The organism is Nocardioides sp. YJ-D4 (assembly GCF_054031495.1).
This window is the reverse complement of record NZ_CM132932.1, coordinates 2,262,276-2,316,978: the sequence shown is the minus strand read 5'-3', so window position 1 is coordinate 2,316,978 and position 54,703 is coordinate 2,262,276. Positions and strand designations below refer to the sequence as shown.

At 68.8% G+C, this 54,703-nt stretch carries 58 protein-coding genes (2 of these 58 only partly in view); 33 read left to right on the top strand and 25 right to left on the bottom strand.

What is annotated here, in order from left to right; genetic code table 11:
- Positions 1-421 carry the final stretch of a 16S rRNA (adenine(1518)-N(6)/adenine(1519)-N(6))-dimethyltransferase RsmA gene (rsmA, locus tag ACW14X_RS11000; RefSeq protein ID WP_457165619.1) on the top strand. Its footprint begins 449 nt before the window's first position, so the window shows 421 of its 870 coding nt (coding positions 450-870); its start codon lies off the left edge, out of view; its stop codon occupies positions 419-421.
- Positions 418-1,320 carry a 4-(cytidine 5'-diphospho)-2-C-methyl-D-erythritol kinase gene (locus tag ACW14X_RS10995; protein WP_350838578.1) on the top strand — a complete coding sequence of 301 codons (903 nt, stop codon included), beginning with the start codon at positions 418-420 and terminating at the stop codon, positions 1,318-1,320. The genes rsmA and ACW14X_RS10995 overlap by 4 nt, the downstream gene beginning before the upstream one ends.
- 162 nt (positions 1,321-1,482) lie before the next feature.
- Here ACW14X_RS10995 and ACW14X_RS10990 read toward each other — a convergent pair whose 3' ends face one another.
- Both ACW14X_RS10990 and ACW14X_RS10985 read right to left on the bottom strand, forming a co-directional pair.
- Positions 1,483-2,295 carry an IclR family transcriptional regulator gene (locus tag ACW14X_RS10990; RefSeq protein ID WP_160025447.1) on the bottom strand — a complete coding sequence of 271 codons (813 nt, stop codon included), beginning with the start codon at positions 2,293-2,295 and terminating at the stop codon, positions 1,483-1,485.
- Between the two features lie 219 nt (positions 2,296-2,514).
- Positions 2,515-3,780, bottom strand: coding sequence for a TetR/AcrR family transcriptional regulator (locus ACW14X_RS10985; RefSeq protein WP_457165618.1), 1,266 nt, complete (start codon positions 3,778-3,780; stop codon positions 2,515-2,517).
- 107 nt (positions 3,781-3,887) lie between these two features.
- On the opposite strand from ACW14X_RS10985, the gene ACW14X_RS10980 reads away from it, so the two are divergent.
- Positions 3,888-5,681, top strand: a complete 1,794-nt coding sequence (locus ACW14X_RS10980; protein ID WP_457165617.1) for an ATP-binding cassette domain-containing protein — start codon at positions 3,888-3,890, stop codon at positions 5,679-5,681.
- 126 nt (positions 5,682-5,807) lie between these two features.
- Here ACW14X_RS10980 and ACW14X_RS10975 read toward each other — a convergent pair whose 3' ends face one another.
- Entirely contained in the window at positions 5,808-6,296 is a 489-nt protein-coding gene (locus ACW14X_RS10975) for a MarR family winged helix-turn-helix transcriptional regulator (protein WP_045546820.1), read from the bottom strand.
- A 108-nt stretch (positions 6,297-6,404) separates the two neighbouring features.
- On the opposite strand from ACW14X_RS10975, the gene ACW14X_RS10970 reads away from it, so the two are divergent.
- The 4 genes from ACW14X_RS10970 to ACW14X_RS10955 all read left to right on the top strand — a co-directional run bounded on the left by ACW14X_RS10970 (position 6,405) and on the right by ACW14X_RS10955 (position 8,510).
- Positions 6,405-7,202: a methyltransferase domain-containing protein gene (locus ACW14X_RS10970; RefSeq protein ID WP_457165616.1), complete on the top strand. Its 798-nt coding sequence runs from the start codon at positions 6,405-6,407 to the stop codon at positions 7,200-7,202.
- Positions 7,199-7,579 (top strand): VOC family protein, encoded by a 381-nt coding sequence (locus ACW14X_RS10965; protein ID WP_160025443.1) that lies wholly within the window; start codon positions 7,199-7,201, stop codon positions 7,577-7,579. Before ACW14X_RS10970 ends, ACW14X_RS10965 begins: the two co-directional genes overlap by 4 nt.
- 150 nt (positions 7,580-7,729) lie before the next feature.
- Entirely contained in the window at positions 7,730-7,996 is a 267-nt protein-coding gene (locus tag ACW14X_RS10960; RefSeq protein ID WP_008362591.1) for a metal-sensitive transcriptional regulator, read from the top strand.
- Positions 7,997-8,045: 49 nt separating this feature from the next.
- The gene (locus tag ACW14X_RS10955) at positions 8,046-8,510 is read left to right on the top strand and encodes a hotdog fold domain-containing protein (protein WP_457165615.1); all 465 of its coding nucleotides are present in this window, start codon (positions 8,046-8,048) and stop codon (positions 8,508-8,510) included.
- A gap of 137 nt (positions 8,511-8,647) precedes the next feature.
- On the opposite strand, the gene ACW14X_RS10950 is transcribed toward ACW14X_RS10955, so the two are convergent.
- From ACW14X_RS10950 to ACW14X_RS10935, 4 genes are all read right to left on the bottom strand, one after another.
- Complete coding sequence (locus tag ACW14X_RS10950; RefSeq protein WP_457165614.1) at positions 8,648-9,562, bottom strand: amino acid ABC transporter permease; 915 nt, start codon at positions 9,560-9,562, stop codon at positions 8,648-8,650.
- Complete coding sequence (locus ACW14X_RS10945) at positions 9,562-10,251, bottom strand: amino acid ABC transporter permease (protein ID WP_457165613.1); 690 nt, start codon at positions 10,249-10,251, stop codon at positions 9,562-9,564. The genes ACW14X_RS10950 and ACW14X_RS10945 overlap by 1 nt, the downstream gene beginning before the upstream one ends.
- 116 nt (positions 10,252-10,367) lie before the next feature.
- Complete coding sequence (locus tag ACW14X_RS10940) at positions 10,368-11,186, bottom strand: glutamate ABC transporter substrate-binding protein (RefSeq protein WP_160025439.1); 819 nt, start codon at positions 11,184-11,186, stop codon at positions 10,368-10,370.
- 82 nt (positions 11,187-11,268) lie between these two features.
- Complete coding sequence (locus tag ACW14X_RS10935; protein WP_160025438.1) at positions 11,269-12,045, bottom strand: amino acid ABC transporter ATP-binding protein; 777 nt, start codon at positions 12,043-12,045, stop codon at positions 11,269-11,271.
- Between the two features lie 157 nt (positions 12,046-12,202).
- Between ACW14X_RS10935 and miaB the strand changes: the two genes are divergently transcribed.
- Both miaB and ACW14X_RS10925 read left to right on the top strand, forming a co-directional pair.
- Positions 12,203-13,708 carry a tRNA (N6-isopentenyl adenosine(37)-C2)-methylthiotransferase MiaB gene (gene miaB / locus ACW14X_RS10930; RefSeq protein ID WP_160025437.1) on the top strand — a complete coding sequence of 502 codons (1,506 nt, stop codon included), beginning with the start codon at positions 12,203-12,205 and terminating at the stop codon, positions 13,706-13,708.
- 107 nt (positions 13,709-13,815) lie between these two features.
- Positions 13,816-14,748: a zinc metalloprotease gene (locus tag ACW14X_RS10925; protein ID WP_160025436.1), complete on the top strand. Its 933-nt coding sequence runs from the start codon at positions 13,816-13,818 to the stop codon at positions 14,746-14,748.
- Between the two features lie 97 nt (positions 14,749-14,845).
- Here the strand turns inward: ACW14X_RS10925 and ACW14X_RS10920 are convergent, their stop codons facing one another.
- Both ACW14X_RS10920 and ACW14X_RS10915 read right to left on the bottom strand, forming a co-directional pair.
- Positions 14,846-15,340, bottom strand: a complete 495-nt coding sequence (locus tag ACW14X_RS10920; protein ID WP_457165612.1) for a hypothetical protein — start codon at positions 15,338-15,340, stop codon at positions 14,846-14,848.
- A gap of 257 nt (positions 15,341-15,597) precedes the next feature.
- Positions 15,598-15,792: an antitoxin gene (locus tag ACW14X_RS10915; RefSeq protein ID WP_160025434.1), complete on the bottom strand. Its 195-nt coding sequence runs from the start codon at positions 15,790-15,792 to the stop codon at positions 15,598-15,600.
- 152 nt (positions 15,793-15,944) lie between these two features.
- Here ACW14X_RS10915 and miaA point away from each other — a divergent pair, with 152 nt between their 5' ends.
- From miaA to ACW14X_RS10870, 9 genes are all read left to right on the top strand, one after another.
- A complete protein-coding gene (gene miaA, locus ACW14X_RS10910) occupies positions 15,945-16,844 on the top strand; it encodes a tRNA (adenosine(37)-N6)-dimethylallyltransferase MiaA (protein ID WP_457165611.1) in 900 nt (299 codons plus the stop codon).
- Complete coding sequence (locus ACW14X_RS10905; RefSeq protein ID WP_457165610.1) at positions 16,841-17,770, top strand: helix-turn-helix domain-containing protein; 930 nt, start codon at positions 16,841-16,843, stop codon at positions 17,768-17,770. The genes miaA and ACW14X_RS10905 overlap by 4 nt, the downstream gene beginning before the upstream one ends.
- A gap of 53 nt (positions 17,771-17,823) precedes the next feature.
- Complete coding sequence (locus tag ACW14X_RS10900; RefSeq protein ID WP_457165609.1) at positions 17,824-18,453, top strand: pyridoxamine 5'-phosphate oxidase family protein; 630 nt, start codon at positions 17,824-17,826, stop codon at positions 18,451-18,453.
- The gene (dapF, locus tag ACW14X_RS10895; RefSeq protein WP_457165608.1) at positions 18,453-19,304 is read left to right on the top strand and encodes a diaminopimelate epimerase; all 852 of its coding nucleotides are present in this window, start codon (positions 18,453-18,455) and stop codon (positions 19,302-19,304) included. Before ACW14X_RS10900 ends, dapF begins: the two co-directional genes overlap by 1 nt.
- Before the next feature lie 60 nt (positions 19,305-19,364).
- On the top strand, positions 19,365-20,141 hold the full coding sequence (locus tag ACW14X_RS10890) for an SDR family NAD(P)-dependent oxidoreductase (RefSeq protein ID WP_350838553.1): 777 nt from the start codon (positions 19,365-19,367) through the stop codon (positions 20,139-20,141).
- Positions 20,142-20,243: 102 nt separating this feature from the next.
- Positions 20,244-21,875 carry a VWA domain-containing protein gene (locus tag ACW14X_RS10885; RefSeq protein ID WP_457165607.1) on the top strand — a complete coding sequence of 544 codons (1,632 nt, stop codon included), beginning with the start codon at positions 20,244-20,246 and terminating at the stop codon, positions 21,873-21,875.
- Between the two features lie 60 nt (positions 21,876-21,935).
- Positions 21,936-23,420: a GTPase HflX gene (gene hflX, locus ACW14X_RS10880; RefSeq protein WP_160025429.1), complete on the top strand. Its 1,485-nt coding sequence runs from the start codon at positions 21,936-21,938 to the stop codon at positions 23,418-23,420.
- A 178-nt stretch (positions 23,421-23,598) separates the two neighbouring features.
- Positions 23,599-24,351 carry an SGNH/GDSL hydrolase family protein gene (locus tag ACW14X_RS10875; RefSeq protein WP_457165606.1) on the top strand — a complete coding sequence of 251 codons (753 nt, stop codon included), beginning with the start codon at positions 23,599-23,601 and terminating at the stop codon, positions 24,349-24,351.
- A 10-nt stretch (positions 24,352-24,361) separates the two neighbouring features.
- Positions 24,362-26,356, top strand: coding sequence for an ATP-dependent DNA helicase (locus ACW14X_RS10870; protein WP_457165605.1), 1,995 nt, complete (start codon positions 24,362-24,364; stop codon positions 26,354-26,356).
- Between the two features lie 57 nt (positions 26,357-26,413).
- Here ACW14X_RS10870 and ACW14X_RS10865 read toward each other — a convergent pair whose 3' ends face one another.
- The 3 genes from ACW14X_RS10865 to lexA form a co-directional block, all read right to left on the bottom strand.
- A complete protein-coding gene (locus ACW14X_RS10865) occupies positions 26,414-27,970 on the bottom strand; it encodes an MXAN_6640 family putative metalloprotease (RefSeq protein ID WP_457165604.1) in 1,557 nt (518 codons plus the stop codon).
- A gap of 74 nt (positions 27,971-28,044) precedes the next feature.
- Positions 28,045-29,715 (bottom strand): alkaline phosphatase D family protein, encoded by a 1,671-nt coding sequence (locus ACW14X_RS10860; RefSeq protein WP_457165603.1) that lies wholly within the window; start codon positions 29,713-29,715, stop codon positions 28,045-28,047.
- 86 nt (positions 29,716-29,801) lie between these two features.
- A complete protein-coding gene (lexA, locus tag ACW14X_RS10855; RefSeq protein ID WP_160025424.1) occupies positions 29,802-30,569 on the bottom strand; it encodes a transcriptional repressor LexA in 768 nt (255 codons plus the stop codon).
- A 182-nt stretch (positions 30,570-30,751) separates the two neighbouring features.
- Here lexA and ACW14X_RS10850 point away from each other — a divergent pair, with 182 nt between their 5' ends.
- Entirely contained in the window at positions 30,752-31,129 is a 378-nt protein-coding gene (locus ACW14X_RS10850) for a LysM peptidoglycan-binding domain-containing protein (protein ID WP_160025423.1), read from the top strand.
- 113 nt (positions 31,130-31,242) lie between these two features.
- Here ACW14X_RS10850 and ACW14X_RS10845 read toward each other — a convergent pair whose 3' ends face one another.
- Positions 31,243-32,139, bottom strand: coding sequence for a hypothetical protein (locus ACW14X_RS10845; RefSeq protein WP_457165602.1), 897 nt, complete (start codon positions 32,137-32,139; stop codon positions 31,243-31,245).
- A 398-nt stretch (positions 32,140-32,537) separates the two neighbouring features.
- Here ACW14X_RS10845 and nrdR point away from each other — a divergent pair, with 398 nt between their 5' ends.
- The 3 genes from nrdR (at position 32,538) to ACW14X_RS10830 (ending at position 36,618) form a co-directional block, all read left to right on the top strand.
- Positions 32,538-33,038, top strand: a complete 501-nt coding sequence (nrdR, locus tag ACW14X_RS10840) for a transcriptional regulator NrdR (protein ID WP_160025421.1) — start codon at positions 32,538-32,540, stop codon at positions 33,036-33,038.
- 164 nt (positions 33,039-33,202) lie between these two features.
- Positions 33,203-36,130, top strand: coding sequence for a vitamin B12-dependent ribonucleotide reductase (locus tag ACW14X_RS10835; RefSeq protein ID WP_457165601.1), 2,928 nt, complete (start codon positions 33,203-33,205; stop codon positions 36,128-36,130).
- A 137-nt stretch (positions 36,131-36,267) separates the two neighbouring features.
- Positions 36,268-36,618 (top strand): HIT domain-containing protein, encoded by a 351-nt coding sequence (locus ACW14X_RS10830; protein WP_457165600.1) that lies wholly within the window; start codon positions 36,268-36,270, stop codon positions 36,616-36,618.
- A 199-nt stretch (positions 36,619-36,817) separates the two neighbouring features.
- Here ACW14X_RS10830 and ACW14X_RS10825 read toward each other — a convergent pair whose 3' ends face one another.
- Both ACW14X_RS10825 and ACW14X_RS10820 read right to left on the bottom strand, forming a co-directional pair.
- Complete coding sequence (locus tag ACW14X_RS10825) at positions 36,818-36,988, bottom strand: hypothetical protein (protein ID WP_201451140.1); 171 nt, start codon at positions 36,986-36,988, stop codon at positions 36,818-36,820.
- Positions 36,989-37,023: 35 nt separating this feature from the next.
- Positions 37,024-37,413: a carboxymuconolactone decarboxylase family protein gene (locus tag ACW14X_RS10820; RefSeq protein WP_457165599.1), complete on the bottom strand. Its 390-nt coding sequence runs from the start codon at positions 37,411-37,413 to the stop codon at positions 37,024-37,026.
- Positions 37,414-37,542: 129 nt separating this feature from the next.
- Here ACW14X_RS10820 and ACW14X_RS10815 point away from each other — a divergent pair, with 129 nt between their 5' ends.
- The 9 genes from ACW14X_RS10815 (at position 37,543) to ACW14X_RS10775 (ending at position 44,351) form a co-directional block, all read left to right on the top strand.
- Positions 37,543-37,965 (top strand): DUF302 domain-containing protein, encoded by a 423-nt coding sequence (locus tag ACW14X_RS10815; RefSeq protein ID WP_457165598.1) that lies wholly within the window; start codon positions 37,543-37,545, stop codon positions 37,963-37,965.
- The gene (locus ACW14X_RS10810; protein ID WP_091051628.1) at positions 37,949-38,209 is read left to right on the top strand and encodes a metal-sensitive transcriptional regulator; all 261 of its coding nucleotides are present in this window, start codon (positions 37,949-37,951) and stop codon (positions 38,207-38,209) included. Before ACW14X_RS10815 ends, ACW14X_RS10810 begins: the two co-directional genes overlap by 17 nt.
- A 103-nt stretch (positions 38,210-38,312) precedes the next feature.
- Positions 38,313-39,473 carry a hypothetical protein gene (locus ACW14X_RS10805; RefSeq protein ID WP_457165597.1) on the top strand — a complete coding sequence of 387 codons (1,161 nt, stop codon included), beginning with the start codon at positions 38,313-38,315 and terminating at the stop codon, positions 39,471-39,473.
- A 72-nt stretch (positions 39,474-39,545) separates the two neighbouring features.
- Complete coding sequence (locus ACW14X_RS10800; protein ID WP_457165596.1) at positions 39,546-41,558, top strand: MDR family MFS transporter; 2,013 nt, start codon at positions 39,546-39,548, stop codon at positions 41,556-41,558.
- A gap of 53 nt (positions 41,559-41,611) precedes the next feature.
- Entirely contained in the window at positions 41,612-41,914 is a 303-nt protein-coding gene (locus ACW14X_RS10795) for a hypothetical protein (protein WP_160025414.1), read from the top strand.
- Complete coding sequence (locus tag ACW14X_RS10790; protein ID WP_457165595.1) at positions 41,914-43,116, top strand: WXG100 family type VII secretion target; 1,203 nt, start codon at positions 41,914-41,916, stop codon at positions 43,114-43,116. The genes ACW14X_RS10795 and ACW14X_RS10790 overlap by 1 nt, the downstream gene beginning before the upstream one ends.
- A gap of 7 nt (positions 43,117-43,123) precedes the next feature.
- On the top strand, positions 43,124-43,483 hold the full coding sequence (locus ACW14X_RS10785) for a hypothetical protein (protein WP_457165594.1): 360 nt from the start codon (positions 43,124-43,126) through the stop codon (positions 43,481-43,483).
- A gap of 2 nt (positions 43,484-43,485) precedes the next feature.
- The gene (locus ACW14X_RS10780) at positions 43,486-43,908 is read left to right on the top strand and encodes a hypothetical protein (protein WP_457165593.1); all 423 of its coding nucleotides are present in this window, start codon (positions 43,486-43,488) and stop codon (positions 43,906-43,908) included.
- Entirely contained in the window at positions 43,905-44,351 is a 447-nt protein-coding gene (locus tag ACW14X_RS10775) for a hypothetical protein (RefSeq protein ID WP_457165592.1), read from the top strand. Before ACW14X_RS10780 ends, ACW14X_RS10775 begins: the two co-directional genes overlap by 4 nt.
- Here ACW14X_RS10775 and ACW14X_RS10770 read toward each other — a convergent pair.
- The gene (locus ACW14X_RS10770) at positions 44,345-44,791 is read right to left on the bottom strand and encodes a TY-Chap domain-containing protein (protein WP_160025409.1); all 447 of its coding nucleotides are present in this window, start codon (positions 44,789-44,791) and stop codon (positions 44,345-44,347) included. The two genes, ACW14X_RS10775 and ACW14X_RS10770, sit on opposite strands and share 7 nt — an antisense overlap.
- Positions 44,792-44,915: 124 nt before the next feature.
- Between ACW14X_RS10770 and ACW14X_RS10765 the strand changes: the two genes are divergently transcribed.
- Positions 44,916-45,692 carry an NPP1 family protein gene (locus ACW14X_RS10765; protein ID WP_457165591.1) on the top strand — a complete coding sequence of 259 codons (777 nt, stop codon included), beginning with the start codon at positions 44,916-44,918 and terminating at the stop codon, positions 45,690-45,692.
- A 7-nt stretch (positions 45,693-45,699) separates the two neighbouring features.
- Here ACW14X_RS10765 and ACW14X_RS10760 read toward each other — a convergent pair whose 3' ends face one another.
- The 8 genes from ACW14X_RS10760 to ACW14X_RS10725 all read right to left on the bottom strand — a co-directional run bounded on the left by ACW14X_RS10760 (position 45,700) and on the right by ACW14X_RS10725 (position 53,300).
- A complete protein-coding gene (locus tag ACW14X_RS10760; RefSeq protein WP_457165590.1) occupies positions 45,700-46,839 on the bottom strand; it encodes a N(5)-(carboxyethyl)ornithine synthase in 1,140 nt (379 codons plus the stop codon).
- Positions 46,839-46,973 (bottom strand): hypothetical protein, encoded by a 135-nt coding sequence (locus ACW14X_RS10755; protein WP_256206805.1) that lies wholly within the window; start codon positions 46,971-46,973, stop codon positions 46,839-46,841. The genes ACW14X_RS10760 and ACW14X_RS10755 overlap by 1 nt, the downstream gene beginning before the upstream one ends.
- A gap of 126 nt (positions 46,974-47,099) precedes the next feature.
- Positions 47,100-47,855: an anti-sigma factor gene (locus ACW14X_RS10750; protein ID WP_160025406.1), complete on the bottom strand. Its 756-nt coding sequence runs from the start codon at positions 47,853-47,855 to the stop codon at positions 47,100-47,102.
- The gene (gene sigK / locus ACW14X_RS10745) at positions 47,852-48,451 is read right to left on the bottom strand and encodes an ECF RNA polymerase sigma factor SigK (RefSeq protein ID WP_160025405.1); all 600 of its coding nucleotides are present in this window, start codon (positions 48,449-48,451) and stop codon (positions 47,852-47,854) included. Before sigK ends, ACW14X_RS10750 begins: the two co-directional genes overlap by 4 nt.
- A 37-nt stretch (positions 48,452-48,488) precedes the next feature.
- Positions 48,489-49,127 carry a fasciclin domain-containing protein gene (locus ACW14X_RS10740; RefSeq protein WP_350716545.1) on the bottom strand — a complete coding sequence of 213 codons (639 nt, stop codon included), beginning with the start codon at positions 49,125-49,127 and terminating at the stop codon, positions 48,489-48,491.
- An 81-nt stretch (positions 49,128-49,208) separates the two neighbouring features.
- Complete coding sequence (locus tag ACW14X_RS10735) at positions 49,209-50,747, bottom strand: molybdopterin-dependent oxidoreductase (RefSeq protein WP_457165589.1); 1,539 nt, start codon at positions 50,745-50,747, stop codon at positions 49,209-49,211.
- 51 nt (positions 50,748-50,798) lie between these two features.
- Positions 50,799-52,556 (bottom strand): DUF429 domain-containing protein, encoded by a 1,758-nt coding sequence (locus tag ACW14X_RS10730; RefSeq protein ID WP_457165588.1) that lies wholly within the window; start codon positions 52,554-52,556, stop codon positions 50,799-50,801.
- A gap of 48 nt (positions 52,557-52,604) precedes the next feature.
- Positions 52,605-53,300, bottom strand: coding sequence for a class I SAM-dependent methyltransferase (locus ACW14X_RS10725; RefSeq protein WP_457165587.1), 696 nt, complete (start codon positions 53,298-53,300; stop codon positions 52,605-52,607).
- A 104-nt stretch (positions 53,301-53,404) separates the two neighbouring features.
- On the opposite strand from ACW14X_RS10725, the gene ACW14X_RS10720 reads away from it, so the two are divergent.
- Positions 53,405-54,274: an AraC family transcriptional regulator gene (locus ACW14X_RS10720; protein ID WP_457165586.1), complete on the top strand. Its 870-nt coding sequence runs from the start codon at positions 53,405-53,407 to the stop codon at positions 54,272-54,274.
- A 255-nt stretch (positions 54,275-54,529) separates the two neighbouring features.
- Here the strand turns inward: ACW14X_RS10720 and ACW14X_RS10715 are convergent, their stop codons facing one another.
- Positions 54,530-54,703: the end of an ATP-binding domain-containing protein gene (locus tag ACW14X_RS10715; RefSeq protein ID WP_457165585.1), read on the bottom strand. It continues 1,848 nt past the right edge of the window; 174 of the gene's 2,022 nt are visible here — the last part of the coding sequence; its start codon lies beyond the right edge, outside the window; it ends in the stop codon at positions 54,530-54,532.

Below are 54,703 nucleotides of genomic sequence, written 5' to 3'. Positions count from 1 at the left end.
CCACGGCCTGGTGATGGTGCAGGCCGAGGTCGCCGACCGGCTGGCGGCCAAGCCCGGCTCCAAGGTCTACGGCGTCCCCTCGGTCAAGGCCGCGTGGTACGCCGAGGTACGCCGCGCCGGCGCGATCGGTCGCAACGTCTTCTGGCCGGCGCCCAACGTCGACTCCGGCCTCGTCTACTGGCGTCACCGTGAGCCGCCGTCGACCGCCGTCTCGCGCGAAGAGGTCTTCGCGGTCATCGACGCCGCCTTCGCGCAGCGTCGCAAGGCGCTGCGCGGCGTACTCAAGCCTCTGGCCGGCTCTGCCGACGCCGCCGAGAAGGCACTCGTCGAGGCCGGGATCGACCCGCTGGCGCGTGGCGAGGCGCTGACCATCGCCGATTTCGTACGCATCACCGAATCGCTCCAAAGGGTTCCCTCATGACGATCACCGTCCGCGCCGCCGCGAAGTTCAACCTCCACCTCGGCGTCGGGCCGGTCCGTGCGGACGGGTTCCATCCGCTGGCGACCGTCTACCAGGCGATCGGGCTCTACGACGACGTCACCGTGAGCGAGGCCGCCGAGTGGCAGGTGACGCTCACCGCGGAGGACCACATCGCGCTGGGGGAGATCCCGACCGGCGATGACAACATCGTCGTGCGTGCCGGCAAGGCTCTCGCCGCCCACCACGGCATCGACAGGGCCGCGAACGTCGCGATCCACAAGGGCATCCCGGTCGCCGGCGGTCTCGCCGGCGGCTCGGCCGACGCCGCCGCGACGCTCGTCGCCCTCGACCGGCTGTGGTCGCTGGAGACCTCCGACGAGGATCTGCTGAGTCTGGCGGGGCAGCTGGGCTCCGACGTACCGTTCGCGCTCATCGGTGCCACCGCCATCGGCGGCGGCCGCGGCGAGATCGTGGAGCCGGTCACCGACAACGGTGCCTGGTGGTGGGTCGCGGTCGGCAACGAGCAGGGGCTCTCGACGCCGGCGGTCTACCGCGCCTTCGACGAGCATGCCGGGACCGGGGTCGGCGACCCCCAGGTCCCCGAGAGCCTGCTCATGGCGCTGGAGAAGGGCGACGCGGAGCTCCTCGCCGAGGCGCTCGCCAACGACCTGCAGGCCCCGGCGCTGGCGCTACGCCCCGACCTCGCCCAGACCTTCGCCGACGGCGCGGAGGCAGGTGCCCTGGCCGTACAGCTCTCCGGATCGGGCCCGACCGTCCTGATGCTCTGCCGCGACGCCGCCCACGCCCGCGAGGTCGCCGGAGCGATGCAGGCCAAGGCGTACGACCGCGTCTGGACCGCCCCGGGCCCCGTCGCCGGTGCCCACGTCGTCACCTACTGACAGCCGAGACGTCAGCTACGTCGGCCGAGATGGCAGCACCGTCGGCCGAGATGGCAGCACCGTCGGCCGAGATGGCAGCACCGTCGGCCGAGATGGCAGCACCGTCGGCCGAGATGGCAGCACCGTGCCCTCTCGGCCGACGTACGTGACGCCTCGGCGGGGTCAGGCGGCGCTGGAGACGACCTCGTCGGAGATCGCCGCGGCGGCGCGGCGCAGATGGCGGGTGATGCTGGCGGCGTTGAACCCGGCGGCGCTGCCGGAGACGGAGACGGCGGCGATCGCGCGGCCCTCGATCATGATCGGGACCGCGGCGCATACGATGCCGAGCTGGGCCTCCTCGCGGTCGAAGGCGATGCGCTCGCTGTTGGCGCGGCGGAGCTCTGCGAGGAACTTCGCCGGGTCGCCGTGCGAGTGGCGCGTGCGCCTCACCAGGCCCGACTCGAGCACGGGCGCGATGTGGTTGCGGTCGCTGAACGAGAGGATCGCCTTGCCGAGCGCGGAGCAGGCAGCGGGCGCTCGCCCGCCGACGTACGTGTCCGGCTGGATGCCACCACGACCGGTGATCTTCTCCAGGATGACGATGTCGGTGCCCTCGAGGATGGCGAGGTGCACGGTCTTGCCGGTCGCCACGTAGAGCTCGGCCAGGTGTGGCATCGCGGTCTCCCGGATGCCCTGCGGTCGGCAGATCTGCACCGCGTTGCCGAGCTCGAAGAGCCGCCGGCCGAGGACGTAGTGGCGGCCGGTGCGCTCGACGTACCCGCTCTGCTCGAGGTGGCGCAGAAGGCGGAAGGCGGTCGACTTGGGAAGGCCCGCGGTGCGAGCGATCTCGCTGACACCGAGCTTCGGGCCGGCTCCGAGAAATGCCTCCAGGATCTGGAGGGCCTTCGTCGCAGACGGGGTCGCCGAGGAGGTCGTCCTCGGGGCACCTTCATGGTCGTGCTGACTAGCCAGGGTGGGGATAGCAGTGACGCTCATGGGGGGATCTCCTTAACTGAGACGGAGGCACCACGAAGGGGGGATCTGGGGCCTCCAACTCTCTGTGACAGCAGTCACTGTAACGATCGTTCCGGAGGTTGTGGAGCAAATGTTGGATAAATCTCATTCCTGACCTGCGGAAATAGATGACACGGCATACAGTTCGATGCGTTTCCGCCCGTTAGCGCCGTAAACCCTCTGTGGACGTACGGTAGTAGGTCAGTGACTGATCTGTGTATGAAACGGCGTAGCCGTCACCAGTCGCGCCAGCAGGTCCGAGGTCGTGGCCGGTGGCATGTCGGCGCTGTCGAGCGCCTCGGCAAAGAGAAGTCCGTCTGCGATCACCAGCAGGAGCGCGGCCATCTCATCGGCGTGCACCGGCCCATCGTCACCGAGAGCCCCGCGGAACCAGCCGGCGAAGTCGTCGCGCGACTGGCGGCGTACGGCAAGGAACCGGTCGCGGCCGGGAAGTGGCTCAGCCCGCTTCGGCAGCACCAGCATCAGGCCGATCCGCAGGAACGGGGGCAGCCGGCGCAGGCTGGCCACCAGGGGCCTCAGCATCAGTGGGAGCTCGGCGGCGCAGTCGCAGTCAGCGCTGGGCGGCTGCCAGGAGGACTGGGTGCTGATCCAGGCGCGGTAGGAGTCGTCCACCGCTGCCGAGAACAGGTCGTCCTTGTTCGCGAAGTGCCAGTAGACCGATGAGGCCGGCAGCTCCGCCGCGGCGCAGATCCGGCTGATCGAGGCGCCCTCGTAGCCGCTCTCCGCGGCGACCTCGAGCGCTGCCGCGACGAGCTTCTCCCGGCTGCTGCTCCTGCCCTGGTACGTCACCGGCGGCAGCTCCACGGGCTCGGGGACGGCCGCGGGGTCCAGCTTCCGGAGGTGGTCCGCGACCTCGGCCAGCCCGTCGGCGAGCCGCTGCCGGAGCGGGTCGAGCTCGGCGTACTCGTCGGTCTGGGCGTGGATGAAGAGGCCGTCGTGGGCGGCGAGCGTGAGCCGGGCGAGGGTCTGGATGTGCGGGGCCGGAAGGTCGACCGCCTCGTCCCACCACCGCTCGAACTCGGCGAGCGTCTGGGTGCGGATCTGGAGGAAGCGCTCGCGCGGACCGTCGCCGACGGTCGGCCCGGACTCGAGTGCCAGCATCAGGCCCATCCGCCACCAGTCGGCCTTGGCGCCGTGGGTGTCCGACGTCGTACGCCGCAGGTTGGCCAGCAGCCCCTTGCGCAGGTCGTCGCCGGTCGGTGTCGGCTCCCACCGCGGGGCGATGTCGTTCCATCGGGTGTAGCCGTGCTCGAGCGCCTCGGCGAGGAGCTGGTCCTTGTTGGAGAAGTGCCAGTAGAGGGAGGACGGCGGGAGGCCGGTCGCGCGACGGACCAGCGCCATCGTCGTGCCGACATAGCCACGCTCGGCGGCCAGCCGGAGCGCTGCTTCGAGGATCATCTGACGCGAGCCGTGCGTGTGCTCGCGGAGCGTCGTCTTCTCGGCCATTGCACTGAGTCTAAGCAGGTCAGGGGCTCTTCGTCCGCCCGGTGTGCCGCTGGGTGGCCGCCGCGATGCTGGCTGCCTCACCGCCCTCGGGGAGAATGGGAGACGATATGGCGAACCTCCTCAACGTCGAGCACGTCTCCAAGGCGTACGGCATCCGGCCCCTCCTCGACGACGTCTCCCTCGGCATCAACGCCGGCGACCGGGTCGGCATCGTCGGCCGCAACGGCGACGGGAAGACGACGCTCCTGCAGGTGATGACCGGCCTGGAGGAGCCGGACTCCGGTCGCGTCTCGCGCCAGCGTGGCCTGCTGGTCGGGTTCCTGCACCAAGGTGACCAGCTCATCGACACCCACACCGTGCGCGAGGCGGTGCTCGGCGGGCGGTCCGACCACGAGTGGGCCGGTGTCCCCGTGCTCCGTGAGATCGTCGAGCAGCTCCTGGCCGGGATCGACCTGGACCGTTCCGTCATGGGCCTGTCCGGTGGCGAGCGCCGCCGCTGTGCCTTGGCCGAGCTGCTCCTGGGCGACCACGACCTGATCGTGCTCGACGAGCCCACCAACCATCTCGACGTCGAGGCCGTGGCCTGGCTCGCTTCGCACCTGGCGGCGCGCTCGTCCGCGCTCGTCGTGGTCACCCACGACCGCTGGTTCCTCGACGCGGTGTGCCAGTTCACCTGGGAGGTCCACGACGGCCAGGTCGACGCCTATGAAGGTGGCTACGCCGCCTTCGTCCTCGCCAAGGCCGAAAGGTCCCGTCAGGCCGCCGCCACCGAAGTACGCCGCCAGAACCTGGTCCGCAAGGAGCTGGCCTGGCTGCGTCGCGGCGCCCCGGCGCGTACGTCGAAGCCGAAGTTCCGCATCGACGCCGCCAACCAGCTCATCGAGGACGTACCCCCGCCGCGCGACCGCTTCGAGCTGCAGAAGTTCGCCACCCAGCGGCTCGGCAAGGACGTCATCGATGTCGAGGACGTCGACCTCTTCCGCGGCGAGCGGCAGCTGCTGTCGCACGCCACCTGGCGCATCGGCCCGGGAGACCGGATCGGCATCGTCGGCGTCAACGGCGCCGGCAAGACCTCGGTGCTGTCGCTGCTGGACGGCGCCCTCCCGCCTGCGGTGGGGAAGGTACGCCACGGCCGCACCATCGCTCTCCAGCATCTGACCCAGCAGCTCGACGACCTCGACCCGGAGGCGCGAGTCCTCCCGACCGTCGAGTCGATCAAGCGTGTCACCAAGACGACCGACGGCCAGGAGCTCTCGGCGACCTCGATGCTCGAGCGCTTCGGCTTCACGGGCGACAAGCTGGTCACCCGTATCGGCGACCTCTCCGGCGGCGAGCGCCGCCGCTTCCAGCTGCTGCGCCTGCTGCTCACCGAGCCCAACGTGCTGCTGCTCGACGAGCCGACCAACGACCTCGACATCGAGACGCTCAACGTCCTCGAGGACTTCCTCGACGCCTGGCCCGGCACCCTGATCGTCGTCTCCCATGACCGCTACTTCCTCGAGCGCGTCACCGACTCCATCTGGGCCCTCCTCGGCGACGGCCAGATCTCCATGCTCCCGCGTGGGGTCGACGAGTATCTCGAGCGCCGCCTCCCCATCCCTGCCGGGGCGTCAGCCCCGCCGGCCGAGGCGTCACGCGCGTCGGCCGAGACGGCAGCGGCTGGCCCGTCGAAGGCCAAGCCCGGCTCCGCCGACGAACGAGCGGCGAAGAAGGTCATCGCCAGGATCGACAAGCAGCTCGAGCGGATCGGTGAGCAGCAGCAGAAGCTCGAGCTCGCGATGGCCGAGTCGGTCAACGACTACACCCGGCTCGCCGAGCTCAGCGCCGAGCTCGATCAGCTCGCCGCGGAGAAGGACGAGCTCGAGCTGGAGTGGCTAGAAGCCGCCGAGATCCTGGAGTAGCCCCTTCGGGAACAAGCAAGCCGAGTCGGCGCAAACTGACGAGGTCGAGCGCCGAGTCGGCGCGTCATGACGAGCCGACTCGGCGGAGATTTCGGTCAGGATGAGCCGACTCGGCGGGGCTCTTGGTCAGGACGAGAAGGGGACCAGCAGCCGGCGCAGCAGATCGGTGAGCTGGCTCTGCTGGTCGCCGGAGAGGCCGTCGAGGAACTCCCGCTCGGCTGCGAGGAGCGCCTCGAAGGCGCTGTCGACGGTCGCCTTGCCGTCGGGGGTGAGCCGGACGAGGACACCCCGCCGGTCGGCCGGATCGGGCAGCCGTTCGACCAGGCCGCGCGAGGCGAGCCGGTCGACGCGGTTGGTCATGGTCCCGCTGGTCACCAGCGTCTCGCGCAGCAGGCGGCCGGGGGAGAGCTCGTAGGGGTCGCCCGCTCGGCGCAGCGCGGCGAGTACGTCGAACTCCCATGACTCGATTCCCGAACCCGAGAACGCGTCGCGCCGAGCGAGGTCGAGGTGACGCGAGAGGCGGGAGAGACGCGAGAAGATCTCGACGGGACCCAGGTCCAGGTCTGGCCGCTCGTGTGCCCAGGCCTCGCTCAGGTCGTCGACTTCGTCGCGCATGGCGAGAGCGTAGCCCAAGTTCGCCTCATCGAGAATCTTGACATCGAGACAAGTCGGCGAGACGATCTGAATATCTTGACGTCAAGAGAAATCGAGAGGACGTACGCCATGACCGCATGGGATCCCGAGCGCTACCTGACCTACTCCGACGAGCGAGGTCGGCCGTTCGTCGATCTCCTTCGCCGGGTCGACGCGGATCGCCCGAAGACCGTGGTCGACCTCGGCTGCGGCCCCGGCAACCTGACCGCCTTGGCGGCGGGCCGCTGGCTGGAGGCGAGGGTCGTCGGCCTCGACTCCAGTGCGCCGATGATCGACAAGGCGCGCGCGACCATCGACGGCGTCGACTTCGCGGTGGCGGATCTCCGCGACTGGGCCGAGTCGGTGGTGCCGGGCTCCGTCGACGTACTCCTCTCCAACGCCACCCTCCAGTGGGTGCCGGGTCATCTGGACCTGCTCCCCGCGCTCGCTGGTGCGGTCAATGAGGGTGGCTGGTTCGCCTTCCAGGTCCCGGGCAACTTCGACGAGCCCAGCCATCGGCTGCGCGAGGAGCTCGCCGCCGAGATGCCGTACGCGGAACACACTCGTCACCTCGAGGCGCCCGGGTCGCACGACCCGGCCGACTACTTCGACGTGCTGGTGGGACAGGGCTTCGAGGTCGATGCCTGGGAGACGACGTACCTCCACGTGCTGACCGGGGAGGACCCGGTCTTCACGTGGATCGCCGGCACGAGCCTCCGGCCTACGGCTGCGGCGCTGGAGAAGGCCGGTCTCTTCGGGCCGTTCGCCGAGGAGCTCAAGAGTCGTCTGGCACAGGCCTATCCCGTACGAAACGATTCGGTAGGAAACAGTTTCGTCCTGCTTCCGTTCCGCCGCGTCTTCGTGGTCGCCCGGAAACTGGGGGCATGATGCGCATCCATCACGTGCAGGTCGGCATGCCCGCCGGCGGCGAGGACGAGGCCCGGAGCTTCTATGCCGACGGCCTCGGGCTGACCGAGGTGCCGAAGCCGGCCGAGCTGGCCAAGCGCGGCGGCGTCTGGTTCCGCTCTCCTGGCGGCGCGGAGATCCACCTCGGTGTCGAGGATCCGCACCGACCGCAGGCCAAGGCTCATCCCGCGCTGGCGGTCGAGACCGAGGCGGACCTGGAGGCGATGGGGGCGAGATTGGTGAGCCTGGGCTTCGATGTCGACTGGAGCCAGCGCCACAACGCCGAGGGCTTCCAGCGCTTCCATGTCCGCGATCCGTTCGGCAACCGCGTCGAGATCGTGTGGCAGACGGGCATCTAGCACGAACTTCTGTCCCGTGTAGGCGAAAACCGGAATCATCCAAAAAAGAACCGTAACGCCCACTGGTCTGGACCGTTGTCCCCCGGGGGATACAACAACGAGCCAGGAATGATGCCAGAAACGATGGAAGGCAAGACTTTGACTGACGACGTGACCGTCCCCCAGCCTCGGGACGCGGAGACGACGAGCGTGGTCAATCGAGTCCGCCGGGCTCAGGGCCAGCTCGGTGGCGTGCTCCGCATGATCGAAGACGGCCGCGAGCTCGCCGATGTGGTCGGCCAGCTCAAGGCAGTGACCCGCGCCCTCGACAAGGCGGCCTTCGCGCTGCTCTCCAACGAGCTGCGCCGCGCGCACGCCGACGGAGATCGCCCGGAGCAGATCGAGGAGCTCGAGAAGGTCTTCCTCTCCCTCTCCTGATCTCGGGCCAGGAGAGGGGAGGAGGTTACCCTCGGGTAACCTGGCTGCCATGAGCCAGCTCTACGACCTCTGGAAGTCCTTCAACCGTGTCCCGGTTGTCGGCAAGCGAGCATTCTCGGTCGCGTTCGCGAAGAAGGCGCCCTACTTCGGGTCCATCCACCCGCTGGTCAACCAGCTGCGACCCAACTACGCCGAGGTCATCGTCCCCAACCGCAGGGGCAACCACAACCACATCGGCACCGTTCACGCCATCGCGCTGTGCAACGGTCTCGAGATGGCCATGGGTGCCCTTGCGGAGGTCACCATCCCGCGCGACAAGCGCTGGATCCCCAAGGGGATGACCGTCTCCTACACCGCCAAGGCCTCCACCGACATCACCTGCATCGCGGAGACCGACCAGGAGCAGTGGGACACCGCCGACGGTGACCTCGCGGTGCGCGTCAAGGGCATCCGTGAGGACGGCACCGTCGCCATCGAGGGCACGATCAACCTCTGGGTGACCCCGAAGAAGTAAGAGCAGGTAGACGACTGAGCGAGGTCGAGCGGCGAGCTTGCTCGTCCGCTCGGGCCGAGCGAGGGAGTCAGCTCGCGAAGCGAGCACGCAACGGCCCGCTGCCCCGAGGGGCAGCGGGCCGTTGTCTGTCCGGAGTCTCAGGCGCCCGGCCCGGCGCCACCGACGTTGGCAGCGTTCGCCTTCTGAACGAGCTCGGCCTCGGCGGCGACTGGGTCGACCGCGCCGGCGTGACCGACGGGAGCGGCAGTGCGTCCCACTCGCCGGGTCCGCGCTTCGGCATAGTTGGCGATCAGTCCGAGGATCGTGTTCAGGATGATGTAGATCGCTGCGACCACGATCGCTGCCGGGATCAGGTTCTTGAAGTTGCCGTCCAGCTTGACGATCTGATTGAGCAGCTCGCTGTAGGCGAGGATGTAACCGAGCGCGGTGTCCTTGAGGAGCACCACGAGCTGGGCGATGATCGCCGGAAGCATCGAGCGCACCGCCTGCGGCAGCAGGATCGCACGCATCACCTGCCCGTCCGAGAGCCCGACCGCGACACCGGCCTCCGTCTGCCCCTTGGGCAGCGCGCCGACGCCGGCCCGGATGATCTCGGCGAGGACCGAGCCGTTGTAGAGCATCAGGCCGAGGACGACCGCCCAGAAGACGTCAGTGTCGAATCCGAGCGGCGCCTGCATGAAGTAGATGAACATCATCAGCAGGAGCATCGGAATGGAGCGGAAGAACTCGATGACCACCGCCGAGGGGAAGCTGACGAGCTTGCTCTGGGAGAGCCGGCCGACGGCGAACACGAATCCGAAGACGAGTGCCAGGACCGAGCCGACCGCGAAGGCGCTCAGCGTGCCGATGATGCCGGGGATGAGGAAGTTCTCCCACGCGGGTGACTCGAGGAACGGTGTCCACTTCTCGGCCTCCCACTGGCCGGTCTCGTCGAACTTCGACCAGACGAACCAGGCGATGGCCAGGAGCACCACCACCGTGAGACCCGAGTAGACCCGGTTGAGCGCCTTGGCGCGCGGGCCGGGGGCGTCGTAGAGAACGGAGGCGGCCATTATCGGATCACCGCGAATCGCTTGGAGGCCCAGTTGGCGACGAAGCCGATGGGCAGGGTCAGGATCATGAAGCCGATCGCGAAAATGATGAAGATCAGCAGGATCTGGTCGGACTCGTTCTCCATCATGGTCTTCATCTGGCCCGATGCCTCGTTGACGCCGGTCGCGGTGACGACACCGATGGTGACGGCGACAGTGGTGTTCTTGGTCATCGCGATCAGCACGCTGGCCAGCGGGTTGATCACCGAACGCAGGGCCTGCGGCAGAACGACGTGAGCGAGGTTCTGGGTGAAGGTGAGTCCGATCGCGCGAGCCGCCTCGGCCTGTCCGAGCGGCACCGTGTTGATGCCGGCTCGGAGCACCTCGCACACGAACGTCGAGGTGTAGATCCCCAGGGCCAGGACCGCGAGACGGAAGTTGTTCTCGTAGAGGTCGTCAGGCGAGGGGTTGAACCCCAGCTGATAAGCAAGCCCGAAGAGGGCGAAGAACATCACCAGCGTCAGCGGCGTGTTGCGGAACGTATAGACGACGGCCGCACCGACAAACCGCAGCACCGGCACCGGGGACACCCGGAACACGGCGAGCACGGTGCCGAGGATGAGCGCGAAGATGCCGCTGTAGACGGCAAGCCTCAGAGTCAGCCCGAACGAGGTCAGGATGGCTGACCCGTACTCGGAGAAGAGATCCATGGGTCCTTCCAGGATTGTTCAGAAAGCGTCTGCTTCGGTCATGCCGAGCCGGCGCAATACGGTCCTGCGCTAAGCAGCGGACCGAATGCGCCGACTCGGCATGACGTCAAGCTCGCTCAGTAGCGGTCGACGGCCGGCGGCTCCGGCAGCTCGTAGCCGGACTCACCGAGGTTGTCGTTGAACGCCTCTTCCCAAGCGCCGTCCTCGAAGGACTTCTCGATCAGGTCGTTGATCTTGTCGCGGTCCTTGCTGCCCTTGGGCAGACCCACGCCGTAGTTCTCCTCGGAGAACGGCGCACCGACGATCTTGAACTTGCCCGGGTCCTGCTGGGCGTAGCCCGCCAGGATGATGTCGTCGGTGGTCATCGCGTCGAGCTGGCCGCCCTCGATCGCGGTGACGCACTTGCTGTAGGTGTCGAACTCCTGCAGCTGAACGCCCTTGGCGTACTCGTCCTTGACCTTCTGGGCCGAGGTCGAGCCGGTCACCGAGCAGAGCTTCTTGCCGTCGAGCGTGTCGGGGCCGGTGATGTCGGTGTTGTCGGCGGCGACCAGGAGGTCCTGGCCGGCGATGTAGTACGGGCCGGCGAAGTCGACCTCGGCCTTGCGCTCGTCGGTGATCGAGTACGTCGCCAGGATCATGTCGACGGTGCCGTCCTTGAGGAACGTCTCGCGGTTGGCGGAGACGGCCTCGACCCACTCGATCTGGTCGTCGTCGTAACCGAGACCCTCGGCGATGTACTCGGCCATGTCGACGTCGAAGCCGGAGTAGTCACCGTCGGCCTCCTTGAAGCCGAGGCCCGGCTGGTCGAACTTGATGCCGATCTTGATCTTGTCGCCGCCGGCGTCGGAGCCGGTGTCGTCGCTACCACCACAGGCAGCGAGCGAGCCCGTGAGCGCGAGAGCGCCCAGGGTCGCGGCGATCTTCGTGAACTTCATCGTTTCCACCTTCTGGAATTCTGGAATTGAGGGTTGGTGCGGTGCGGGGTTCGCGAGCTCGGGGCTCACCCGAGACGTACGTTCAGTGCTTGAGGATCTTGCCGAGGAAGTCCTTGGCGCGCTCGGACTGCGGGTTGTCGAAGAACTCGGCCGGGGTGTTGGACTCGACGATCTGGCCGTCGGCCATGAAGACGACCCGGTCGGCGGCGACGCGGGCGAAGCCCATCTCGTGGGTGACCACGATCATCGTCATGCCCTCCTTGGCGAGGCTGACCATGACGTCGAGCACCTCCTTGACCATCTCCGGGTCGAGCGCGGAGGTGGGCTCGTCGAAGAGCATCACCTGCGGCTTCATCGCCAGCGCCCGGGCGATGGCGACGCGCTGCTGCTGGCCACCGGAGAGCTGCGCAGGGTACTTGCTCGCCTGGACGCCCACGCCGACGCGGTCGAGCAGCTTCTTGGCCTCGGCCTCAGCCTCCGCCTTCTTCAGCTTGCGCACCTTCATCGGGCCCAGCGTGACGTTCTGCAGGATCGTCTTGTGCGCGAAGAGGTTGAAGCTCTGGAAGACCATCCCGACCTCGGCGCGCAGCTTGGCCAGGCCCTTGCCCTCCGCGGGCAGCTCCTTGCCGTCGAGCTTGATCGTGCCCGAGTCGATCGTCTCCAGGCGGTTGATCGCGCGGCAGAGAGTCGACTTCCCCGAGCCCGACGGCCCGATCACCACGACGACCTCGCCACGCTTGATCTCCAGGTTGATGTCCTGGAGAACGTGAAGGTCGCCGTAGTGCTTGTCGACATGGTCAAGAACCACCAAAGCGTCTCCCGAAGGTGCGCCGGCGGGTTCGGTGTCAAGCACGGTCATGCCGCAGACCTAACCACATCCTGCATTGCACATCTATGACTTGGCCCCCGGGATCGGTTACAACCAGATAACCAACGAGACTGGGTACGCCCGTCGGGTCGTCCATCCGCGCTGGATTCCTCGACGCGGCCCCTGCGGTCGTACGCTTGAAGGCGCTATGACTACGTCGATCGCCTCTGGCTCCGCTTCGGCGGTGCGCACCTACGAAGTCCGCACCTATGGGTGCCAGATGAACGTCCACGACTCCGAGCGCCTCTCCGGGCTGCTGGAGGATGCCGGCTATCTGAAGGCGACCGAGGGTACGCAGGCCGACGTGGTCGTCTTCAACACCTGCGCAGTGCGGGAGAACGCCGACAACAAGCTCTACGGCAACCTCTCCCACCTGGCCCCGATCAAGCAGGCCAACCCCGACCTCCAGATCGCCGTCGGCGGGTGCCTCGCGCAGAAGGACCGCGCGACGATCACCGAGAAGGCGCCGTACGTCGACGTGGTGTTCGGGACGCACAACATCGGCTCGCTCCCGGTGCTGCTCGAGCGGGCCCGGGTGCAGGAGGAGGCCCAGGTCGAGATCCTGGAGTCCCTCGAGGTCTTCCCGTCCACGCTGCCGACGAAGCGCGAGTCGGCCTATGCCGCCTGGGTGTCGGTGAGCGTTGGCTGCAACAACACCTGCACGTTCTGCATCGTCCCGAGCCTGCGCGGCAAGGAGAAGGACCGGCGACCGGGCGAGATCCTCGCCGAGATCGAGGCGCTGGTCGCCGAGGGTGTCACCGAGGTGACCCTGCTGGGCCAGAACGTCAACGCCTACGGCGTCGAGTTCGGCGACCGGCAGGCCTTCTCGAAGCTGCTGCGCGCCTGCGGCGAGATCGAGGGGCTGGAGCGGGTCCGTTTCACCAGCCCGCACCCGGCCGAGTTCACCGACGACGTCATCGAGGCGATGGCCGAGACGCCCAACGTGATGCCGTCGCTGCACATGCCGCTGCAGTCGGGCTCCGACCGCGTGCTCAAGGCGATGCGCCGCTCCTACCGATCGACCAAGTTCCTCGGCATCATCGAGCGCGTCCGGGCGGCGATCCCGCACGCGGCGATCACCACCGACATCATCGTCGGCTTCCCGGGGGAGACCGAGGAGGACTTCCAGGCCACCCTCGACGTGGTCCGTGAGTCGCGCTTCGCCTCCGCCTTCACGTTCCAGTACTCCAAGCGTCCCGGCACCCCCGCCGCGGATCTCCCCGACCAGATCTCGCCGGAGGTCGTGAAGGACCGCTACGGCCGGCTCGTCGACCTCGTCAACGAGATCGCCTACGAGGAGAACAAGAAGAACGTCGGACGTACGCTCGAGCTGATGGTCGCCGAGGGCGAGGGTCGCAAGGACGCCGAGACCCACCGGCTCTCCGGCCGGGCTCCCGACAACCGGCTCGTCCACTTCAACGCCGCCGGGGCCGAGGGCGTACGTCCTGGCGACATGGTGAAGGTCGAGATCACCTACGCGGCTCCGCACCACCTCGTCGCCGACAACCCCGTGCTCGAGGTACGCCGCACCCGTTCCGGCGACGCCTGGGAGGCGCGTCAGGGCCGCCCCGAGCCCGAGGCCGCTTCGGTCGGGCTGGGGATGCCGTCGGTCGGCGTACCCGCTCCGCTGCCGGCTGCACCGGCGTGCGGCTGATCGTTCGGCACCTGGTTACTCGAACAGCAAATTCTCCGTAACTTCGTTCCCCCTGAGGGTATTCCTGTCCTAGTCTGAGGCAACTTGTCTCAGGAAGGGATACCCCCATGTCGATTCCCAAGCTGGTCAACAGAGCAGCGGCGATGGGTGCACTCGGTGTTCTCGTGGCCTCGGGCCTGGCAGCCGCGGCCCCCGCGGGCGCCATGCAGGCGTCCGCAGGAGGAGATGCCTGCTTCGACCCGCACGAGGTCGGCGCCGCCCGCGTCGCTGAAGGGGCCAAGCAGGTCCGCGACACGAACCATCTGACCGCGAAGCAGGCCGAGGCCAAGGAGAAGGCGCTCTCCAGCGCCCTGGCCGCGCAGGGGAAGAAGGGCGGCACCGCCAACCTCGCCGCGACGACCATCCCGACCTACATCCACGTCATCCAGGAGGACGCCACCACCGGCGTCGTCCCGCAGGCGAACATCGACGCCCAGATCGACGTGCTCAACGCGGCGTACGCCGGCACGCCGTTCTCCTTCGACGTGGTCGGCCAGGAGACCACGATCAACCCGGCCTGGTACCCGATCATCTCCGGCTCGGCCGGCGAGCGGGACATGAAGGCGGCCCTGCGCCAGGGCGGCGACAACGCGCTCAACGTCTACATCGGCGAGATCGACGACGGCCTGCTCGGCTGGGCGACCTTCCCGACCAAGAACATCGGGTCGCAGGATGGTGTGGTCATCCTCGGCGAGTCGCTGCCGGGCGGCTCGGCGGCGCCGTACGACGAGGGCGACACGGCCACGCACGAGGTCGGCCACTGGCTGCACCTCTACCACACCTTCCAGGGTGGCTGCCGCGGCAAGGGTGACCAGGTCGCCGACACCCCGGCCGAGGCCGCGCCGGCCTTCGGCTGCCCGGAGGGCTCCGACACCTGCACCGCTCCGGGCCTCGACCCGATCCACAACTTCATGGACTACACCGAGGACGCGTGCATGGACGAGTTCACGCCGGGTCAGGTGCAGCGCATGATCGACGGATGGGTGGCGTACCGCGCCTGATCGTCGATCTCTGGGTGAGATCTCTGTGTGAAACGCGTCGAGCGCCGGGTCCCTTGCGGGCCCGGCGCTCGATCCGTGTGTGATCAGCAGAGCTGGATCAGTACTGCGACTGGCTCTGCTCGCCGCCGAAGCCGCCCTCGCTCGAGCCCTCGTCGGAGCCGTAGGAGGAGCTCTCGGACTGCTCCTGACCGCCGCCGAAGCCGCCCTCGTTGGACTGCTCGCCGCCGAAGCCACCCTCGGAGCCGTAGGACGAGCCCTCGTTGGACTCCTGGCCGCCGAAGCCACCCTCGGACTGCTCGCCGCCACCGTAGGAGCTGCCCTCGTCGGACTGCTCACCGTAGGAGGAACCGCCCTCGCTCGAGCCGTAGGAGGAGCCCTCGGACTGCTCCTGGCCGCCGCCGAAGCCGCCCTCGCTGGACTGCTCGCCGCCGAAGCCGCCCTCGCTCTGGCCGCCCTCCTGGCCGCCGAAGCCACCCTCACTCTGGCCACCCTCGGAGCCGTAGGAGGAGCCCTCGTTGGACTCCTGGCCGCCGAAGCCGCCCTCCTGGCCGTAGTTCTGCTGCTCGTCGCTGTTGCCGTAGTTCTCAGACATATTGGTCCACACTTCCGAGTAGTTGTGATTGGACCGGAATCGAACGTGCATCGCACGCTCGCCCCCCGGCTGCCTCATTCGTCAGACGAGAATGAGACGGTCTCGACCGTTCCATGTGACGGCACAAGTCGCAACAGGTTCGTAACAGTGTTTCGAAAATAGACACGTAAAAAGTCAGCTGGGTGTACAGGAACGGAAACGCGAAGCGGGGAGCAACCCGGTCTGGGTCGCTCCCCGCTTCGAGGCCTGTGAATGGCTCAGTTGCCGCCGTCCAGCTTCTCTGCTTCGTTCTTCGCAGTCTCGACGCCCTGGTCGATCTGGTCGCTGAACTTGCCACCGGTCTTCTCGTCGGCGAACTCGCCGGCCTTGTCCAAGCCCTCACCGACCTTGTCTGCGCCGATCTTGTCGATGCCCTGCTGGGCGAGGTCCTTTGCCTTGTCCAAGAAGCTCATGCTTCCCCCTCTTGATCGGTGGCTCCCCGTATGAGCCAACTAGCGGCCAGACTAACCACATGGAGTACGACAGCAACAGGGGGACACGCGACCCGAATAGTTCATCTGGGCTACGTGGGTCGGGATCTTTTTCCCTGTCCGACACCCCGATCGTGGCCGTCGTCGGAGCCACCGCGGCAGGGAAGACGTCGCTCTCGCTCGACCTCGCCGAGACCCTCGGCGGCGAGATCATCAACACCGACGCGATGCAGGTCTACCGCGGCATGGACATCGGGACGGCGAAGCTGCCGGTCGCGGAGCGGCGCGGGATCCCGCATCATCTGCTCGACCTCCTCGACATCGCCGAACCGGCCTCCGTCGCCGACTTCCAGGCGCTGGCGCGCGAGGAGATCGCGACGCTTCGCAAGGCGGGGAAGACACCCGTGCTGGTCGGCGGCAGTGCTCTCTACACGCGAGCGATCCTGGACCGGTTCGAGTTCCCAGGGACCTCGAACGAGGTGCGTGAGCGTCTGGAGAAGGAGCTCGAAACCGCAGGTGAGAAGGCACTTCACGACCGCCTGCGAGCCCTGGACCCGGTCGCGGCCGAACGGATCGAGATCGACAACGGTCGTCGCGTCGTACGCGCTCTGGAGGTCATCGAGCTGACCGGCGAGCCCTTCAGCGCACGACTGCCCGAGCAGGTCTACCACGACCCGGCCTCCATCCAGATCGGCGTCGACATCTCCCGGGAAGCCCTGGACGTACGCATCCGGCAGCGGGTCTCGGAGATGTTCGAGTCGGGCTTCGTCGATGAGGTCGCGCGGATCCTGGAGGCGGGTCTGGGGCGGTCGAGGACCGCGTCGAAGGCGATCGGCTACAAGGAGGTCGCCGCCTATCTCGCGGGGGAGACGACGCTGGAGGAGGCCATGGAGAGAACGGCCATCAAGACCAGGCAGTTCGCACGCCGGCAGGACGCCTGGTTCCGCAAGGATCCGCGGGTCGTGTGGGTCGCGTACGACGATCCGTCCCGTCTTGAGAAGGCCGTCGCGGCGGTGCGGAGGGTGGGGCTGTGAGCGAGAACGTGCGTGACAGGCTGAGGGAGCTGCTGGACGCGGTGCTCGACGGGGCCGACGCCGGAGAGCCGCGCACGCTGGCGCAGATGGCCGGCGACGCGTACACCTCGCCCTACCATTTCAACCGGCTGCTCTCCCGGGGTGCGGGCGAGCCGCCGGTGGCGATGCGGCGGCGGGTGATGTTGGAGCGCGCCGCGTGGCAGCTGCAGCACGGTGGCACGGTGACCGATGCCGCCTGGGCCGCCGGCTACGAGTCGGTGGAGGGCTTCTCGAGGGCCTATGCGAAGGCCTTCGGGCATCCGCCGAGCACCGCCGCGGTCAGCCATTGGCTACCGGCGCCGAACGGGATCCACTTCCATCCGCCGGAGTCGTTGTGGGTCGATTCCCAGGAGCGGGTGCTCTCTCCGCTCACCGAGCAGCTCGTCATGCACGACCTCGACGACACCAGAGCACTGCTCGACCTCGCCAAGGGCCTGCCCACGGACGTCCTCACACAGGTGCGGCTGGCCGGCCACGAGGTGCTGGAGTGGGACGGCCCGGAGGAGTCGCTCGCGCAGGTCCTGGAGGCGACGGTGTGGGCCAAGGAGTGCTGGGTGGCCTCGATCGAGGGCCTCGCGATGCCGGTCCGGAGCCGCACCGACTCGGTCGTCGCTCTGGTCGAGCGGCACGAGGCCGTGGCGGCGCGGTGGTTGGCGGTCGTACGCGACATCGAGCGGCGCGGGGCCTGGGAGGACCGGCTCATCGACGCCCTGTGCGAGCCGCCGGAGAGCTTCCAGATCGGGTCGGTGGTTGCCCACGTCCTGACGTACGCAGCCCATCGCCGTCTGCTGGTCCGGATGATGCTCCGGATGGCCGGTGTCGAGGTCGACCGGGGCGACCCGATCGAGTGGCTGCGGGCTCGCCGGGGCGAGGTGCCGACGGTCTGAGCGGCGGGCGAAATGATTCGGCTGCCCGCGCGCCCGCCTCGTACCCTGAGGCCGTGACCCCTACCTGGACTGAGATCAGCACGCTCGAGGAGCTCGTCGACCTGGTCGGCGTGCCGAACGAGCGGGCGGTGACCAAGGGGCGCCCGGCGCTCCTCGACATCGACAGGCAGTGGCTCGCCGCGACGCCGTTCTGCGTGCTCGCGACCTCGGACGCCGCCGGCAACTGCGACGCCTCGCCGAAGGGGGACCCGGCCGGGTCGCTGGTGCACGTCATCGACGACAAGACGATCGCGATCGCGGAGCGTCCGGGCAACAAGCGGGTCGACGACTACCGCAACGTGCTCGCCAACCCGCACGTCGGGCTCAACTTCCTGATCCCGGGCCGCGGCGACACGCTGCGGATCAACGGTCGCGCCCGGCTGGTCTCGGACGCACCGTTCTTCGACGAGATGGTCGTGAAGGGCAAGCGGCCGATCCTCGCCCTGGTCGTCGACATCGACGACATCTTCTTCCACTGCGCGAAGGCGTTCCTGCGCTCGGGCCTGTGGGACCCGGAGACGTGGGACCCCGACCACCTCCCCAAGCGTGCGGTCATCGCCAAGCAGGTCGAGAACGACCCGCGTACGCTTGCGGAGATGGAGGACTACTACCGCACCGACACTTACTCGAAGTTCCTGTACTGATGTCCTACGCGTTCTTGAAGGGGCACGGTACGGAGAACGACTTCGTGCTGCTGCCGGACGTCGACGGGTCGGTGCACGGCGCCCTCTCGGAAGAGGAGATGGCCGACCGGGTCCGGGCGCTGTGCGACCGCCGGGCCGGCATCGGCGGCGACGGGATCCTGCGGGTGATCCGGACGGCCGCCTACACCGGTGAGGACCGTCCGGTCAGCGACGCCGAGTGGTTCATGGACTACCGCAACGCCGACGGCACCCGAGCCGAGATGTGCGGCAACGGCACCCGGGTCTTCGCGGAGTATCTGCGCTCCGTCGGGCTCGCCGGCGACGAGGTCACCTTCGCGACCCGCGCCGGCGACAAAATCCTCCGGGCGTCCGGAGACGTCTGGACCGCGGACCTGGGCTCGCCGAAGCTGCTCGGGTCGACCCAGGTCACCGTCGCCCACCACTTCTGGTCGGCATGCAACGTCGACATGGGCAACCCGCACGCCGCCGCCGAGGTCGAGTCGATCGACCCCCACGGCCCCGTCGGTGACCTCTACGACTCCCCGATATTCGACGAGGCGGTCTACCCGCACGGGGTGAACGTGGAGTTCTTCGAACGCGTCGCCGAGCGTCACGTCGCCATGCGGGTCTTCGAGCGCGGCGCGGGCGAGACTCGCTCGTGTGGCACCGGAGCCTGCGCGGTGATGGTCGCGGCCGCCGAGGCCGACGGTCTCGCGATCGCGCGCGATGCCGATGTGACGTACCGGGTCGATGTCCCAGGCGGCACGCTCCACGTCACCTGGACGACCGACGACCGGGTGCTGCTCACCGGGCCGGCGGTCCTGATCGCCGAGGGCACCACCGCGCTCTGACTGCGAGACGGTTAACGGGTATTCACCATCGTGAGGGTGGTCACGTCTATGGTGCTGCCCATGGAGTTGACTGATAGCACAGCGATCGTGACCGGTGCGGCCAGTGGGATCGGGGCGGCGACCGCCCGGGCGCTGGCGGCCAAGGGTGCGACGGTGATCGTCGCGGACATGCAGAAGGACAAGGGCGAGGCCCTCGCGGAGGAGATCAAGGGCCTGTTCGTGCCCGTCGATGTCACCGACACCGACCAGATCACCAACGCCGTGGAGCGGGCCGTGGAGATCGCGCCGCTGAAGGCGGTGGTCAACTCGGCCGGGATCGGGTGGGCGCAGCGCACCATCGGCCGCGACGCCCAGATCGGCTCGGCGCACGACCTGGACGCGTACAAGAAGGTCATCGCGATCAACCTGATCGGCACCTTCGACATGTGCCGCCAGGCCGCGACCTACATCAGCCGCAACGAGCCCGACGCCAACGGGCAGCGTGGCGCGATCGTCAACCTGGCCAGCGTGGCGGCCTTCGACGGCCAGATCGGGCAGGTGTCCTACTCCTCGTCCAAGGGCGGCGTCGTCGGCCTCACCCTCCCGCTCGCGCGCGACCTCGCCGCCGTCGGCATCCGCGTCAACACCGTCGCCCCGGGGCTGATCGACACCCCGATCTACGGCGAGGGCCCGGAGTCGGAGGCGTTCAAGGCCAAGCTCGGCGAGAGCGTGCTGTTCCCGCACCGGCTCGGTGAGCCGGCGGAGCTGGCCAGCATGGTCGTGGAGTGTCTGACCAACGACTACATGAACGGCGAGACGATCCGCGTCGACGGTGGCATCCGGATGCCACCGAAGTAACTGAAGGCAAGAAGTACCCCGACGGCTGGCGCACCGCTAATGTGTGCGCCAGCCGCGGACCGTTTCATGACCGCTCCGCGGATGTCGGAGCAAGGAGTTCGCATGTCCGATAAGGCGGACACCAGTACGTCGAAGGCGCTCGCGATCATCGAGCCCGACGACCCCACGGGGTCGGCGGGACCGGGCGAGCCCTCGCGCGAGCCACGCCTGACGCGGGAGACGATCGGCGTGATCGCCGGTGCGGCCGGCGTACTGGCCCTGTGCCTGCTCGCGACCGCGCTGGTCGCCAACGGCAACGCGGACTCGACCGACGACCGGAGCTGTCTCGGCCCGGACATGACGGTCGCGGTGGCTCCCGAGGCGGCGACCGTCGTGGGCAACATCCTCGAGGACGCCGGCTGCGGCCAGATCGAGGTGGAGGCGACCAAGGCCGACCGGGTCCTCCAGCCGCTGGCGCTCGACGGCGATCTCCCCGATGTGTGGATCCCTGACTCCTCGGTCTGGATGGACCGGATCGACCCGGCCGTCGAGCCGGTGACGCTGCGGGCCTCGATGGCCTCCTCGCCGGTCGTGCTCGTCTCCGGCGACGGGCTCACCCGCACCTCCTACGCCGAGGCCTTCGCCGAGGACGACCTGCTGATGGGCGACCCCCAGCGGATGATGAGCGCGCTCGGCACGGCCGTCGCGAGCCGGGGCAAGCCCCAGAGCGAGGCCAAGCTGGAGCCGTACGCAGAGCGGCTCGCCTCCGGCGTGGAGGGCGCTGGGCCGACCGACTCGGCACGCCTGGCCGAGCTGCAGACGGTCATGAGCGGAGTGACCGCAACCAGCGAACAGCAGTGGTCGACGTACGCGCCGTCGCTGAAGGCCAGTGCCCCGAAGGAGGGCACGGTGGTCCTCGACTACCCGGTCCTGATCACCGCCGACGCCTCGCGCCGCAACTCGATCGCCGCCTCGATCACCAGCTTCGCCAGGGTGCTCGACAGCGGCGCCGCCGACACCGCGCTGACCCAGGCCGGGTTCCGCACCACCGGAGCCGGCAAGCCGGCGCCCAACGTGGGCGCGTACACCCGCGTCGACACGGCCGCGCTGGCGGAGACGGCCGCGGAGTGGAACGCGAGGCTTCGGCCGACCCGGGCGATCGCGGTCATGGACGTCTCCGGCTCGATGGCCTGGCCGGCCGCTCCCGACGGTGCCACCACCCGCCTCCAGCTCACCCAGAAGGCGGCCTCGGAGGCCGTCGGTCTCCTTCCCGGCAGCGCCGCGCTCGGGCTCTGGGCCTTCTCCGAGAAGACCGAGGGCACGCTGGGTGCGGACCACAAGGTGCTCGTCCCCACCCGTCAGCTGGCCTCGAAGGACCAGCGCGCGCAGCTGACCGAGGAGATCGCCGGTCTCACCGAGCGCACCGGTGGCGGCACCTCCCTGCACGACACCGCCCTGGCGGCCTACCAGGCCGCGGTCGCCTCCTACGACCCGCTGGCCTCCAACGACGTGCTCCTGTTCACCGACGGCACCAACGACGACCCCGAATCGATGGACGTGGCGGAGCTCGTACGCCAGCTCGAGGCTGCCTCCGACCCACGGCGGCCGGTCCGCATCCTGGGAATCGGTATCACCGCCGACGCCGACCTCGGCACGCTGCAGGCGATCGCCGATGCGACCGGCGGGGCGGCGTACGTCGCCGAGCGGCCGGAGGACGTCGGAACCGTTCTGCGAGAGGCCCTGGAGCAGCGCTGAGGCGCGCTCTCGGATAAGCATTGTCCCCCGGGTGGTGCGGCGCCGTACCCTTGTTGGTATATGACGAACAACGCACACGATTTTTCACTCGCTGACGAGCTCGAGGCCACCGAGGACTGGGACGCGCTCGAGGACGGGTTCGAGTCCGGCTACGCCGACGAGGATCCCGAGGACATCGACCCCACCGTCGGTGCGATGGAGCTCGCCGAGCGGCACGCGCTCAAGCGCGTCGCCAGCCTGCGCACCGAGCTCGAGGACATCACCGAGGTCGAATACCGCCAGCTTCGCCTGGAGCGAGTGGTGCTCGTGGGCGTGTGGGCCGGCGGCACCCAGACCGATGCCGAGAACTCCCTGGCCGAGCTCGCGCTCCTCGCCGAGACGGCCGGCTCGGAGGTGCTCGAGGCTATCTACCAGCGCCGCCAGGCGCCGGACCCCGCGACGTACATCGGACGCGGCAAGGTCGAGGCGCTCAAGGAGATCGTCGCCGCGACCGGCGCCGACACCGTGATCGCCGACGGCGAGCTGGCCCCGAGCCAGCTCAGGAACCTCGAGGACCGCACCGGGGTCAAGGTCGTCGACCGGACCGCGTTGATCCTCGACATCTTCGCCCAGCACGCCAAGTCGCGCGAGGGCCAGGCACAGGTGGAGCTCGCCCAGCTCAACTACATGAAGCAGCGGCTTCGTGGTTGGGGTGGCAACCTGTCCCGCCAGGCCGGTGGCCGTGTCGCCGGTGGTGCCGGTATCGGTGGCCGTGGTCCTGGTGAGACCAAGATCGAGACCGACCGCCGCCGGATCAACACCAAGATCGCCAAGCTCAACCGTGAGCTGAAGGCGATGAAGGGCACCCGCGACACCAAGCGTGCCGACCGCAAGCGCCACCACATCCCGGCGGTCGCGATCGCCGGCTACACCAACGCCGGCAAGTCGTCGCTGCTCAACCGGCTCACCGGTGCCGGGGTGCTCGTCGAGGACGCGCTCTTCGCGACCCTGGACCCGACCACCCGCCGCACCACCACCGAGGACGGCCGGGTCTACACGATGTCCGACACCGTCGGGTTCGTGCGCCACCTGCCCCACCAGCTCGTCGAGGCCTTCCGCTCGACGCTGGAGGAGGTCGCCGACGCCGATCTGGTCGTGCACGTCGTCGACGGTTCTCACCCTGATCCCGAGGGTCAGCTGGCCGCGGTGCGCGAGGTCTTCGCCGAGATCGGTGCCAGCGAGGTGCCGGAGCTGGTCGTGATCAACAAGGCCGACATCTCCGACCCGCTGGTGATCGCCAGGCTGCTGCGCGCCGAGCCCCACTCGGTCGCGGTCTCGGCCAAGACCGGCGAGGGCATCGACGCGGCCATCAAGGCCGTCGAGACCGACTTGCCGCGACCGGGTGTCGAGTTCTCCGCGCTGGTTCCCTACGAGCGGGGCGACCTGGTCAACCGGATCCACCAGCACGGCGAGATCGACCACCTCGAGCACACTGCCGAAGGCACCATTGTCAAGGGCCGTGCCAACGCGGACCTGGCCGGGGAGCTGGCTGCGTACACGAACTGAGCGAGGCCGAGCGGCGAGCTTGCTCGTCCGTTCGCGCCGAGCGAGGGAGTAAGCGCGCGCAGCGCGCACTCTGCGTGATCTCGGGCGCTGATCTTCGACGCTGATCCGGCGTTGCGACATTGGCGATGACAGGCTGGTCCCTCACACTTGGGACGATCAGTCGTCGGAGAGGTCAGGGATGCGGACAGAGGTACGCCACGCGGCGCGCGCCACGATCGTGAGCGCGCTGGCTGGTGCTGTCATGGTGGCCACGCTGGCGGGCTGCGGCAGTCAGGACGAGGGCGCGCTCCCAGGGCAGAAGGCGAGCCACGAGTCCGAGGTGACCCAGGACCTGTGCACGCGGCTGGCCGCCGAGTCGGTGACCCGCGCCTCTGTGGTGACCGGAGCCGGCGAGAAGGTCGTCGTGATCGGTGACTCCTGGGCCTCTGGCTTCGGGCTGGACGACCCCGGCCTGTCCTGGCCGCGCTATCTCGACGGCGAGGTGCGGGTGTCCGGCTTCGGCGGCACCGGCTACTCGCACGAGCTGATGGAGCGGTGCGGCCCGATCTCGTTCCCCGAGCGGGTTCCCGACGCGGTGGCGCAGGGGGCTGACCTGGTCGTGCTCGAGGGCGGCATCAATGACTCCAAGAGCGATCTCGACGACGTCGAGAAGGGCTTCCGGGCCACCCTGGACGAGCTGAAGGGCCACGAGGTGATCGTGCTCAGCGCGCCCAAGGTGAACTCCCGCGCCAAGGCCATCCGGGGCGTCAACAAGATGATGCGGCGGGTCTCGGCGGAGTACGGGGTGACGTACATCAACGTCTTCGACCTCGAGCTGCCGATGCTCGAGGACAACACCCACCTGACCGTGGCGGGCCACATGCAGTTCGGGGAGATCGTCGCCCGCCGGATCGCGGAGAGCCGATCGGAGACTGTCCCCGCCCACGGCTAAGGTTGCCCAAGTGACCGTCACCGAAACCGCATCCCCGACGCCCGTACGTGAAGCACTGGCGGATGCGGTCGCGACCCTCGGCGGGGCCACCCGTGAGGGTCAGGTGCTGATGGCCGACGCGGTCGCGCAGGCACTGGCCGACGAGGAGCACCTGCTGGTCGAGGCCGGCACCGGCACCGGGAAGTCGCTGGCCTACCTGGTCCCGTCGCTGCTCCACGACAGCCGGGTCGTGATCGCCACCGCGACCCTGGCGCTGCAGCACCAGCTCGTCGAGCGTGACCTGCCGCGCCTGGTCAAGGCGATCGGCTCGCGCCCCGGCGTCGACGCGTCCTACGCCGTCCTCAAGGGCCGCTCCAACTACGCCTGCCTCCACCGGGTGCGCGAGGGCGCCCCCGACGACCAGGGCACCCTGGTCGACGTCCCGCTGGGCCCGATGGCCGAGAAGGTCCTCGAGCTGCGCAGCTGGGCCGAGAAGGAGGCGGAGAAGGGCGGCAGCGGCGAGCGCGACTCCGCGCCCCGCCACACCGACCGCGAGTGGCGCCAGGTCTCCGTCAACCACCGCGACTGCCTCGGCGCCGCCAAGTGTCCCTTCGGTGAGGAGTGCTTCGCCGAGGTCGCCCGCGACAAGGCCCAGAAGAGCCACCTGATCGTCACCAACCACTCCCTGCTCGCGATCGACGCGATCGAGGGCGTGCCGATGATCCCGGAGTACGACGCCGTGGTGATCGACGAGGCCCACGAGCTCGTCGCCCGGGTGACCCAGGCGGCGACCGACGAGCTGACCGCGGCCGAGGTGGAGCGGGCCGCCCGACGGGCCCAGAAGCACATCGAGGGCTCCGAGGCCGATGACCTCGCCGACGCCTCCGACGCGTTGCGGGCGGCGATCAACGAGACCTCGCCCGGGCGGCTGATCACGCTGCCGGAGGTCGTCTCGGACGCGCTCGTGCTGGTGCGCGACGCCGCTCGGTCCGCGCTCTCCGCGCTTCCGAAGCCGAAGGACTCCGAGGGCGCCGACCCCGGCTTCCAGCAGGCCAAGGGCGGCCTCCAGGAGGTCTTCACCACCGCCGAGCGGATGGCCGCCGCCTCCGAGCACGACGTGATCTGGCTCAACGAGGGCGGGGACCGGATCCCGCCGCGGCTCTGCGTGGCGCCGCTGCAGGTCTGGGCGCAGATGCGCGAGAAGCTGCTCACCGAGAAGACCGTCGTCTTCGCCTCGGCGACCCTCAAGCTCGGCGGCGACTTCGGCCCCGTGGCCGGATCCCTCGGGCTCAAGGCGGACGAGCGCACCGAGGTGGGCGCCGGGGCGCAGCGTACCGATGACGTGCTGCCGTGGATCGGGCTCGACGTCGGCAGCCCGTTCGACTACGGCAAGCAGGGGATCCTCTACGTCGCCCGCCACCTGCCTCCTCCCGGACGCGATGGCATGGGCGCCAAGACCCTCGACGAGATCGTCGACCTGGTCGACGCCGCCGACGGGCGTACGCTCGGGCTCTTCTCCTCCCGGCGCGCCGCCGAGGCCGCGGCCGAGGTCGTGCGCCAGAAGCTGCCGCACCTGACCACGCTGGCCCAGGGCGACGCGCAGCTGCCGGAGCTCGCCGCGCAGTTCGTCGCCGACCCGCACACGGTGCTCTTCGGCACGCTGTCGCTGTGGCAGGGCCTCGACGTCCCCGGCGACACCTGCCAGCTCGTGATCATCGACCGGATCCCGTTCCCGCGGCCCGACGACCCGCTGATGTCAGCCCGGCAGCAGGCGGCGGACAAGGCCGGCGGCAACGGGTTCATGCAGGTCGCCGCCACCCATGCCGCGCTGCTGCTCGCCCAGGGTGCCGGCCGGCTGATCCGCACCACCACTGACCGTGGCGTGGTGGCCGTCCTGGACGCCCGCCTGGCCACCGCCCGCTACGGCGGATTCCTCAAGGCCAGCCTGCCGCCGATGTGGGCCACGACCGACCCCGACGTCGTACGGAAGGCCCTCAAGCGACTGTCGGAGATGGCCTCGTCCTGACCGAAAATCACGCCGAGTCGGCTCGTTGGAACGAGCCGACTCGGCGTGATCTGAGGGTCAGCGGTAGGTCTTCGCCCACCAGCGGTGGGTGGCCTTGTCGGGGGTCGCGATGCCGTGGCACGAGAACGCGGTGCCCTGGCCGCAGTTGAAGTTGCTGCTCGCGTTGGCGAAGGTGACCTCGACCTTGCGGATCCGCTTCGAGGAGAAGCCCTCGATGGTCTTGGTGGCGATGCCCTTGCTGTTGGGCTTGAGGTAGTAGACGCCGCGGGTGCCGTCGGTGCGGAAGATGCTCACCACGGCGCCGTTGGCGTTGGGCCGGGCCACGTCGACCTTGACCCGCAGCTTCCAGCCCTTGCCGACGTTCTTCGGGACGAGGCGCTGGGAGGCGTAGGTCAGGTGCTTGAGGGTGAACTGGCCGTCGACGGTCTGGCGCTTGGCGGGCAGCGCAGTGCGGCCGTCGTAGACCGGCGGGTAGTAGAACCGGCCTTCGCTGTAGGTCTTCGAGGGGGCCAGGTTGGCGGCGGCGAAGCGGATGTACTGCTGCTTCAGCGTGGTGCCACGAGCGGCGAGCGCCTGCCGGATGGCGGTGGTCGAGTAGGTCGACGGCGCTCGGTTCCAGATCGAGAGGACGACCTCCGGCAGGGTCCCGCGCTCCCTGGCGAAGCGCTCGGACAGGTAGCGGAAGAAGATCCAGTTGCCGTAGATACCGAGGTTGGAGGCGTAGGAGTTGTCCAGCGGCTTGCGCTGGTCCTCGAGCTGGCCGTAGCCCAGGTACTGGCGGTTGTCGTTGATGCTGTCGTAGACCTCGTCCTCGACCCAGGTCGCGGTCGACTCCATCATCCAACGGTCCTCGCCGGCGTCGTAGGCGAACTGGACCGCGTGGAAGTACTCGTGGGCGGCGGTCACCCGGAGGTTCTCGGTGGGTGTGTTGACCGTGCCGTACTCGCTGGTGGCGTAGTCGTTGTCCATGACGCAGTACGCCGTCGCGGCGGTCTTGGAGACCTTGGTCTCCGGCGCGCAGTAGCCGTAGTAGCCCTCGTCGTAGAGGTTCTCCAGGTAGATGTCGACCTTGCCCGGGGTGACCGACTTGTCGGCTGCGGGCTTGCGGTAGCCCGCCTGCACGTAGAGGTTGTGGACCTTCGTGACCACGTCGCGGACCTGGTTCGCGTACGTCGACGAGGCGCGGTCGCCGCCCTTGCCCGGCGTGTAGTGGACGCAGACCGCGTCGCTGCAGGTTTGGGTAGCGGTGCGCGGGCGGGCGAGCAGCTCACGCGCAGCCGCCTTGTTGGAGCCGTCCAGGGCGTCCTTGGCGTTCCACAGGTCGGTCAGCGCGATGGTCGCGTCGGGCCGGCCGGCGACGTGCCGCCCGGGCACGACCTGGCGGGCGCCGCGTACCGACTGGTTGCGCTTGACCTTCTTGGCCGCGGCGAGCGCCTCCCGGGCCGCCTTCTCCGTCACCGGCTGCTCGGCGCTTGTGTCACCGCCGGTCTTCACCGAGGTCGCCGGCGTCGAACCGGTTGCGGGCATGGTGGCGACGAATGTCGCGACGACCATGCCTGCGATCAGGACGAGGGATCGTTGTTTGCGGTTGATCCGGCGGGCAATGTTTCGCATGAGATACCAGACGTTCGGGAAGGCAGACCTGGGCAGTCTAAGCGCACGGCGCCGCTGTGTCCGGGGGACACGGCCTAGACGGGCTCCGTGACGTGATGGAGCCTGTTGCTTCCGGTTGCGGTGGCGTACGACCTGGTCCAGGTGGCGGCGGTGTTGGAGTCCTTGCGCTCGCCGATGACGTACCAGTCCATCTGAGCCCGGTTGCGGGTCACGTCGAGGACGGAGAAGCCGTGGTCGTCGAAGTTGAGGTAGCGGACGTGGCGGTTGGCGGTCCTGATGATGTTCTCGACCGTGAGGCTGACCGTGCGGCGCGGTGCACCGAGGATGTCCTTGAGGTTGTTCGAGGTCACCGAGGTGGCCACGAACTCGACCCCGGCGGTCCTGCCGAGCGGGTAGACGGCGGAGTCGTACGGCAGGTCGCAGGCCCACGCCGAGTGGATGTCGCCGGTGACGAAGACGGTGTCGGTGATCGCGTTGTTGCGGATGTGCTCGAAGAGCTCGGTGCGGTCGGCGGTGTAGCCGTCCCACTGGTCCACGTTGTAGGCGATGCCGTTGTCGGGCAGCAGGCCGGTGACGTCGTTGACCGGGCTGATGAGGCTCTTCGGGAGCGCGCCGAACGTGACCGGCGCGATCATCACCGGGTTGCCGACGATCTTCCACTGGGCATCGGTGAGCAGGCCGTCCTTGAGCCAGGCAAGCTGCTCGTCGCCGGTGATGGTGCGGTCGGGGTCGTCGACGCCGGCGAGGTCGGTGCGGGCGACCTGCTGGGAGCGGTAGGAGCGCAGGTCGAGCATGCTCAGCTCGAGCAGGTTGCCGAAGCGCAGCCGCCGGTAGATGCGGTCGTGGAGGTGGCCGTCGGTCTCCACCGTGGCCGTGCCGTCGACGCGCAGCGGCATCCACTCGTCATAGGCCTGGTTGGCGTTGGTCTTGCGGTCGATCCAGTCGTACTCGCCGGGCTCGTTGTTCTCGGCGCCCAGCAGCCAGGCGTCGTTGGCCGACTCGTGGTCGTCCCAGGTGACGATCCAGGGAAGCCGGGCGTGGGCGGCGGCGAGGTCGGCGTCGCGCTTGTACTGCGCGTGCCGGATCCGGTAGTCGGCCAGCGTGTGCATCTCGTGGGCCGGCTCGTGCGGCCGGACGTCCTCGTTGGTCATGCCGTAGCCGTACTCGCCGGGCGCGTACTCGTAGAGGTAGTCGCCCAGGTGGAGGATCGCGTGCAGGTCGTCGCGGGCGGCCAGGTGGCGGTAGGACGCGAACCAGCCTGCCTGCAGGTTGGAGCAGGAGACCACCCCGAAACGTACGTTCTCCGGGGTTGCGTCCGCGGCCGGAGCGGTGCGGGTGCGGCCGACCCGGCTGGTCTGGCCGTTGTAGGTGAAGCGGTAGAAGTACCAGCTCTCCGGGGCCAGGCCGGAGACGTCGAGCTTCACGGTGTGGTCGCGGTCGGGGCCCGTCTGCTGGGATCCCTTCGCGGTGACGCGGCCGAAGTCGGCGGTGGGTGACACCTCCCAGCGGACCAGGACCTCCTCACCCTGCCCGGACCCCGGGGTCGCGTCCGCGGTCGGCGTGACCCGGGTCCAGATGACCACGCGGTCCGGGAGCGGGTCACCGGAGGCGACACCGTGCTGGAAGTGGTTGAGCGTGCTGCCCGCGGCCTCGGCGGGCTCGGGAAGAGCGATGGCTCCGGCCCCTGCGGCGGTCGCCAGCCCGGCGGCGATGAGGGTCCGGCGGTCGATCTGCGTCTGGGTCACGCTGTATGGAACGACGCAGCCGCCGGCCCTGTCATGGGCCGGCGGCTGGATTTCACGCAGTGTTCCCCGACTGGTTCCGGGAGGGCTCAGAGGCTTCGCAGAACCGCCGTCACCTTGCCGAGGATGGTCGCGTGGGTGCCGTCGATCGGCTCGTACGCCGCGTTGTGCGGCAGCAGCCAGACCTTGCCGTCCTTGCGGGAGAGCGTCTTGACCGTGGCCTCGCCGTCGATCAGCGCGGCCACGATCTCGCCGTTCTCGGCGGTCGGCTGCTGGCGCACGACCACGAAGTCGCCGTCGCAGATCGCCGCGTCGACCATCGAGTCACCGGAGACCGAGAGCAGGAAGAGGTCGCCGTTGCCGACCAGCTGCTTGGGCAGCGGGAAGACGTCCTCGATGCTCTGCTGGCTCGAGGTCTCCTCGGCCAGGATCGGGCCACCGGCCGCGATCCGCCCGACCAGGGGGACCATGGCGGCGTCGGGGTTGGGGTTGATGTCGGCCTCGGCGGTGATCGTCGACTCGGGCTCCTCGCCGGACATGGCCTTGCGGTGGGCCATCACCTCCGGGAGGAAGACCTCGAGAGCGCGCGGTCGCTTCGGGTCCTTGCGGATCAGACCACGCTGCTCGAGCGCACGGAGCTGGTGGGCGACGCTGCTGGTGCTGGTCAGCCCGACCGCGGCCCCGATCTCGCGCATGCTGGGCGGGTAGCCGCGCTGCTCGATGCTGTCGCGCAGGTGAGCGAGGATGCGCTGCTGACGCGGCGTGAGCCCGGTCGCGTCCGGCGGCCCGTCGGGCAGCTCGCGGACGCGGCTCTTCTTCGAACCGCCTGATCCGGTGCCTGTCTTCTGCGTGGTCATGTCATCACATTAGTCCCTCTGGCACCACGACATCAAACATTTGTTCGACCTCGCGGGCGGCGCGTGTCGGCGTTCGAAAATTCTTGGGGTCGCTACTTGCGTTGTTCGAACACGTGATCTACCTTCGAACATGTGCTCGATCGAACACGTGATCGAGAGACTTGTGATCAGGAGGCCGTGAGATGAGTGCAACCGTCTATGTGCTGCCCGTAGCCGAGCCGCCGCGTCCGGCGCCGGAGGTGCGTCGCTCGACCGTGCGGCTCACGCGTCGCGGCCGAGTCGTCGTGTTCGCATTCGCGCTCGTCGTGCTCTTCGGGATCGCGCTGATCGGGGCGCGGGTGGCGTTCGCGGTGGAGAACGGTGCCGACAAAAGCCCCTCCACCTCCGCCCACACGATGGTCGTCGGCGATGGCGACACGCTCTGGGACATTTCCTCGAAGGCCGTCGCCGGCACCGACTCCTCGATTCGGGAGATGGAGCAGAGGATCAAGGAGCTCAACGGTCTCGAGTCCTCGATGCTCGTGTCCGGACAGACGCTGATCGTTCCGACCGCGCCGTAGGCGGCGCCGCATAGATGTCCGGCTGCTCCTTCGACCCTGGCGGCCGGCTACCGGGGAAAAGTGAGAGTGCTGCAGACGATGGGAAGCGTCTGCAGCACTCTCGCTGTGTCGGGTCAGTGGCGCCCGCGGTAGGGGCTGTCCGGCTCGGCAGGCGGCCACTGCTTGTTGCGTGTGCTGTGTCGCGGCGGCCACTCGTCGTCCGGCTCGGCCGTCGGTTCCTGGGGCTGGCGCTGGGTGGGCATCGCCTGGGTCGCGGCGGGGTCCTGGGTCAGGCGAGCCCGCGAGCCGGTCTGGCCGTAGCCGGTCGGGGTCTGGTAGGCGCCCGACTGATACTGAGGGGAGCCGGCCTGCTGGGTGGGGTAGCTGTCCGTGCCGTATCCCTGCGAGCCGTACCCCGAAGTGCTCTGCGGCGTCGACGTCGGTGTCGGCGGGCTGGAGTAGTAGGGCTGCGGGGCGGGCGGCGGGCTGGTCGGCGGCTGGTAGGACGGTGCACCGTAGGCGGCCCGGCTGCCGGTGTTGCCGTAGACCTGGTCGCTGCTGGGGTAGCCGTAGGGCGACTGGGAGCCGGTGTCGGTGTAGGCCGAGCGGTTGCTGGTGTCGCCGTAGGGCGGCTGGCTCCCGGTGTCGGAGCTGTGCCGGCCGTACGAACCGGTGTCGTCGTAGCCGTAGGAGCCGGTGCCGTAGTAGTCCTGCTCCGGGTAGGCCTGCTCAGGGTAGGCCTGGTCGGAGTAGGCCGGGGCCGAGTAGTCCTGCTCCTCGACGTAGGCGTTGGAGTGGCTACCGGCGTAGTCGTCGGCGGGTGGCGTGGTGGGGGAGCCGGAGAAGGCCCGCCAGGCCTTCCCGGCGAAGGTGAAGGTCAGGAAGAGGCAGGCGACTGCAACGACCGCCGCGATGGCGAGCTTCGCCCAGGCGCCGGAATCGCCTCCCCGTGCGTCGGCCCCGAAACCGACGGCGACCCACACGAGCACTCCCCAGATGACGAGGAAGGCCAGTGTCGCGATCGCAGGCAAGATGAAAGGTGGCCGGGGACCGCTTCTGGGGCGCGTGCCTCTCCGCGACCCGACGCGATTTCCTCCGGAGATGTTTGTCACGGGGGTCATTCTTACTCATCCAGGCCAGTCCGTCGCCGCTGAACCGGAATCTTTCGGTGTTTGACCGGCGACACGCCGGACACGCGGGTAAACACGGCGCTCGCTTGCATCGTCGTGGGGGCGGGCGTACGGTTACCACTACATCTAGTAGTTACACCGCTGTAGTTATCCACATCTAGTTCACATGAACAGGCGGATGGCCCACAGCGATGGGGGTGTTGTTCCACAGGGACTCACGCTCATATCCACAGGTTCCACAGGCTCGGGCCGCCAATGAGACGGCCTGGATCCACAGGTCTCACGAGAGGGGCTCGACCGTGCACTGTCCGTTCTGCCGACACAGCGACACCAAGGTGCTCGACTCCCGCGTGGCCGAGGACGGTGGCCAGATCAGGCGCCGCCGGGTCTGCCAGGAATGTGGGAAGCGGTTCACGACCGTCGAGCAGATGCAGCTGATGGTGGCCAAGCGCTCCGGCGCAGCGGAGCCGTTCAGCCGCGACAAGGCGGTGCACGGCGTACGCAAGGCGTGCAAGGGCAGGCCGGTCACCGAGGACCAGCTCGCCTGCCTCGGCCAGGAGGTCGAGCAGGCGCTGCGCAGCCAGGGGCTGGCCGAGGTTCCCAGCAACGAGGTGGGGCTGGCGATCCTCGCGCCGCTGCGGGAGCTCGACGAGGTGGCCTACCTGCGCTTCGCGAGCGTCTACCGGGCCTTCGGCTCGGTGGAGGACTTCGAGCGTGAGATCCAGATGCTGCGTACGGAACGGGAAGTCCAGGACTTCGAGGCAGAACATCCGGTCGAGGCCCCGGTGGGCTCCGACTAGGTCCCACGGGACACACAGACCGGCCCGGGCAGGCCGTGGGGAAGCGACCTGCTCGGGCCAATCAACGGCACAGCCAGCGGAAACAGATAGAACAGAGCAAGGACTCCACCATCAGCACCGACCAGCAGTACGGCACAGCGATCGATGACAACAGGGGGAACGAAATGACAGACACGGCAGCAGAGGCACAGGCATCGGCGAAGGCAGGCGCCGGGCTGAAGATCGAGCGGATCTTCAGCACCGAGGGCGTCCACCCCTACGACGAGATCACCTGGGAGCGGCGCGACGTCGTCCAGAAGAACTGGAAGACCGGCGAGACCGTCTTCGAGCAGACCGGAGTGGAGTTCCCCGACTTCTGGTCGATCAACGCCTCGACGATCGTGACGACCAAGTACTTCCGCGGCGCGCTCGGCACCGAGAAGCGTGAGCAGAGCCTGAAGCAGCTGATCGACCGGGTCGTGAACACCTACGTCGCCTCCGGCAAGGAGAACGGCTACTTCGCCTCCGACGCCGACGCCGACCTCTTCGGTCGCGAGCTCACCTGGCTGCTGGTCAACCAGCACTTCGCCTTCAACTCGCCGGTCTGGTTCAACGTCGGCACCGAGTCCCCCCAGCAGGTCTCGGCCTGTTTCATCCTCTCGGTCGACGACTCCATGGACTCGATCCTGAACTGGTACAAGGAGGAGGGCCTGATCTTCAAGGGCGGCTCCGGTGCCGGTCTCAACCTCTCCCGCATCCGCTCCTCCAAGGAGCTGCTGAAGTCCTCCGGCGGCACCGCGTCGGGCCCGGTCTCCTTCATGCGCGGCGCCGACGCGTCCGCGGGCACCATCAAGTCCGGTGGCGCCACCCGCCGCGCGGCGAAGATGGTCGTGCTCGACGTCGACCACCCCGACATCGAGGAGTTCGTCGAGACGAAGGCGCGCGAGGAGGACAAGATCCGCGCGCTGCGCGACGCCGGCTTCGATATGGACCTGGGCGGCAAGGACATCTCGTCCGTGCAGTACCAGAACGCCAACAACTCCGTGCGCGTCTCCGACGAGTTCATGCGCGCTGTCGAGGAGGGCAAGAAGTTCGGCCTCCGAGCGCGTACGACCGGTGAGGTCATCGAGGAGATCGACGCTCGCGAGCTGTTCCGCAAGATCTCGATCGCGGCGTGGGAGTGTGCCGACCCGGGTCTGCAGTACGACGACACGATCAACGACTGGCACACCAACCCGGAGACGGGCCGGATCACCGGCTCCAACCCGTGTTCGGAGTACATGTCGCTGGACAACTCCTCCTGCAACCTGGCGTCGCTGAACCTGCTGAAGTTCCTCAAGGACGACGACACCTTCGACGCCGTGCGCTTCCAGCAGGCCTGCGAGGTCGTCTTCACCGCGATGGACATCTCCATCTGCTTCGCCGACTTCCCGACCGAGGCGATCGGCGAGACCACCCGCGACTACCGCCAGCTCGGCATCGGCTACGCCAACCTCGGCGCGCTGCTGATGGCGATGGGTCTGGGCTACGACAGCGAGGGTGGCCGCACGATGGCCGCCGCCATCACCTCGCTGATGACTGGTGCCGGCTACAAGCGCTCGGCCGAGCTGGCCGGTGTCGTCGGCCCGTACGCCGGTTACGCCCGCAACGCCGAGGCCCACCAGCGGGTCATGCGCAAGCACCAGGCCGCCAACGACGCGGTCCGCTCGATCAACCCGGTCGACCGCAACATCATCGACGCGGCGACCCGCGTGTGGAACGACGTCGTCGAGATCGGCAAGGTCAACGGCTTCCGCAACGCCCAGGCCTCGCTGCTCGCCCCGACCGGCACCATCGGCTTCATGATGGACTGCGACACCACCGGCATCGAGCCCGACTTCTCGCTGGTCAAGTTCAAGAAGCTCGTCGGCGGCGGCTCGATGCAGATCGTCAACCAGGTGATCCCGCGCGCGCTGAAGAAGATGGGCTACCAGCCCGAGCAGATCGAGGCGATCGTCGCCTACATCGCCGAGCACGGCCACGTCATCGACGCCCCCGGCCTGCGCCAGGAGCACTACGAGGTCTTCGACACCGCGATGGGCAAGCGCGCCCTGCAGCCGATGGGCCACGTACGCATGATGGCGGCGACCCAGCCGTTCCTCTCCGGTGCGATCTCCAAGACCGTCAACCTGCCCGAGACCGCCACGGTCGAGGAGATCGAGCAGGTCTACATGGAGTCGTGGAAGCTGGGCCTGAAGGCCACCGCGATCTACCGCGACAACTGCAAGGTCGGCCAGCCGCTGGCCGACGGCAAGTCGGAGGGCGCCAAGAAGGACCAGGGCCTCTCCACCGCTGCCGCTGCGGAGGCCGCGGCCGCCGAGGTCGAGCCCGAGGTCGTCGAGAAGATCATCGAGAAGATCGTCTACGCGCCGACCCGCAAGCGCCTGCCGAAGTCCCGCGTCTCGCGCACCACCTCCTTCACGGTCGGTGGCGCCGAGGGCTACATGACCTCCGGTGCCCACGCCGACGGCGAGCTCGGTGAGGTCTTCCTCAAGCTCGGCAAGCAGGGCTCGACCCTGGCCGGTGTCATGGATGCCTTCTCCATCGCGGTCTCCGTCGGCCTCCAGTACGGCGTGCCCCTGGAGACCTACGTCTCCAAGTTCACCAACCTGAAGTTCGAGCCCGCCGGTCTGACCGACGACCCGGACGTACGCATGGCGCAGTCGCTCATGGACTACGTCTTCCGCCGCCTGGCGCTGGACTACATGTCCTTCGAGGACCGCTCGGCTCTCGGCATCTACTCCGCCGACGAGCGTCAGCGCTACCTCGAGACCGGCTCCTACGAGCAGCTCGGCAACGGCACCACCGCCGCTGAGCTGGTCCAGAAGCCGGCTCCGGAGCGCAAGGCTGCTCCTGTCGCCGAGCCGGTCGAGGCCGAGGTCGAGGAGGAGACCGAGGCCGAGGTCGTCGAGGAGGCGCCGAAGGCCACAGCCCACACCACCGCCGAGCTGCTCGAGTCGATCAGCGGCATGGCCATCGACAGCCCGCTCTGCTTCACCTGCGGCACCAAGATGCGCCCCGCCGGCTCCTGCTACGTCTGCGAGGGCTGCGGCTCGACCTCTGGTTGCAGCTGAGCCTGAAGGCTGAATGAGTCCGGTCCCGCACCTGAGGAAGGGTGCGGGACCGGGTTCGTTTTATGGGTGGGCGTGAACGACGAGCACGACAGCAGGCGCCATGTCGTCGAACACGCTCGTCAGCCTATGGTCTCTGGATGACAAGCGGTGTCTCGTACGACGGGAACGACTTCTACTGTGACGTCGCCATTCCTTACCCCGACCGTCTCGACGTCGTGCACAACAGCGCCAGGGTGCTGGCGTTCCACCACACACGGCCGTTCTGGGCGGTCCACGTCGTGGTGGTGCCCAAACGGCACATCGGGTCGCTCACGACTGTGAGCGACGAGGATGAGATCGATGTACGTGAGCTGCTCGGTGTCGTCCAAGCGGTGGCCAGAGACGTGGAGCTCGAGCATGGCGCCGCGGCCGTGCTCACCAATCTAGGCGCCTACCAGGACTCCAAGCACCTGCATGTGCACGTCCACAGCGGCGGGCGCCGAGATTGACCCGTGCTTTGCAGTAGTAGCGCGACTCTGGCGGCCGTTCGGCATTGAGTCTCGAACACTTGGTGCCAGCGAAGGCGGGCGGTGAGCCTGCCGCCCAGCGCCAGGTCGTCGAGGTCGCGGTCGGCGTCGCGGCCCAGCGTTGCTCGGAACGATAGGTGCAGGCGCCGACAGTTTCGTGTGCTCTGTCGATGCCCAGCGGTCAGTGGCCGAGGATGCGGCTCAGCCAGGTGCCGTTGGGGTCCTTGGGGTCGGCGGAGTGGCCGGGGCACCACTGGCCGGCGGGTACGGAGGCCTTGATGTCGGAGACGTGGCGGCCGCAGCCGGCCCAGGTGGTCTTCTTGCACTTCTTGCAGCGGACGGGGCGACACATGGTTCGGTTCCTGCTTCTGTGGTTCTGGTCGGGGCTCAGGCGGGAGGTTCGCCGGCGTCGAGGGCGTCGACGAACTCGCAGAACGCGTCGAAGGCTCGCGCGCCGTGGATGGTGGCGGGGCCGCCGTGCATGAGGAAGGTGACGCCGATCGCCTCGGCTGCCTCCTGAGGGCTCGCGCCGGCGCGAGCGGCGGCCTGGCCGTGGGAGGCGATGCAGCCGTCGCAGCCCTCGACCACGCCGATCGCGAAGGCGATCAGCTCCTTGGTCTTACGGTCGAGGGCGCCATCGGTGAAGGCCGCCTTGGAGAGCCCGCCCCAGCCCTTGTAGACGTCGGGGATGGCGCGGCGTAGCTCCTGGTGGAGCGGTCCCAGGTCACGCAGGACGCTCTTGCCGTGAGGTGAGCTGTGGTCGGTCGTGGTGGTCATGATGGCTCCTTTCGGCGTGGTCGAGGGACTGTCTCTCCTCGGCAGGCATAACCCCCCGGGGGGTTGCGTTGACGACGGTAGCATAACCCCCCGGGGGGTTATAGAATCACTGAAGACGAAGGAGAACCGATGACCAGCTTCACCCTGAGCGCCACCATCCCCGCGTCGTACGCGGAGACCTTGGCGCGCGTGCGAGACCTCCTCGGCGACGCCGGATTCGGCGTCCTCACCGAGATCGACCTGGCCGCCACCCTGCACGCCAAGCTCGGTGTCGACATCCCGCAGCAGGTGGTTCTCGGAGCCTGCAGGCCCCAGCTCGCACATCGCGCGCTCGAGGCCGACCCGCGGATCGCGACGATGCTGCCGTGCAACGTCGTGGTGGCGGCCGAGGGGGAGGAGACCCGGGTGGAGATCTTCGATCCGGCTGCGATGACCTCGTTCAGCTCGGACGTCGGCGTCGCCGAGGTCGCGGCGGACGCGCGCCAGCGCCTCACTGGCATGTTGGAAGCACTCACCGAAGAGAAGAAGGACGACCATGCAGCTCGAGCCTGACGAGATCAAGGCCATCATCACCCGACTCAAGAAGGCCAACGGACACCTCGCGTCCGTGATCCGGATGCTCGAGGAGGGCTCGGAGTGTGAAGACGCCCTGACCCAGCTCGCGGCGGTCAACAAGGCGGTCAGCCGAGGCGGCTATGCGCTTGTCGCCACCGGGCTGGAGAAGTGCCTCGCCGAGGGTGGGCGCGACAGCGTCGACACCAAGAAGATGGAGAAGCTCTTCCTCGCTCTTGCCTGATCGGCGGGCCGATCACTGTCCACAGGCGAGTTCCGGGACAGGGTTATCCACAGGCCGGTGATAGGCGCTGGCGGGGCCTCGGGATCCGAGGTCTGCTGGGGTCATGCCCAAACGAAAGAAGCGTGAGAAGTCACCTCGTCCGCCGAACAGGCCCGGGGATCCGCGGCGGAGGTCGTTCGCGGAGAAGGTCATCGACAGTCCCTATTGGCCGGCGATGTTCGCGGTGAACGACGCCGAGGCCCGCGGTGACGTGAAGTCAGCCCTGGAGATCATCCACGCGACCAGCGATCAGCTCGACAAGGAGCAGTTCTGGCATCCGTCGCGTCTCGAGCGGCTGGAACAGCTGCGGCTGCTCGCGGCGCTCATGCCGAGGTGGGCGCATTCGCGATGGATCGTCGCACAGGCGATGCAGAGCACCAACGCGCGCAACCAGTGGCGGATGTCGAAGGCGATTCGTGTCGCGCTGGACGTCCGTGGCGGCCCCGACCCAGGACGTGACCGGGAGGACGACCGGATCCAGATCTTGGATCGCGACTGGGTCTACCGGCAGACCTTCCTCTACGAGCTCGGCGGGCTCGAGGCGTTCTTGCGCCACAACGCGTCCGGCGACCTGATCGCCGGTGCCGACCGGATCTGGGAATGGGTGCGGGCGCCGATGCGTGGCCTACGGCTGCTGGGACGCGAGCCGCGACACCTGCTCTGGGAGGATCCGAGGACCGGAGAGCAGCTGACCACGATCAACATCGGTGCCGGGCTGCTCGTCGACGACGGCGAGTGCGTGATCGGCCGGATCGTGCCCATCGACGACGGCCTGATGTTCGAGACCGCGCCGCTGCGGGTGCCTGAGGAGGTGGCGTACGCGGTGGCGGACGAGCCGGAGCGGTGGATCGACGCGCTGCGTGACAGGACCGGCAGGCCGGGTCACGAGCCGGGGGAGATCTGGACCCACCGCGGGCTGCGCGACGACGGCTTGCTCACCGACATTCCGTACGGACTGGTCAACCTCGCCATGGACGCGGGTCTGCATGCGTTCAGGAATCCGGATGACGATGGGTTGGTCGAGCTCGACGAGCTGTTCAACCATCCGGCCGACTATCCCGCCTGCCTGGCCGCGTGGCTCGTGCGACCGGAGACGATCACGGCGCTCGCTGTGGGCGTGCCGCTGGAGGGTCTTTCCGCGCTCGGCGGGTTTGCGGAGTTCGTCCACGAGCCGGCCGCGAGCCTGATCCGCGACCTGGCCGACCACCACGAGGAGGCTGCCTGACATTCGGCGAGGTCCCTTGACCGACCTGGAGTTTGGCTTAGTTTGATTCCAGTCGAGACCGTGGGGGTCGCAATGGCAGCACCGCAGGCGACGTCGGACGCCGAGCCTCAGCTGAGCCGGCGCCGGATCAATCTCATCTTCGGGACCGTGCTCCTCGGCATGCTGCTCGCGGCGCTCGACCAGACGATCGTGTCGACAGCGCTGCCCACGATCGTGGCCGACGTCGGAGGTGCCGGACACCTGTCCTGGGTGGTCTCGTCCTACCTCCTGGCCGAGACGGTGGCGACCGTGCTGGCCGGAAAGTTCGGTGACCTCTTCGGTCGCAAGTTGATGCTGCAGGTCTCTGCCGGGCTCTTCATCCTCGCCTCGGCCGCGTGCGGCTTCGCGACCGACATGGCCTGGCTGATCGGTGCGAGAGCCGTGCAGGGCATCGGCGCCGGTGGCCTGATGGTGACCGCGACGGCGCTGATCGGCGACATCATCCCCCTGCGCGACCGCGGGAAGTATCAGGGCGCCCTCGGCGCGGTCTTCGGCGCCACCACCGTCCTCGGGCCGCTCCTCGGCGGTCTCTTCACCGACCACCTCTCCTGGCGCTGGGCGTTCTACATCAACCTGCCGCTCGGCATCGCCGTGATCGCGATCGCCAGCCTGACGCTGCCGCAGATCGCCCGCGGCAAGCGACCCTCGATCGACTACCTCGGCATCCTCTTCGTCGGCCTCGGCGCCTCGATGCTGACGCTGGCCGTCAGCTGGGGTGGGACCGAGTACCCGTGGGGATCGGCGACCATCATCGGCCTGTTCATCGGCTCGGCCGTCGCCTTCGCGATCTTCGTCTGGGTCGAGTCGCGGGCGGTCTCGCCGATCCTGCCGTTGCGGCTGTTCCGGGACCGGGTGTTCACGGTCAGCGTCGTGCTCTCGTTCATCGTCGGCTTCGCGATGCTCGGCGCGATGACCTACCTGCCGACCTACATGCAGTACGTCCACGGCGTCTCCGCGACGTCGTCCGGAATCCGCACCCTGCCGATGGTCATCGGTCTGCTGGTGACATCGACAGTGGCGGGTTCGATCGTGGGCCGGACGGGCCGCTACAAGATCTTCCCGGTCGCCGGTGCGCTGATCATGTCGTTGGGGCTCTATCTGCTCTCGACGATGGACGCCGACACCAGCACGCCGATGATGTCGCTGTACCTGCTGATCATGGGCATGGGTGTCGGCCTGAGCATGCAGATCCTGACGATCATCGTGCAGAACACCGCGGCCTACGAGGACCTCGGCGTCGCGACCTCGGGCGTGACGTTCTTCCGGACGATGGGCAGCTCGTTCGGCGCCTCGATCATGGGCACCGTCTACGCCAACCAGCTCGCCGACCGGCTCCCCGCCGCCCTCGCCACGGCCGGAGTCTCCCCGAACGACGTCGCGACCCCCGCCCTGCTGCACACGCTGCCCGACGCCCAGAGCGCGCCGATCATCGGCGCCTACGCGGAGACGCTGCAGATCGTCTTCCTCGCCGCGGTCCCTGTCGCCGGGCTCGCGTTCCTAGTGGCGCTCTTCCTCAAGGAGGTGCCCCTTCGCGGCACCTCGAGGGCCGCCGCGACCGACACGGGCGACGGCTTCGCGATGCCCAACTCCTCCGACAGCGCGATGCGCCTCGATGCCGCCGTCGCCCAGCTCGTCCGCCGGCAACCGCCGGAGACCTTCACCATGCTCCGGGAGTCGGCGGTCGATCTCGACGCGGCGACCGCGTGGTGCGTACGCCAGATCGGGATCCGCGAGTGGGTCGGCGGCGAGACTTCGCTGGTCGCGATCGGCCACCGCCTCGGTATGCCAGGAGCGGTGCTGGCGCCGGCGTTCGCCTCCGCCGCGGCGCAGGGCTACCTCTACGGCGACGAGACGGCGTACGCCCTGACAGATGCGGGCAAGGAGGAGCTCGCCAAGCTGGTCGCTGCGTTCAAGCAGTGGCTGGTCACCGAGCTCGCCGACTGGGGTGCCGACGACGCCAAGCTCGACGAGGCGCTCGCCCTGCTCTCCCGCAGGATCGTCGAGGGTGAGCAGGACGTGCGGAGCCCGGCCGAGGCGGCCGTATAGGGCTTTTTACTTTCGTCTTGTTTGAAATCGGCGAAAGCGGGTAGGACGAAGGCATGAGTGACGACGACATGCACGTCAATCCCGACGATCTCAGGTCCATCAAGAGCACGCTCGACACCGCCGGCGGCGACCTCTTCAAGCAGGCCAAGCCGCTGCAGAAGACACCTGACGTGGGCGAGTCGTCCTCGGAGGTCGCGACCGCGCTGGCGTCGCTGGCGGCGGCCGTCGGCGGGATGGCAGAAGGTCTCGGGTCACTCAGCGACGGCGTACAGAACGCTCTCGACCACGCGACCACGACCGATGACGCGTCCGGCGACGCGGGCCGGCGTCATGAGCAGAGGGTGAGGGGCAACTGATGCCTGAGGCGATGGACACGAAGGTCTACGGCGACGCGTCGGCGGCGCAGACCGCGGCGGATGCGTGCACGACCGCCAAGGACGCGGTCGGTGACGCGCTCGACGATCTCGGCAAGGCGATCAAGACCGCCGGTTCCTGGAAGGGCCAGGCGGGCGCCGCGTTCGAGTCCAAGGCGGAGAAGCGCAAGAGCGACCTGCGCCAACTCGAGTCGCGCATCGAGGCCATGGGCAAGGGTCTCTCGACCTTCTCGGGCGACCTCAAGGCGGTCGAGACCAAGATGTCGACGATCCGCACCGAAGCCAGCGGCGCTGGGCTCACGGTCAGCGGCACCATGATCTCGCCGCCGACAGACCCGGGTGAGGACGCCTCCGAGGGCGACGTCAACGACCACAACACCAAGGTCGAGAAGTGGAACGACCTGGTCAGCCGGGTCGAGACGGCTCGCAAGGACGAGGACAACGCCCACGAGGACCTCGGCAAGGCGATCTCGAAGTCGACCGGCGACGGCTGGATCGAGGACCGCCTCGAGGACCTGGGCCTGCTGCCGAAGGACTTCTCCGACGGCATGCAGATCGGTGCGTACGCTCTGGGGCTGGCCGGTCTGGGTGCCGGTGCCGGCGTCGACTGGATGGTGAAGAGCCGTTACGGCACGTTCCAGCCGCGGGTGAACGGCCGGTTCGCCAGCCCGTCGAGCCTGACGAAGCTGGAGCGCGCCGCGAAGGTGCTCAGCGACAAGAACTGGCACGCGAAGGCCAACAAGGCAGCCGTACGCGGCAAGTGGCTGACCGCGGGCAAGTGGGCGACCCGGGCCGGCTGGGTGGTCACGGCCGGCACCTCGGCGTGGGAGCAGTGGCAGAAGGACGCCGACGACCCGTCGCTGTCGACGACGGAGCGGGTGAGCCGTACGGTGAGCACCTCCGCGATCACGACCGCGGGCGCCGCGGGTGGAGCCTGGGCCGGCGCTCAGGCCGGTGCCGCGATCGGCAGCATCTTCCCCGGCCCGGGCACGGTCATCGGCGGTGTCGTCGGTGGCGTGATCGGTGGTGCCATCGGCTCGGGGCTCGCCGGCAAGGCCGCCGACTTCGTGGTCGACGAGGCCGGCGAGCTCGGTGAGGCCGTGGTCGACGGGGTCAGCGACTTCGCGGAGGGCGCCGGCGAGGTAGCCTCCGATGTCGGCGACGCCATCACCTTCTGGGACTAGGACCGCAATGATCTGGGCCGCACTCATCCTCGTCGCCGGCGTCATCGGCGCCGGGGTCAGCATCTGGCAACATCTCGGGCTCTCCGCTCGTGCCCGTTCCTGGGCGACCGCGTGGAGCCGGGGCGGTGTGGGCGAGGACGTCGTACTCATCCATCTGCCCTGCATCTCCGCGCTGGCCATCACCGGCTCGACGGCGTTCGGGCTGGTGCCCGAGCAGACCGCGGCATGGACGATCATCGGTGGGCTCTTCCTGCTCACCTGCCTCGTCTATCCGCTGCTGGTCATCGTGCCCACCCCGTCGTTCATCAAGCCGAAGTGGTATCGCGAGTCGCGCCCGAAGAAGAAGCGCACCGCAGGAAAGAAGTGACCATGTCCGATCAGATGACGATGACGCTCCCGGAAGGCTGGGAGAGCGTCGAGCCACCCGAGGGCGTACGTTTCCTGGCGCTCGCGCCCGCGAGCGGGACCTTCCGCGCCAACCTCACGGTGACCGCCCAGACCAACGGCGACCTGGGGTTCCGCGACTGGCAGGTCGGCTCCGAGATGGCGTTCACCGAGATGATGCCGGGCTACACGCCGATCGACCTCGAGCGCCTCACGATCGCCGGGCAGGAGGCGGGGCGGCGGCTGGCGATGTACGACGGGCCGGGCGGTTCCGCGCTGACCATGGAGCAGTGGTTCGTGGCGATCGACGGAGTCGGTCACACCCTGACCGCCACCGTGCCGACCAGCGACTATGCCACCTGGGCCGGCCAGATCGACGCCGCTGCCGCGACCTGGAGCCCGGCATGAGCGCCGCCGCGACGGAGGTCGTCTGGGTCCTCGCCGGCCCGGGCGGACGCCTCGAGCACCGCGCCGCGGTCGACCCCACGGGCATCCACCTCGAGCTCGGCGTCGACGGCACGCGTACGCAGCCCCTCGACCTCCCGCGAGGTCACCTGGTCCCGAGCCTGGTGCGCACGCTGAAGATCCGCCCGGTCAAGGGCGCGGCCGGGTCCATGCGCCCGTTCCCGGCTGCCCGGATGGCCGAGCTGTTGGGCGAGTACCAGGACGCTCGCGACGAGGTCCTGGACGAGCTCGGTGCCCGCACCGCCTGGTCGATCACGGTCGGGCCGTGGCAGCTCGCCGGCATCAACGGTCCCGACGGCCTCCATCTCGCGCTGGAGGACAGGCTCACCCCGATGACCAACACCGGCTTCTACCGGATGCTCTGCCAGCAGCTCGGCGACTACTGATCCCGGCGGAGGGTGAGCGTCGCGAAGTCGGCGCCGAGGATGCCGAAGGCGTCGACGAGGAGCCCGGCGACGAGCGCTGCCTCGGCCTGGGGGACGGTGCGCCAGTAGTGCGGCACCCCCGGCGCCGGGGCGATCGGGTCGGTCTCGTCGGGGGTGAGCCAGCCGGCCGCGCGGAGCGCCTCGTGCTGCTCGGCGGAGGCTTCCCAGGTGCCGCCGATGTGCTGCGTACCCGCGAACTCCGCGTAGAGGACCGAGTCCACGCACAGCACCTGTCCCCAGCGAGATGCCGGGGCGGACCGTGACGCCTTCGACCTGAGCCGGGCGAAGACGCCCGTCGGTTCCGGCGCCGGCGGCGAGGGCTCAGCGATGATCACGAACTCCTGCTGCCCGAGGCCGGCGAGCTCGGCGGTGATCCGTTCCTGCCACTGCGTTGCGTCCACCGGTCCATCCAACCAGGGCCGGCGAGCAGCGTTACCGGCGCGTTCACACACCAGGGGTTGTCACGCGATCGTGGCACTGGTTGCATCTGAGCACCCCCTTTCCCCCACGATCAAGGGACCCCACATGACTCTCGGGAAACGACTCACGCGCAAGCTCGCCCTCGCGCTCCCGCTCGCCGCACTCCTCTCCCTCGTGCCGGTGGCCGCCTGGGCCGCCCCGCCGCCGGCGCTGCCGGCCTCGGCCCCGGAGGGCGACCGCACCTGGCAGCCGGCCCTCGACTTCGACACCGACGGCTGTTACAGCACCCCGGCGATCGGCCCGGACGGCACGCTCAACGGCGGCCTGGCGATGGGCGGCACGGTCAACGGCCAGTGCCGCGATCTCTCCGACCTGCAGAACACCAACGTCTACTCCCGCTCGAAGTGCAACATCGGCTGGTGTGCGTACCTCTACGGCTACTACTTCGAGAAGGACCAGGTCTCCTGGGGCCCCGGATCGGCCGGCCACCGGCACGACTGGGAGCACATCATCGTGTGGGTGCAGGACGGTCACGCGCGGTTCATGTCCGTCTCCCAGCACTCCGGCTACCAGATCAAGCCCGAGTCGGAGCTGCAGTTCGAGGGCGGTACGCACCCCAAGGCCGTCTATCACAAGGACGGCGGCAGCACCCACTGCTTCCGCTTCCCCAAGACCGGCGGCGGAGACGAGCCGCCCGAGAATCACGAGGGCGTCTGGCAGGTCAAGGGCCTGGTCGGCTGGGACAACTACCCCGCCGGCATCCGTGACCGCCTCGTCGCAGCCGACTTCGGCGCCGCCACGTTCAAGCTGACCGACGCCCGTTTCGGCAACGCGCTGGCGGGCGGGAAGCCGGCCGCGGTCACCCTGGATCCGTACGCCTGACCCACGGTCACACCAGAGCGTGAGGCGCCTCCGTCGCGCGCCCCTGGAAGGCGAGGATGGCGGGGTTGAGCACGCGGCCGTCGCGGATCTCGATCGCTCGGCGCAGCGTCTCGACGGCGTCCCACGCGGTCGGTCCCTCGAGCACCGGGCGCAGGAACGGGATCAACGCGTTGCTGTTCTCCCAGGTCGCCGAGTTCCACAGGTACGACGGACTGTGGTCGACCGCGTAGTAGAGGACGTTGTCGCCGACCAGGAAGGCCGGGTCGTCGAAGGTGGTGGGCCGGGCCCAGGTGAAGCCCATGCCCAGGTCGCAGGAGACGTCGACGATGACACTGCCGGGGCGGAAGGCGGAGAGGTCCTCCTCCTCGAGGAAGACCAGTGGGTTGGCCGTGTCCTGGAGGGTGCAGTTGACGACGATGTCGTTCTCCGCGAGGTACGGCGCCAGCGGCTCGCGCCCCCGCTCGGTGATCACGTGGCTGACGTGCTTGCCGTCCGGCTCGTGGTCGAACTGCCGGATCAGCGCCGAGTGGATCGGTGAGCCGACCGCGGCCACCTCTCGGTTGGTGAGCACCGCGACCTCGTGCACACCGTGCGCGTTGAGGGCGGTCACGGCGCCACGTGCGGTGGCCCCGAAACCGATCACCACCGCGCTCAGGCGGCGACCGTAGTCGCCGGTCAACCCGGCCAGCTCGAGCGCTTGGAGGACCGAGCAGTAACCGGCCATCTCGTTGTTCTTGTGGAACACGTGCAGGCCGACCGCACCGTCGCGGGTCCAGTGGTTCATCGCCTCGAAGGCGATCAGGGTCAGGCGCCGGTCGATGGCGACCTGGGTCAGCTCCGGGTCCTGTACGCAGTGTGGCCAGCCCCAGAGCGTCTGCCCCGGGCTCAGAGCGTCGACGTCCTCGAGCTGCGGCTTGGGGAGCAGCACGACGTCGGAGTCGGCCAGGATCTGCTCGCGTGACGCGAACCCGGCGACGTACGTCCCGAGAGCCTCGTCGCTGACCCCGAACCGGGCGCCATAGCCGTCCTCGAGCGTGATCCTGGACCGGATGTCAGGATCCAGGTTCGGGATGTGCTCGGGGTGGAGCGGCAGCCGGTGCTCGTTCTCCTTGGCCGACGAGCCGATGACACCGAGCCCTAGGCGCATCACTTCTTCTTCGGCGGGTGGATCTTGTCGGCAAGGGTCTCCGTGGACCCCGAGCTGCGCTTCTCGGCGCGCTTCGCCTTGATGGATTTCCCGGACTTCTTGGACATCTTCTGCCGCGGCGACTTGTCGCTCATGGGGATCTCTCTGATGGGAAGCCTGAATGGCTCCATCCTGCGACAGTACGCCCTTGCTGGTCGGAAGCCGGCCGGGGTCTCCCTCGCCCCGTGCGCCTGAGCCGGCCGGCCTCCACTTCTCGCAGGTCAGGTGGCCTGCGAGAAGTCGAAGAGCGCGATCGGGGCCGAGGTGGGTTCGTCGGAGCCTCCCTCGGGCTCGACGGTGATCCCGGCCGCGCTCGCGTCCGCGGCGTCGCCCTTCAGGACGAAGGTCTGGTCGCTGCCGGCAGGCATCAGCCCGGCGGGGACCATCACGTCGTCGTGCTGGAGCCAGAGCTCGTAGACCTTGCCGTTCGGCGCGGCCGGCATGCCGGAGGTGACCAGCACCGCCCTGTTCTCCGAGACCGAGCGGACCACCCGGGCACGGGCTTCCCCCGGAAGGTCGACGGCCACGGTCGTCGCGTCCTTCGCGTTCAGCACCCGGTCCGCGGTCGACATGGTCTGGCTGGAGTCCTCGCGGATCAGCTCGACCGCGGCGACCGTCCCGCTGCCGACGACGGCCAGCACCGCGGCCGCGGCGGCGAACGTACGCCATCCGAACCGGCGACGGCCGGACGACTCGTCCGCGGGCTCAGGAGCCTCGACGGCCCTGTGCTTCGGTGTGGTCTCGGGCGGAAGCGGCCGGATCTCCTTGATCCCGGCGAGCAGACGGTCGCGCAGCTCAGGCGGAGGTGCGGTGTCGGTCAGGCTGCCGAGCATCCAGGCGCTGTCGCGCAGGCTGGCCACCTCGTCGCGGCAGTCGGCGCAAGCGGCGAGATGCTCTTCGAAGCGGATGCGCTCGAGGTCGTCGAGGGCGTCCACCGCGTATGCGCCGGAGAGGGCGTGAATGTCTTGCGCGTTCATCGGCTCACTCCCATCGCGTCGCGCAACCGGATCAGTCCGTCCCGGATACGGGTCTTTGCAGTGCCTATCGGCAGGTCCAGCATGGCGGCGACCTCAGTGTGGGTGTAGCCGCCGAAGTACGCCAGTTGTAGCGCCTCCCGTTGGACTGCCGTCAGGGTTTCGAGGGCGGCGTGGACGCGGCGAGCCTCCAAGGAGGTCTCCACGGCCTCGGCCGTCGTGTCATGTGGTGGGGTCTGTGTGGTCCCGTGGTAGGCCGTGTCGTTGCGGCCGGCGGACTCCGCGGATCGGACCCGGTCGACCGCACGACGATGGGCCAGCGTCAGCAGCCACGAATGGGCGCTGCCCAGGTTCTCGTCGTACCGGCTGGCGGTGCGCCACACCTGGAGGTACGCCTCCTGGGTGACCTCCTCCGCCTGAGCCGGGTCTCGGACCACCCGCAGCACCAGTCCGTGCACACGGGCGGAGGTCGCGTCGTAGAGGGCGGCGAAGGCCGTCTCATCGCCTCGGGCGACGCGACGGAGGAGCTCGGCAAGCCCCGGGGACCCGGTTCCCTCCGGCGACGAGTCGCCGGAGGGAACTGAGCTGAGCGGTCTCATGTGTCGATCCTCGCGGAGATCCGGTCCGATGTCCCGATCAGGGCATCAGGACGGTGTCGACGACGTACACCGTGGCGTTGGCGGTCGGGATGTTGCCGCACAGCACCTTGGCGTTCTCCTTGCCCACGGTGAACTCCTCGCCCTCGCCCTCGACGGTGATCATGTCGCCGGCCAGGGTCTCGTGCTCACCAGCGACCTCGTCGGGGCTGAGCTGGCCGGCCACCACGTGGTGGGTGAGGACCTTGGTCAGCGTGGCCTTGTCGGCCAGTACGGCGTCCAGGTCGGCCTTCGGGATCTTCTTGAAGGCGTCGTCGGTCGGCGCGAAGACGGTCAGCGCGTCGGCGCTGTTGAGGGTGTCCACCAGCTCGGCCTCGCCGACCGCGGTCACGAGCGTCTTGAGCAGCGGGTTCGCGCTCGCGGCGGAGGCGACCGGCGCGGTCGACATGCCGTTGAACGAGCCGGCACCGTCGGCGGGGATCAGCTTGCAGCCTTCGCCGAAGGTCTGAGCGCCGGCCTCCTCGGTCTCGGGCGCGGCCTCGGTGGTCTCAGAGGTCTTGGAGCCGCCTTCGCTGCCGGAAGCGGTGTCCTCGGAGCCACATGCCGAGAGACCCAGACCCAGCAGGAGAGCCATGGAGGCGGCGACGCTGCCGGTGCGGGTGATGGTGTTGAGCTTCATGAGAGAGCCTTTCGAGGGTTGGTCTCTTGCTGTCATGAGGGCTTCGGCACGGCGGCCGAATCGGATTTCGCCAATTTCTTCTCAGGTGACGGTGACGACGATTTCCTGGATCCCGCTGGAGCCGTCGGGGAAGGGGGTGGCCCGTTCCGGGCTCTGCACGTTGCCGTCGCGATCGGTGACCCGGACGGCCAGCTGGTGGCTCCCGGGCTCGGCGTCCCACGGCATGAACCACTGGCGCCAGTAGTCGATCCCGGCGTCCGGACCGAGCTCGGCCGGCTGCCAGCGGCCGCCGTCGATGCGTACGTCGACCGTGTCGACGCCGGAATGCTGGGCCCAGGCGACGCCGCCGATCACCGTGCGGCCGCCCTCGATGTTGCTCAGCGGCCGTGGCGTGTCGATCCGGCTGGAGAGTTTGATCGGCGCATCGATGGCCCAGTCGCGGTCGGTCCAGTAGGCCGTCGCCTCGTCATAGCGGGTCAGGGTGAGCTTGGTGACCCACTTGGTGGCACCGACGTACCCGTAGAGACCGGGCACCACCAGTCTGGCCGGGAAGCCATGGGTGCGGGGGAGGACCTCGCCGTTCATGCCGAGGGCGACCATCGCGTTGCGGCCGTCCATCGCGGCCTCGAGCGGGGTGCTGATCGTGAAGCCCTCGACGTCGGTCGAGAGGATCTGGTCGGCGTTCTTCCCGACTCCGGCCTCCTCGAGCAGCTCCTTGAGAGGTACGCCGGTCCAGCGCGCTGCGCCGACGAGCTTGCCGCCGACCTCGTTGGAGACGCAGGTCAGGGTGATGTCGTACTCGACGTTCTCCCGCGCGCGCAGGTCGTCGTAGCTGAAGGTGAGCTCGCGGTCGACGTCACCGTCGATGGTCAGCGACCAGCTGTTCTGGTCGACGATCGGGACGGCCAGCTTGGTGTCGACCCGGTAGAAGTCGCGGTTGCGGGTGATGAACCGGGAGATCCCCTGGTGGGTCTCCTCCAGCCCTGCCGGGAGCGCAGGCAGCGGCTTGCGGACCCGCGGCAGCATGATGTCGGCGAGCGCCGTACGGCCGCGGACGATCATCTGCCCACCGGTCGCGGCCGCGGCGGAGAGCAGGGCGAGGGCCCCGAACCCGATCAGGACGCTGCGGCGGGTGGCTGCGCCTTCGTCCGGGGTGTCCTGCCGGTGGGTCGGGGTGCGCTCGGCGCTGAGGGCGCGGGTCAGCAGCACCAGCACGCCTGGTCCGATGAGGAGCGCCACCAGCGTCGGCACGAGGTTGGCGATCTCGAAGAGCGGCTGGCGGACCACGGCGGCTCCGGCGAGCAGGACCAGGCCTGCCATCAGACCGACGCCGAGCCACAGACGTCTGCGGGCGATCACGCCGATCACGGCGGCGAACGCGATCGTGACCAGCAGCACGCTGCCGATCAGGATCGGCTTGTCCGCGCTGCCGAGCTCGCGCACCGCCCATTCCTTGACGGGGGTGGGTGTCGCGTCGATGACTGCGGTGCTGACCGCGAGCGCGGGGGAGGAGGCCGGCGTGAGCAGCGCAGCCGTGAGGTGCGCGACGGACATTCCGACCGCTCCGGCGAGCACACCGGCGGCGGCATGGGCGAGGGTATGACGATCCAGGTGTCTCATGGCGGGGATTCGTGCCCGAGCCCCGACCGGATTTGATGCCGCCGAGACGAGTCAGTCAGTGTCGCGCATCTTGGCGAGCCTGGCCCGCAGGCCGGACTCCCGGTGCGCATTGGCACGCAGCTCGACGTAGGCGTCGCCGTAGACCCAGAGCAGAGCGTCATCGAGCCGCCGCACCGCGCCCGGCGGATATCGGTAGTCCATCCGCGCCATGAGGGTCTCCTCGTCGACCGAGCGCAACGCGTCGCCGAGCTCGCTCAGTGAGGTGATGCCGAGCTCGAGGATGACCCCGGAGATCCACCCGTAGTGGTCGGTTCGTGACCAGCCGGCGTCGGCGTACTGCCCGGCCAGGAAGGCCGCCAGCTCGCGGGGACTGATCCGCGGGTCGTCGTCGGGAGTCTCCGTGCTGGCGGCGGTCCCGCCCTCCCGCAGCCGATCCCTGATCGTGGAGAACTCCCGGTCGGCGAGCTCGAGCAGGCCGGCCGCGAGCGTGAACCGTCGGTCGAAGTCGGGTCTGTGCTCGCTGGGGATGGTGCCCTTGTAGCGGATGTCGTGCTCGAACTCGGCCCAGGCGTGCTGCAGCACGGTGCGGATCTGGATCTGCGCCTGGCGGCCTCGCAACAGCTCGTACGCCGCCTGGCCCTCGCGCGCGGGGTCGAGGCTGACCAGCAGGTGGCGGCTGGCGTACCCGAACCTGCCCTCGCTCGCGGTCTCCTCGCCCATGTCGCGGTCGTCGTGGACCACCACCTGGTCGTCGAGGAGGTCGGCGACGGCCTGGACGTCGCTGTGGACGTAGGTGATCACCCGCAGCCCGATCTGGTCGGTGATCTGGCGGAGCGGGTCGGTGAAGACCTGCCGTCCGTCGACGGTACGAGCCGCCTTGGCGGCGAACGACGCGACCGACTTCGCGCGCGAGGTCACGGTCAGGTAGTTGATGCCGGCGTCGTCGAGGATCGAGGTCACCAGCTGTACGTACTGGTCGGCCGCTTCTTGCAGGATCGGCTGGATCGCGGCGTACTCACGGACCGCGGTCGCGGTGTCATGGATCCTCGATCCGGCTCGCCCGCGGGGTGTCGGGCGGAGGTCGTCGGGCAGCGTCGGGGTGACGATGTAGCCGGTGGCGAAGTCTCCGTAGGTGGTGGTGCGGTCCGGTGCGCGGGTCGCGAAGAGGCCGACGTAGGCGGCCAGCACCGCGTCGACCTGGTCCTCGACGGTGCGCAGCTCGCTCTTGCGTACGGCACTCTCGGCGGCGGTTCGCAGGGCGTGCCAGGACGGGTTGTCGAGCAGCAGCGGCGGGTCGGCGCTGGCGAGCCCCTCGAGCAGCCCGAGCAACGTGATCAGCTCGGCGCGAAGCTGGTCGATGTCACGCCCGGACTTGTGCTTGTACTTCAGCGTCCGGCCCAGGCGGAAGAGGGCCACCGTCGCGGGGTGGGGGTAGACCTCGATCGCCCGGCGACGCCGGCCGGACCGGGGGTTCATGTCGAGCCCGAGCCGAGCCGCGATGCGGGCGCCTCGCGGCTGCTCGCTGAACTCCGGCTTGCTGGTGTTGGAGGGGTGCGCGCCGGCGTCGAAGCGCGCGAAGTCCTTGTTGAGCGCCGCCTCGGCCGGCCGGTTCCCGGTGGGGTTGGTGACGATCAGCGGCGCATCGAACGCGACCAGGCAGTCATCGCCGACGTACGGCTCCACGGCCGCGACGATCTCATCGTCGGTCTTGGCTGCGCTGACGTGCACGAGGCGGCCATCCTCGTCCAGGACGGCCACGCCGGTGGGCCTGCGCACGCCCCAGGCGAGGTCGACTCCGAGGAAGTACATGGGGCAAGACTGCCCGTCCGTGAGGCGCGGGTCTAACCCCCGAGGTCGTCAGCGAGTCGCCTGGACGATCGTGATCGGCCCGAACCGATGCTCGATGTGGTCGATCTCGCGGGCGTCGGTGAACCCGGCGGCGCTCAGCAGCGTGACGATCCCGCCGTCGAGGTTCCGCTCGGTGTGGACGTTCATCCCGCGGTGCCGGTGGCCCTCGTGGCCGTGTCCCTTGCCGTGGCCACCGTGTCCGTGGTCGGGGGCGCCGAAGTCGACGATGGTCACCCGCCCACCGGGCCGGAGCACCCGGTGGGCCTCCCGCGCGAACCCCTCGCGGCCGGCGTCGTCGACGTGGTGCAGCGCGAGCGAGGAGACGACGTGGTCGACGCTGCCGTCCTCGGGGAGCAACCGGTCCGCGTACCCCTGCACCAGCGAGAGACGTACGCCTCGCCGGCCCGCCTTCCGGGCGGCGATCCGCAATGCGCCGGCGTCCGGGTCGTGCCCGGTGACGACGGCCCCGGGGACGGACCGGAGCACCGCGAAGGAGAGGTTGGCGGTGCCGCAGCCGACGTCGAGGACGCTCTGGCCGGGCTCGATGCGGGCGAGCTCGACCGTCCGCTCGTGGAGCGCCCGGACACGGGCGAACCGAGTGAAGAGGTCGTAGAGGGGCAGGAGCCAGGTGCGGCCCATGCCGGGAAGGAAGTCGCGGCCCCGATCGCTCTCGGCGCGGCCGTCGATGATCTGTATGGTGGTCATACATCCACGATGGGACATCTTGCGGATCAGCGGTGGGAGGGAAGTCGGTCACCATGGGACGTTCTTCGGATTCGGCCTCGGTTGACGCGCGCCGGGTGCGCACGGTGCGCGCCGACGGAACCCCTGTCTACCGCTGGGACCAGCGCCCCGGCGTACCTCCGGTCAGGGTCGTCCCCCTCGACCCCGACTGCGAGGGCGAGCACCTGCCGCCGGACAACCGGCACGCCCACGACTTCTGGGTGCTGGCTTACGTCGAGCGCGGCGGCGGCGCCGTCGGCCTCGACGGGAAGCAGGTGGAGCTGCGCGATGGCGAGGTCCACGCGGTGGCCCCCGGCGAGGTCGTGGCCGCCGAGTCGGTCGCCGAGCTCACCCACGCCCGAGCCTGGTCGGTGGCCTTCACCCCCGACGCCATCCCGTCGCTGGCCTCCATCTCCCCGCTCACCTGGGCCCACCATCCGCTGCTTGCGTTGTTTGCCGCCGACGGTCGCCGTGGCGTGGTCCCCGAGGTCGAGCGCCCGCGCTGGCAGGCCTGGCTCACCGAGCTCGACGACGAGCTACGCCACCCCGAACGCCTCGGCTCCCACGACACCGTCACCGCGATCCTCACCCGGCTCCTCGTCGCGTCCGCGCGTCTCGCTCCCAGTGCTCCTATCGCCCCGGACCCGCTGGTCAGCCGGGTCTTCGACGAGATCGAGAGGACGTACGCCACCAAGGTCTCCGCCGGCGACCTGGCCCGATCGTTGGGCTACACCCCCGGCCACCTCACCACCGTCGTCCGCCAACGCACCGGCCGCACCCTCCTCGACTGGCTCACCGAGCGCCGCCTCACCGAAGCCCGCCGCCTCCTGCGCGAAACCGACCTGCCCCTATCGGTCATCTCCACCCGCACCGGCCTCACCGACCCCGGCTACCTAGTACGCCGCTTCAAGTCCCGCTACGGCACCACCCCCGACCGCTGGCGCCGGGAGGCCTGAGCGACCGGGTGGTTCCTGGACACGAGCACACTGGCCCTCGGATGGATTTGGCGCTGCTTCGCCCCACCGCCCCTCACCCGGAGGCGAGAGCCACGGAGCATCCGAAGGTGGCGGCCTGCTCAGCGGCGCTGGCTGCCGGCCATGAGCGACATCGCAGTGTTCGCGGGGCCCCTGAGCGTGACATCGCGGCGCTTACCGACAGCGCGATCGCCCCTATTCAGGGTAGACGCGACCTCTGACCCTCCGGCCGGAACCTCATGTGGCCCGGCCGCGCAGGGCGTTCCTGAGCGCCTTGGGGAGCGGACTGCTGTGGACGACGACGAGCTCCCGGTTGGCCCGTGTCAGGCTTGTATAGAGTTGTCCGTGTCGGCCGTGCTCGTCGGCTTTGAACTTGCCGGGCTCAACCACGACCACGGCGTCGAACTCTAG

Bases quoted from the DNA above. Each gene is read 5' to 3' on its own strand.
- ACW14X_RS10995 (WP_350838578.1), top strand. From the start codon at position 418: ATGACGATCACCGTCCGCGCCGCCGCGAAGTTCAACCTCCACCTCGGC.
- ACW14X_RS10990 (WP_160025447.1), bottom strand. From the start codon at position 2,295: ATGAGCGTCACTGCTATCCCCACCCTGGCTAGTCAGCACGACCATGAA.
- ACW14X_RS10985 (WP_457165618.1), bottom strand. From the start codon at position 3,780: ATGGCCGAGAAGACGACGCTCCGCGAGCACACGCACGGCTCGCGTCAG.
- ACW14X_RS10980 (WP_457165617.1), top strand. From the start codon at position 3,888: ATGGCGAACCTCCTCAACGTCGAGCACGTCTCCAAGGCGTACGGCATC.
- ACW14X_RS10975 (WP_045546820.1), bottom strand. From the start codon at position 6,296: ATGCGCGACGAAGTCGACGACCTGAGCGAGGCCTGGGCACACGAGCGG.
- ACW14X_RS10970 (WP_457165616.1), top strand. From the start codon at position 6,405: ATGACCGCATGGGATCCCGAGCGCTACCTGACCTACTCCGACGAGCGA.
- ACW14X_RS10965 (WP_160025443.1), top strand. From the start codon at position 7,199: ATGATGCGCATCCATCACGTGCAGGTCGGCATGCCCGCCGGCGGCGAG.
- ACW14X_RS10955 (WP_457165615.1), top strand. From the start codon at position 8,046: ATGAGCCAGCTCTACGACCTCTGGAAGTCCTTCAACCGTGTCCCGGTT.
- ACW14X_RS10950 (WP_457165614.1), bottom strand. From the start codon at position 9,562: ATGGCCGCCTCCGTTCTCTACGACGCCCCCGGCCCGCGCGCCAAGGCG.
- ACW14X_RS10945 (WP_457165613.1), bottom strand. From the start codon at position 10,251: ATGGATCTCTTCTCCGAGTACGGGTCAGCCATCCTGACCTCGTTCGGG.
- ACW14X_RS10940 (WP_160025439.1), bottom strand. From the start codon at position 11,186: ATGAAGTTCACGAAGATCGCCGCGACCCTGGGCGCTCTCGCGCTCACG.
- ACW14X_RS10935 (WP_160025438.1), bottom strand. From the start codon at position 12,045: ATGACCGTGCTTGACACCGAACCCGCCGGCGCACCTTCGGGAGACGCT.
- miaB (WP_160025437.1), top strand. From the start codon at position 12,203: ATGACTACGTCGATCGCCTCTGGCTCCGCTTCGGCGGTGCGCACCTAC.
- ACW14X_RS10925 (WP_160025436.1), top strand. From the start codon at position 13,816: ATGTCGATTCCCAAGCTGGTCAACAGAGCAGCGGCGATGGGTGCACTC.
- ACW14X_RS10920 (WP_457165612.1), bottom strand. From the start codon at position 15,340: ATGTCTGAGAACTACGGCAACAGCGACGAGCAGCAGAACTACGGCCAG.
- ACW14X_RS10915 (WP_160025434.1), bottom strand. From the start codon at position 15,792: ATGAGCTTCTTGGACAAGGCAAAGGACCTCGCCCAGCAGGGCATCGAC.
- dapF (WP_457165608.1), top strand. From the start codon at position 18,453: ATGTCCTACGCGTTCTTGAAGGGGCACGGTACGGAGAACGACTTCGTG.
- ACW14X_RS10890 (WP_350838553.1), top strand. From the start codon at position 19,365: ATGGAGTTGACTGATAGCACAGCGATCGTGACCGGTGCGGCCAGTGGG.
- ACW14X_RS10885 (WP_457165607.1), top strand. From the start codon at position 20,244: ATGTCCGATAAGGCGGACACCAGTACGTCGAAGGCGCTCGCGATCATC.
- hflX (WP_160025429.1), top strand. From the start codon at position 21,936: ATGACGAACAACGCACACGATTTTTCACTCGCTGACGAGCTCGAGGCC.
- ACW14X_RS10875 (WP_457165606.1), top strand. From the start codon at position 23,599: ATGCGGACAGAGGTACGCCACGCGGCGCGCGCCACGATCGTGAGCGCG.
- ACW14X_RS10865 (WP_457165604.1), bottom strand. From the start codon at position 27,970: ATGCGAAACATTGCCCGCCGGATCAACCGCAAACAACGATCCCTCGTC.
- lexA (WP_160025424.1), bottom strand. From the start codon at position 30,569: ATGACCACGCAGAAGACAGGCACCGGATCAGGCGGTTCGAAGAAGAGC.
- ACW14X_RS10850 (WP_160025423.1), top strand. From the start codon at position 30,752: ATGAGTGCAACCGTCTATGTGCTGCCCGTAGCCGAGCCGCCGCGTCCG.
- ACW14X_RS10835 (WP_457165601.1), top strand. From the start codon at position 33,203: ATGACAGACACGGCAGCAGAGGCACAGGCATCGGCGAAGGCAGGCGCC.
- ACW14X_RS10830 (WP_457165600.1), top strand. From the start codon at position 36,268: ATGACAAGCGGTGTCTCGTACGACGGGAACGACTTCTACTGTGACGTC.
- ACW14X_RS10825 (WP_201451140.1), bottom strand. From the start codon at position 36,988: ATGTGTCGCCCCGTCCGCTGCAAGAAGTGCAAGAAGACCACCTGGGCC.
- ACW14X_RS10820 (WP_457165599.1), bottom strand. From the start codon at position 37,413: ATGACCACCACGACCGACCACAGCTCACCTCACGGCAAGAGCGTCCTG.
- ACW14X_RS10815 (WP_457165598.1), top strand. From the start codon at position 37,543: ATGACCAGCTTCACCCTGAGCGCCACCATCCCCGCGTCGTACGCGGAG.
- ACW14X_RS10810 (WP_091051628.1), top strand. From the start codon at position 37,949: ATGCAGCTCGAGCCTGACGAGATCAAGGCCATCATCACCCGACTCAAG.
- ACW14X_RS10805 (WP_457165597.1), top strand. From the start codon at position 38,313: ATGCCCAAACGAAAGAAGCGTGAGAAGTCACCTCGTCCGCCGAACAGG.
- ACW14X_RS10800 (WP_457165596.1), top strand. From the start codon at position 39,546: ATGGCAGCACCGCAGGCGACGTCGGACGCCGAGCCTCAGCTGAGCCGG.
- ACW14X_RS10795 (WP_160025414.1), top strand. From the start codon at position 41,612: ATGAGTGACGACGACATGCACGTCAATCCCGACGATCTCAGGTCCATC.
- ACW14X_RS10790 (WP_457165595.1), top strand. From the start codon at position 41,914: ATGCCTGAGGCGATGGACACGAAGGTCTACGGCGACGCGTCGGCGGCG.
- ACW14X_RS10785 (WP_457165594.1), top strand. From the start codon at position 43,124: ATGATCTGGGCCGCACTCATCCTCGTCGCCGGCGTCATCGGCGCCGGG.
- ACW14X_RS10780 (WP_457165593.1), top strand. From the start codon at position 43,486: ATGTCCGATCAGATGACGATGACGCTCCCGGAAGGCTGGGAGAGCGTC.
- ACW14X_RS10775 (WP_457165592.1), top strand. From the start codon at position 43,905: ATGAGCGCCGCCGCGACGGAGGTCGTCTGGGTCCTCGCCGGCCCGGGC.
- ACW14X_RS10765 (WP_457165591.1), top strand. From the start codon at position 44,916: ATGACTCTCGGGAAACGACTCACGCGCAAGCTCGCCCTCGCGCTCCCG.
- ACW14X_RS10760 (WP_457165590.1), bottom strand. From the start codon at position 46,839: ATGCGCCTAGGGCTCGGTGTCATCGGCTCGTCGGCCAAGGAGAACGAG.
- ACW14X_RS10755 (WP_256206805.1), bottom strand. From the start codon at position 46,973: ATGAGCGACAAGTCGCCGCGGCAGAAGATGTCCAAGAAGTCCGGGAAA.
- ACW14X_RS10750 (WP_160025406.1), bottom strand. From the start codon at position 47,855: ATGAACGCGCAAGACATTCACGCCCTCTCCGGCGCATACGCGGTGGAC.
- sigK (WP_160025405.1), bottom strand. From the start codon at position 48,451: ATGAGACCGCTCAGCTCAGTTCCCTCCGGCGACTCGTCGCCGGAGGGA.
- ACW14X_RS10740 (WP_350716545.1), bottom strand. From the start codon at position 49,127: ATGAAGCTCAACACCATCACCCGCACCGGCAGCGTCGCCGCCTCCATG.
- ACW14X_RS10735 (WP_457165589.1), bottom strand. From the start codon at position 50,747: ATGAGACACCTGGATCGTCATACCCTCGCCCATGCCGCCGCCGGTGTG.
- ACW14X_RS10730 (WP_457165588.1), bottom strand. From the start codon at position 52,556: ATGTACTTCCTCGGAGTCGACCTCGCCTGGGGCGTGCGCAGGCCCACC.
- ACW14X_RS10725 (WP_457165587.1), bottom strand. From the start codon at position 53,300: ATGACCACCATACAGATCATCGACGGCCGCGCCGAGAGCGATCGGGGC.